This is a genomic window from Gluconacetobacter johannae (assembly GCF_014174305.1).
Taxonomy (GTDB): domain Bacteria; phylum Pseudomonadota; class Alphaproteobacteria; order Acetobacterales; family Acetobacteraceae; genus Gluconacetobacter; species Gluconacetobacter johannae.
This window is the reverse complement of record NZ_JABEQH010000025.1, coordinates 1-50,385: the sequence shown is the minus strand read 5'-3', so window position 1 is coordinate 50,385 and position 50,385 is coordinate 1. Positions and strand designations below refer to the sequence as shown.

The window sequence follows — 50,385 nt, the reverse complement described above, 5'->3', positions numbered from 1 at the left end:
GGTCCGGCCGCGCCACCGGAGGCGGCGGCGGCACGGCGGCCAGCATCGCCAGCACCCGCGCCTCGGCCGCCCGCCCCGCCGCCGCCCCGCTGGGGCCGGGGGGCGGAAACGACGCCGGCAGCGTGACCGCCACCGGCCCGTCGGCGGGAATGCCGGCCACCGGCACGCCCAGCGCCTGGGCGATCACCTCGACATTGCGCGTGGTGGCCTGCCCGGCCATGCCCAGCCGCGACAGGAACTGATACGCCGCCAGGGTCAGCCCCAGCGTGCCGGCGGCAACGAACGGACGGTCCCCGGCCGGCAGGGTCTGGCGTGGCGCCTGCGGCATCAGTCCATCCCCGATTCGATATCCAGGTAGAACCCGATCAGGTTGCGCCGCACCGGGTCGGTCACCTGCAACCGCAGCACCCGCTGCCGCGCCTGGCCCATCTTCAGCCAGCGCAGGCGCGTCAGATACGCCCCCTGCCGCCCCAGCGACCGCCAGAGCCGCCGCGCGCTCCAGGTCCGCGCCCCGTCGTCCGACCAGTCCAGCACGATCTGCGGATCGGCCCCCGGCGGCGTGTCGCCGCCCTGCGCCAGGGGTTCGGCATAGGTGCTGCCCGGCGGGTCCGAGGACGCCGGCATCAGCGTGCCGCCCAGCACCAGCGCCCCACCCGCGCCGCGATTGTCGGCGAAGGCCGATGCATCGCCCCCCGGCGGCACGCTCAGCAGCACCGGCGGCGGCGCGCCCAGGGGCCGCGCGCCATCCGCGCCCGGATAGGCCGCGCCCCCCTCGGCAGTGCGGAACACCGCCCGGTTCGCGCCCACCGACAGGTCGAAGGGCGCCGCCGGCAGGCCGACGAACAGGTCGGCGACCTGCGCCGCCGCAACGTTCAGCGTGCCGAAGCGCGTGCAATATTGCGCCCCCGCCGGTTGCGGATAGCTGCCGACGGCCGCGCCGAACATGTTGCCGAAGATCAGGATCTCGCCATCCCGCGGATAGGCGACGGCATTGCGGTCCGCCCATTGGTACCCGGCCGGCGGCGACCCGTATCCGGCCCAGTCGGCCGCCGCGTCATAGGCCGCGCCCGACACGGGCGCCCCCACCTGCGTGGCCGTCCCGCCGGCATAGGCGAACACCCGCACCGTGTCCCACAGGCTGGCGTTGCCCCGATTGTCCTGGCTGTCCGACCGCCCGACCTTCAGGAACGTCACCAGCCACAGGTCCGACCCCGGCAACGGCGTCAGCGACGGCTGGCCGCCATAGACGTCCGTCCCTCCCGGCCCGCCGGTGGCGATGGAACCATATTCGTCGGCAAACGGAATCTGCGCGGCTCCGTCCCCATCCACCCAGTTGGCATTGTCGATGCTGTACATCGGCAGCGCGCCATTGAAGGACGTCGCCTTGTTCCCCGCGAAATGCGCGCCGGCCAGCATGTCGTAGCTGACGACGCCCATCGCGATCTTCACCATCGCCCCATCGGGACAGGCCGGCCCGATGACATCGCGCAATTCGGTGTTGATGTTGCTGCCCGCACCGGCATTCGCCGCCATGTCGCCACGATTGAAATACAGATAATGGTTCGTGCCGCCCTGTCCGTCCGGCAGGAAGAAACCGACATTGCCGTTATAGCCGGCCTGGCTCAGCAGGTGATCGCCCAGCGCGGCGGGGTAGGAATACGCGATGACCGGCACCTGGCACGGCCCCCAGGCCGCAAGATTGCCCAGGCCCGGATACAGCCCGTTGAAGCCGCCGGCCTTCGCCGCCCCGCCGATGATCTGCGCGATGCTGGGATAGACCAGCACGACTTTCGGCACCCCCGGATACGCGACCTGATACGACAGGATGGGGTCGTCGATCGTCTGGTTCCCGGCCAGGAAACAGACGTTGGCGCCATAGATCGGTCCAGGCCCGTTGACGTTATTGTAGACGAAGCCCTGGAACCCCGGCGCGCCGCCGCCGTCCACGGCGTACAGGGCCACCCCGCACCAGTACGCGCCGGCATGCACTCCCACCGCCAGATACCGGCCCTGCAACAGCACCATGCAGGCATTGACCCCGTAGGAGGCCATGTTCACCCCCGGCGCCACGCCCAGGATATCCGCCTGCACCGTGCCCGGCGCCAGCGTCCAGGCGACCGCCCCCGTCCGCGACACGGCGTTGATCGTGCCGCCGGCCAGCGAAACCATGTTGCCGGACTGGTCGAGTTGCAGCGCGGTAGTGCTCCACCCGGTCCCGCTGCCGGCCGTGTGGCCGCCGAACTGCGGGTCGGCCAGCAGCCCCACCGGCGCGTCGGTCCCGTTCGAGGGCGCCACCCTCCACCCCTGCCCGGCCGGATTGCCGACCGGCGCGTCCGACGCCCACGTCACCGACGCCGGCGCCAGCGGCGCGCCATCGACATACAGTTGCAGCATCCGCGTCGCCGGCGACAGCGAAAGCTGCACATTCACCCAGTCCCCCCACCCGCCATAGGCATAGGACGCCGCCACCACCGGATTGCCCGCGACATCCGCCGCCGCGACCACGATCTGCGCCCCCGCCGCCGTCCGGTCGTTCGCCAGCACGATCGAAAAGCCCGGCCCGCCCCCCGGCGGCGCATTGCCCATCCGCAGCCCGCGCGGCATCCCGTCATCGGGCAGGCAGACCCACAGATTGACCAGCAGGTTCGCAATCGAGGCCGGCGTGCCCACGGGGGCCGCCGCCCGCGTCAGGGCGGTGGGCGCCACCATCAGCACGCCGGCCGGCTGGTACGCCACCTGCGCCATGCCCGCCGCCGCCGGCAGCCCCACCCCGGTTTCGACATCCAGCTCGAACCGCCGCATGAACACCCGGCGGCGCGCGTCGTGGATCGGGGGCGCGGCCAGCAGCCCGCGCATCGTCGCCCCCAGTTCGGTATAGACCGCGTCGTTCAACTGCCCGACGGTCCCGGTCAGGCTGTCGCCCACCAGGATACGGTCATACGCCATCATCACCGCATTGCCGCGCCAGCGGCCGATGCTGGTTTCCGCACTGCCCCCCGCCCAGGACTCCCGCTCGTGCCACAGGCCGGTGGCGACGTCATACACCCACGTCGCCGGAGCCGAGGGAAACAGCAGCGTGACGAATTTGTGTCCCCCGAAGGTATAGCTGAAACAGCGCGCATCGGCCCGCGTGGCATAGGCCTGCCAGGCCCCTTCGGTGGCATGGGTGGAAATCCGCTGGGGCTGGAATCCGTTCAGCCGGTAGAACATCCCGTCATCGCCCAGGAAGAAGACGGTATTGTCCTCCAGGCAATGGGCGTGCGGCCCCGCGATGCCGCGCTGGATGAACGCCCCCTCGAAGCGCTGGAACGGGAAGGTCGGCGGCGCGTTGCCCGCGTCGTACCACACCTCGGTCCGCGCCGCGCCGAACAGCAGCAGTTGCTCGTGCGTGTTCACGATCGCCAGCAGCGGGTCGGCCGTCGCCTCCTTCGAGGCGAACATCGTCCCGTCGAACGGCGTCACGCCCGATTGCGGCGACAGGAAGAATTGCTGCGTGCCCGCGCGGTTGAAGACGAAATAGGTGTCGAAATACACCACGCTGTCGGCCGGATGGAAATTCTCGTCCACGATCTGCCGCACGCCGCCGGCCACCGAATAGCACCAGCCCGATTCCCCATCGACCCAGACCAGATCGACGCCGTTGGTGTCCATCGACACCGGCCCGGTCACGAACGTCGCCCCCAGCGCGACCGACGCCCCGTCCGCATCGACCCGGTACAGCACCTGGCCCGACACCACGTACAGCACCCCGCCCATCATGCACATGCCCTGCACCGGCCCGTCGCCGCAGCGGGCAAACGCCACCATGCCCGGACATCCCCAGACCGCGACAGGCGATTTCGCGTCCCTGGGCGCGAATTCGGCATAGAAATTGACGCACCGCTGCGCGTCCAGCGCGACCGCGCGCGCCTGATAGGATTGCGCCGCGAAGGCGACCTGCTGCACCACCATGACGCCCTACCCCGACCGCCCGGCCGGGCCCGCGCCCGCGCCGAACAGCACCGATTGCGGTTCCCGGTCCCACGCCTGCGCCAGCGCCAGCTTCTCGGCCGCCAGCGCCGCGATCATCGCAAAGCGCTGCGGCGGGCAGTCATATTCCGGCGCCATCTCCCGCGCCAGATTGTAGCGCAGCACCGAAATCCACTCCTGCGGCAGGTCGGCGGTATCCGCCTGGCTGGTGAAATCCTGCAACGGACGCTGCGCGGTAAAGGCCAGCGCGCTCCGGCTGTCCGAGGGCGCGGGCCATACATGCATCACACCCGCCCCAAGCTGCGGATCGTAGAAAAACTGCGTCACCGTTCCCGGCGTCGTCTTGTTCGGCACGTTGGCGTAATCCAGCCGCGACATCGGCACGACCGGGACTTCGATCGCCTGGCCGCCGGGCGGCGCGAACTGGTATCGCCGCGCGCCGGGCACCCGCAGCGGCCGCACCAGGGGCGTGGCATAGGCCACCAGTTGCGCGCCCGACGACGCCTGTGACGGCAGCGGCGCGGCCAGCGACACACTGTCCCCCACCACGGCCACCACGCCGGTCCAGAAAATCGTTCCAGCATCCAGCCAGATGCCGATCCGGTCGCCGGCCGCAATCGCGGCGACCGATGCGGCGCCGATCTGCGCCGCGCCGCCGACGGCCGTTGCCGTCAGCCAGCCTTGCACCCACTGGCTGCTGATCGTCGCGGCATCCGTCGCGCCCGTGCCAAGCAGATACCGCACCTGTCCCGGCTGCAGGAACAGCGTGCAGTCCTCCTCGGCCCACACATGGATGCCCGAGGCCTGCCAGGTCTTGACCATGCCGTTCAGCGCATCCAGCGCCTCCTGGTATTCCCCGTCGCCGGGCGTCTCGCCCTGCGCGATGGCCGAGAGCAGCCGCAGCGCGCCGCGAATGATGCTCGACGTGCTCGGGTTCCAGCCCGCGATCCCGCTGGTGCTCATGCCGGCACCGGATAGAGGCTGCCCACCGGATAGTGCCCGGCCGGGTCCGCCGCCAGCGCGAAGCCGGCCGGCACCGCCACCGACGACGCGTCGCCGATCTGCTGCGTCAGGATGACGCGTCCGGCAGGGTCCGCCACGAACGGCGGCGGCGTGACGGCCCTGCCCGTGATCGGGTCGGTATAGGACGGCGGCTGCACGATGTAATTCGCTGTCCGATAAAGGATGTAATTGGTCATATCCATGATCCTCAATGCGTCACGGCAGGGCCGGGACCGTCGATATCATTCCGCGACCCACGCCGAGCCGTTATGGAAGACCGGACACACCGTCGAACCGCCTCCGGAGAGCGTGCCCATGAACGGGCATGAAGCGGCATCCGTCACGTAAGCCCGCATCCCGGCCGAGCCGCCCGGCAGCGTCGAGACCGTATAGCCGGCTGTCTGCGCCACACCTGCCAGCTTCAGGTTTCCTGCATGATCCAGGTTCAGAAGTACCGGAAGCCTGCCGCTTGATGTTGATCCCGGGGGGATCCTGCCCACGCGAAAGCTGTCATTGGCAACCCCGTACCCCATTGCCATTTCCCAGGAAGACATACTGGTGTCATCCTGGTCACCATTCAGATTTATGTTGGTCGTAATACTAAAATTATTGATGTCATCTCTCTCTCTGAATCGGGCGGCCGTGTTTTGCATGCCGATTTTGAATTCGGCCGGACTCCCGATGTAAGAAAGCGCGACGTTCCCGGTAAACGCTCCTCCGGCGATCGGCATCAACTGCGTATCCGCGTCCGCCCGCGTCGTCGCCTCGGCCGCGATATTGCCCTGCAACGTCGCCTCGGCGCCCTCGGCCCGCGACGTCTCGGCCACCAGCCCGGCCTGCGCGGCGTACGACGCCAGCACCGCGCCGATCGTCACCTGCGCGCCCCCGGCCGGTGTCGCCACCGCGTTCGTCACGTCGCCCACGACCGGCGCGGTGACCTGGCCCGACGCATCCAGCCCCGCCACGCCCGAGGGTTGCCCGATCTCCAGCACGGGAACGGCCGCGTTCGCCGTTGCCGTCGTGGCCGCCAATGCGCCTTGCGTCGCATACATCTGCGCCGCCGCCGTCGCGGTCAGGTAGGCCGACAGGTCCGCAGTGGTCGCCAGCGTGCCCAGATAGGCCCCCACCGTGGTCGCCGCCCCGCCGGCCGGCGTCACCGCCGCCCCCGTCACGTCGCCGCCCACGGGCGCCATCACCCGGCCCCCTGAATCCAGGCCCGCCACCCCACCGTCCTGCCCGATCGTCACCGCGGGAACGGCGGCCGACGCCATGGCCTGCGCGGCGCTCGTCGCCGCCTGCATCTGCGCCAGCGTCTGGCCGCCGACCGTCGTCGCCGGGGCCAGGCCGCCGGGCGGGTGGAACGGCGCATATTGCGCCACGGCCGGGGCGGGCGCCCACAGCGAAAGACCGACGATAACAGCGCGCATTTTCATGATGCCGGGCCCTGCGAAAGAAGAAGCACGCCGCCCTGCGTCCACACGGCGTTCGCCACGCCGGGGTCCGAGGTCGGCAGCGGAACATCGAGAATCAGATTGCCGGCCCCATCCACATGCATGACGGACCCGGCGTTCAAAACAAGGCCGCCCCTGGCATCCAGCGCCGCCACCCCGTTCGCCGCGCCGACGCTGGCCTTCGGCACGGCCGCCGCCGCCTGCGCCGCGCCGGCCGCGATCGCCGTCGCCGCCTGCCCGCCCGTCATCGTCGCGGACAGGCTGGCGGCCGAAATATCGCCGGCCAACGACCGCACCACGACGTCCTGCCCGACCAGCCACCCCAGAAAATACGAGATATTCGCCCGGAAACTGGCCCACCCCGCCCCGGCCGGGCGCGAGACCAGCAGCAGGTCGCTGCCCTGCACCGTCGCGCCGTCGGGCAACTGCGATATCGAAACCTGCGTCATGACGATGCCTCCCGCACCAGAAGCCGCCCTTCCTCCGTCGCCAGCGCCGCGCCATTTTCGGTGACGAACGACGCGGCCGCCCTCACCCGCGGAAGCTGAAGAACCATGTTCCCCGCCAGGTCGCCCAGACCGCCGACCGCGCCCGGCAGCGCCGGCGAAATCGTCAGCACCGCGCCCGAGATCGCAACGATGTCCGTCACGAAATTCTCGCCCCGATCCAGCATGATCTGAATCCGGTCGCCGACCGAAAACCCGAACGTGCCGGCCACCGGCACCCCGTTCGCACCGACGCCGGCCGCCCCCGTCACGACCGTGCCCACGACCGTAAAGCAATCCCGCTGGCGCGGCCGGGCGATATCCACGGTCTGGTCGTCCGCAACGCCACGCACGAAATCCTGCGGCTGCTGCGCCTCCCACCGCCTGCGGTCCACCACCGCCTGGCCGGTCTGGCCGCCGGGGATGGTCCGCGCCTTCGACCGCCGGACCTTGAAGCCCGACAGATCGTCCAGCACATAATGGTCGCCGGGGTTGTAGAACCAGGCCTCGGTCATGGCCGTCCCCTCACGCCTGCGGAACACCCTTGACCATTTCCAGATCCAGGGTGAACGCGCTGCCCGCCGCCGCCCCGATGGTGCTCAGCAGGATCGACCCCGTGGCCCCCGGCGCCTTCGGGTTCGCAATGCCCTGCAACCGCCGGAAATCCAGATGACCGAAGCCCGACAGCGTCGCCAGGTCCACCGGCTCGGCCGCCTCCCATTGCAGGCGCACCACCATGCCATGCACGTCATAGGCGATGCGCCGCACCTTCAGATGCACCCCCGGCGCCTGCCCCCCGACCGAAAAGGCGACGGACTGCGCGTCAACCACCTTGACGGCCGCCAGCCCCGTCCCGTCGCTGACATCCGTCAGCTTGACGACCAGGTTGCGCGGCCCGTTCGCCAACACCTGCGACATCATCACATCCGCCACCATGCCCTCCTTCCGTCAGGGTCCCGACCCGGCGCACCGGGTCGGGACCGGGCCTGCCCTCAGGCCCGCCGGCCGCCCTTGCGCGCGCCGGCGGGGGCCGCCTTGCCCCGCGCGACGGCCGGCACGGCACGCGGCGACGTCACCGCCGGCGCCTTGGCCGGCGCGTGATAGTGATGATGGTGATGGATCTGCATCCCCGTCACGCGCCCGTCCGCCGGCACGCCAGCGGGCTTGGTTCCGTTCTTTTTAACGTTCATCGTATTCTCCATTGTTTTTCGGAAGACCTCAGGGCTCCGCCCTGAAACCCGCCAAAGGGCGGCGCCCTTTGGAAACCCAGTCGTCGATCCGTGCCCTGGTGGGTTCGGGCAAAGCCCGGCCTTAAACCCCCGGCGTGCCGTACAGCCCCCGCCAGTCCGCCCAATATCCCGAATACCGCTCGTAGCAGGCGGCCTTGGCGTTGCGGGTGTCGAAATCGTTGTCCTGATCGAACGAGATCGGATCGCGCTCGAAATAGGTCAGCGAATTGGGCACGTTGGTCCGGATGAACCACGCCGTCTGGCTGGTGAAGTAATGGTTCAGCTTGATGCCTTCGGGGAACGCATTCGTCGCACGTAGCACGTTGACGGCATTGTTCGCCGTGTCATTCTGCAACACCGAATTGCAGATCCGGTTGGCCTCGAACCACAGCGCCGACGGCACGTTCAGCGTGCGCGGCAACGCCGAGATCCGCATGCCCCGGTTGTTCTGACACTGCATGATCTGCACCGTCAGGTCCTCGACCGCCGCCTCCGACAGATCGGCCGCCGTGGCCAGCAGGTTCGACTGCGCGCCCGACAGCGTCGGATGCAGGTTCGAAACCAGCGACACCCCGTCGCCACCGGGGGCGGCGGCCGAGAACGCCATGTTATAAATGCCGGCCAGCACGTTTTCCTTGGTCTGGCGCATGGAAAACGCAAGCTGCGCCGCCCGGCGCTTGGATACCACCTCATACAGGTTGTCGCGCAGTTCCTCATACGTCACGACATAGCCCAGGGCATAGGCCACATGCGTGAAGCGGCTGACCGACCCCTGCGCCTCGACATCGTAATAGATCTGCTGGCCCTGCGGCTTGACCGGCGCCAGGCCGAAGCCGGTGATCTCGACCTCCTCCTCATACGCCTTGTCCGACGTCTGCTTGTCGAACAGATCCAGATATTCGACGCGATGCTCGTCGTAGCTGCGTCCCCACCACGCCTTGATCCCCGGCCACAACGCCTTGGGATGCGCGCCAGTCGTAATAACGGCCATTGAAATCGCTCCTCAGCCCGCGCGACAAAACCGCACGGCCCGCTCGATGTTTTTCACGATCGCAGCGCCCCCGGACCACGCCGAAGGCCCACCGCGTCAGATCCCGGTCGGGCTGGTGATCGAATGCAGGTTGATCCGCACCAGCCATTTCGCGTTCGCCCCGACGGCATTGTCGATCGACTGGTACGCCCGCAGAATCCGCACCTGCAACGTCGCCGTGGTGCCCACGCTGGCCGACTGCAACTGCCAGCCGGAAAACCCGTTGACCGTCGAACCCGCCCCGGCCACCAGGTCGGCGTTCTTCGACACCGCACCGGCCGCCAGCGCCCCGCCGACCGAATCTTCCTGCACCGCGAACACAAGGTTCGGATCGTCGGCGACATAGACATACGCCGCCTGCCCCGCCGGCAGGTACGGCGCCTGGTTCTGCACCACCGGCAGCACCAGCTCGCCGGCATTGTTGGCCACGCCCTGCATCACCCCGGTGATGACGCCGGAACCCCCGGCGGTGGCGATGCCCACCCCCGGCACGCCGTTCGCATCGGCCACACCATCCAGCGCCACCAGCGGGTCGCCGATGAACAGCGGCGTCGGGTTGCCGGCCGGCACATAGTAAACCTGCACGCCGCCACTATAGGGCGCACCGGACATGTAGGATAACGGCCGAAGGCCGCTGGCAATATTCGAATTCATCTGGCAGGACCCCTGCACGAGTGATGGAACGGCGCGCGCGCCGCAAGGTCTATGCCTGTGCCTCAGGGCTCCGCCCTGAAACCCGCCAAAGGGCATCGCCCTTTGGAAACCCAGTCGTTTGTCCACGATCGGGGTCCAGGGCCTCAGGCCCTGGTGGGTTCGGGCAAAGCCCGATCTTCGTCATTGCCTGTATCGGGAAGGGCCATCCCTGGGCCCCGATCACGCCTGCCTCAGCGGCGTTCCTCGCGGATAGTGATTCCCACATCGCGCGGCACGTACTGGGCATTGCGGTCGGCGCCGGTCGGCCCGCCGGGCACGCGGCCCTGCCTGATCTGGGCCAGCAGTTCCTGCTGCTGGGCCTCCTGCGCCGCCATGTCTTCCCGATACCATTCCATCGGTATTTCCATCAAGTACGCAATCAGCGCCCCGCCGCCGCGCGCCACGCCCACGGTCATGCTGACGGGCTTGCCGCTGTCGTCATCCACCTGGGTATAGCCCGCATCCTGCGCGCGGGCGATGCGGCCGGGTTCGTCGTTGAACCAGTGCCGATGGTATCCCTCCCTGTCGGGATAAGCCAGTTTCTGCTCGCGCGTACCGAACGGCTTGCGGACGTTCCGGCCCCGCCGCCCCGCCGCCTCCACGGGCATCTCGGCGCGCACCCGCGCGCCCTCGGCCGGCACGCGCCGGCGCTGTTCGTCGCTCATCCTTCGTTCTCCCAGTAATAGGCCGCCCATTCCTCGCGGGTCAGCGGCTGCCCCTTGCCCGACAGGGCGCGGGCATAGCGGTCGAATTCCCGGCGCACCTCGGCGGGCAGCGCGTCGAACCCGCGCGGGTTGGCCGGCCGCGCCGCCTCGGTGCGCGAGGGGCTGACGGCGGCGGGCGCCACCCGGCGCGCGTTCTCGAACAGCGCGGGATGCAACTGCCGCACCTTGCGCCGGGTCATCTCCAGCCGTTCGGCCAGCGGCAGGCGCGGATGCTGCCGGTCCACCGCCGCGTGGATCGCAATCGCGTCCTGCCGCGCCTCCTCATTGGTGCCGAACCACGGATTCGCCTGCATGAAGGCCGCAACTTCCGGCGGCACCGCCCCGGCCCCCGCACCCACCCCGGCGGCCTCCGGCCGAGCGGCCGGCCGCACGGGCGGCGTACTGTCGCGCAGATCCTGCAACTCCTGCTCCGCCACGGCGAAGGCCCGGGTATCGCCATCGGCCACCGCCCGCTGCCTGCGGGATTCGATCTCCTTCATCGCCCGGCCCAGCGCCCGCTCGTCCGCCCGGCGCGCGCGCTCGGTCAAATCGACCAGCGCCTGCCGCGTCTCGCGCAGTTCCGCCTGCACCGCGCCATAGCGGCTGTCCAGGGTGCGGTAATTCTGTTGCAGCACCGGCAACAGGGTCATGCCCCGCTCCAGAAACTGCTCGGCCGGCCGCCAGTTGGCCGGGTCGCCGCGAAACGCCTCGCGCGGCACCCAGCCCATGCGCCGCGCCTGCGCCTCGACATCCAGCGCCACCGGCCCAGAAGCCACCGGCTCAGAGGCCACAGATTCGGGGACTGCGGGCGCGGCCGTCTCGGGCGCGCCGGCCTCCATCACCGCATCGGCCACGACGGGCACTTCGTCCTGCACATCCGACATCAGATCGTCCCTTCCATCATCTCGTCATTGTCCGATTCCGCGCCGACACCGATCGCCGCGATGCAGCGTTGCGACATCAGCCGGTACATCCGCCCGTCCTCGCCCTTCAGCAACTGCCCGGCATAGCGCTCGAAATAGACCCGGTCGCCCGGCCGGGGGATGCGCCCTTCCCACTGCCGCGTGCCGTCGTCGTTCCAGCGAAACGCCGCCGGCCCCACGGCAATCACGGTGCCGTGCTCGGCGGCCAGGGTCTGCCGCTCGACATACTCGGCCGGCAACTGCACCGCGCCGCTGGTGATGTCAGCATGAATGTCCGCCAGCACCAGAATCTTGTCGTCCAGCGGCACATACCCCGCCCGGTTCACCCCGTCCCAGTCCGAAACGACATATTCCTGCCGGTCGAGTTTCAGAATCCGTCCCTCACGCATCACACATCGTCCCCGCCATAGAATGTCCGCAGCACGTCCCGGTCCAGCCCGGCGATCTCGCCGGCCAGCAGGCTCCGCCCCCGCGTCTCGTGTTCCTGCGCCAGCACCAGCGTGCCGGCGCGCCAGTGCCCCAGCAGCCCCTGGTCCAGGCTATCGCGGTAATCCCCAAGGAACAGCAGCACCGCCCGCGTCACCGGATGATGCCGCCACGCCTGGAAATCCCCCTCGGTCAGCTCCGCCAGCGCCGCCCGCCGGCGGTCGCGGATCTCCTCCCGGTCCGTCCCCTCCGACATCGGCCGATCCGTCATTTCCGAACTCCTCACGCCATGCCTCCAGATCCGCCAATTCCCTGTCCATCGCGCCCCGGTCGGCCCCGCCCCCCGCATCGGCTTCCGCCTTGCGCGCCTGCGCCAGCCGCAGGATCGCCCCCGCCAGCGCCTCGATCTCCTGCACGCGCTGGCGGCCCTCGCTCGCCGCCCCCTCGCGCGCCTCGCGCCGGGCGCGCAACGCCAGGTCCTGCGCCCGGCTCACGGCGTCGAGGTTCGGCGCCGGCCGGTCGCGCAACACGCGCCCCACCTCGCCGATCGCGGCGGCGTCGAAGGCGCGACGGCGGATCTCGTGCCCGTCGCACCAGGGGTCGTCCTTGAACGCCAGCAGGAAGTTGGCCCGCGCCAGCTTCTGCATGTCGGTGACGATTTCCGGGTCCGACACCGGCTCCACCCCGCTGCCCTGCTCGTAATCGGCGCGGGTGACGCTGAAATATCCGGCCCCGACCCGAAACCCCACCTCGTCGGGCAGATAGATCCGGTTCAGCCGGTACAGTTTCCGAAACTCGGCCCCCAGGCTGCGATGCACGCGCTTGAAGATGGCGCTGAACACCTTCAGCCCCTGCTGGATCACCGCCAGCCCCAGCACCCCCGGCGTGTTGCCGCCCGGCATCGCGCCCGACAGGATGTCCTTCACCGACGCAATCTCGCGCCCCGCATCGACCAGAAAGGTCAGAAGCTGGAACAGCACCGGGTTCGGCCCCGGAAAGGCCAGCGGCACCAGGTTCTCCCGCAGCGCCGCCCCCGGCGCGTTCACCACCTTGTATTCGCCCACCTGAAAGCGCACCGACCCCGCATTCAGCGACAGGCCCGACCCGATGAACCCGCCCCCCGCGTTCGCCAGATGGGCGGCGTCGAACATCTGGTTCAGGCTGGTGTTCACCGCCTCGTTCAACGGATGCAGCAGGGTGCCGAACCCGATGTCGTAGATCGCCGAGTCCGGCGACGGAATGAACGGAAACTTGGTGTAGTACGGCACCGGGTCGATCCGGCGGATGCGATGGTCGGCCGCGCCGAACATCACCCCTTCCATGTCATATCCCGCCACGATGCGCGCCAGCCGCCCGGAATCGCGCGCGATCGTCACGATATAGGGCTCGGCATAGCCGTCCTCGTCCAGGTCGATGCGCCGATGCTGCTCCAGGAACGTCACCGGCGCGTCGTCGTCCGGCGACGCATCGTGGTTGCACCCGTACTCGTCGTCCAGGAACAGGCCGGCGCGGATGCGCTCCTGCACCTCCCACGGGTACAGGTCGATCTCCTCGGTGATGCGCGGCGCGGTGGCGAACGATTTGGCGTTGTAGTCGATGCACAGCCGCAGCGGATCGACCGTCTCGCTGACATTGCGCTGCAACGCCGGGTCGAAATAGGTCTTGCGAAACATCACGCCGACAATCGACAGTTTCAGCAGCAGCTTGTCGGTCTGCTCCTCCCACTCCTCCATCTCGTCCAGCACCTGCCAGCTCATGTGCCGGCCGATGGCATCCGCCCGCGTCCGCCGCGCGCCCGGCGGCACCAGCCAGACCGGCGCGCCGTCCGGCCCCACCAGCGGCCGGCCGGGGCACAGCGGGTCCATCGCCGGCACCCCGTCGTCGCGGCCCAGCACGGTGCCCCGCACCACGTCGCGGTCGCGCACGATGGCCGGATAGGCCCGCGCCGCGAACTGCACCGCCGCAATGGTCAGCAGCGGAAAGATGACGTTCGACGCCCCCGGCCAGGGATAGGTCTTGGGTTCGGCCACCTGCTGCGCCAGATCCAGCCAGCGCCGGTATTTTTCCTTCCACGGGCCACGGCTGGCGTCGTCCATGTCGTATTCCCGCCGTACCCGCTGCGCGATGGCGGCACACGTCTCCTCGTCCAGCTCCCCGGCGATGTTCGGGCTTTCGATCCAGCGCCGCAGACGCCGCGCCTGTTCCATGTCCGGCCCCTCGGCCGCATCCCCGGTCAGGACATCATCCACCTCCCCCGCGCTCATGCCCGCCCCCCGGCCGCGAACTCGCCGCAGACATGCTCGGGCACCACGGGCGGAAAGGTCGCAAAGGGCTGCGGCGCCAGTTGCCCCACGCGCGGCGCGGGCTGCGGCACCATCACCACCGTCACCTGCGGCGGATAGCGCCGGCACACCACATCCGGCCCCTCCAGCCCATGGAACCGGCACTGCCGGCAACTGCGCGCCGCAGCCGCCCTGGGCACGGCGCTCGCCGGTATAATCAGTCCCGCCATCAGTACCCCGTCACGCTCGATCGCGTCCGGTCGCTCGCCGGATGCGCGTTGAAATCCTCGTCCCCGTCCCCCGCGCCGGCCTCGGCAAAGCGCAGCGACGGGCCGAACAGCCGGGTCGCCACGTATTGCAGCGCGTCGGTGACGTGCGACCACCGGTTCTTCTCCGGCCGGTCGGCATAGCGTTCGCCGCCCACCTGCATGCGGCGGTAGCGATAGCCGCCCATCAGCGCCCGCCGCAGCATCCTGCAACGCGGATGCAGCAGAAATCCCGGCTGTGCTCCATCCACCAGCGTCCGCAACGGCTTGCGTACGCTCTCCAGCCGGATCGCCAGCCCCTGCTGCCCCGGCTCGATGCCGATGCCCTTGGCATGCAGAATCTCGAAACACGTCCGCTCGTCGGTCTGCGCCCGCTGCGTGCCCGCCGGGTCGCCCACGTCGATGAAGGCGCTGCGCGGGTAATGCCGCGCCGAATGCTGCATCACCTCGTCCGAAAACCGGTCGATGCCCATCGACGACGACACCAGCTCATCCACCACGATCCACTGGCCCGACGGCAGCACCTGGCTCCACACGCACGCCGGCGTCAGCCCGAAATCCCACCCGCGATAGATCGGCAGGTCCGGCGCCGTCCGGCATTCCGCGCAATGGAACCCATCGGCATATTCCCCGAACACCGGCCTGCCATCCATGACGAAGCCATAGTCCCCGTCGATATAGACCTTGACCCACTCGTCACTTTTCCCGACCGCCAGCCGCTGGTAATAGGCCGGCGGCAGGTTCTCCAGGTTCTCGGCCCCGGCACTCAGCCCGCCCGGCTGGCGGAACAGCCGCGCAAAGCCGTCCGCCGTCATCCCCGGCAGGCCCGCGGCCAGCGCCGCGATGGCCGCGCTGTGGTCCTGCTCCTCGAAAAACCGGAACCAGTCCGATTCCGCATCCGGCGGGTTGGTGTCCATGATAAGGCCCGACCACGTCGCGCCCCCGTCGCGCCGCGCCGGATAGCGCCCCACACGCCCCTGCACCGCCTCGACGATCGCCCACGGCACCTCGCGCGCCTCGTTGATCCACGCCCCCGTCAGCTCCAGCGACAGCAGGTTGCCCACCTGGTCGGGCCGGTCCAGCGCGCGGAACAGGAATTCGATCTCGACCGGCGCGTCGTCCCCCTCGTTCCGCATCCGGTCGATGACGTAGGAATGATCGGTCGGCTTCCACCGCCCGAACCGCGCCGGCGGAAACCACTGGTGCACCGTCCGGATCGTGGTGTCCTCAAGCTGGCGGTAGGAATTGCGGATCACCGCCCACCGGCTGCGCCGCACCCCGTCCGGCCCCGGCGCCTGCCGCAGCCCGCGCAGGATGATCTCCCACACGCAACCCGAACTCTTGCCCGACCCGAACGGCCCCATCAGCCCGCGCACGAAGGCGTCCGACGCCATGAACGCCCGCACCGTCGGCACCGCATCCCGGTTGTACGACAGCGCCGTCATCGCCGGTCCTCGTCCTCCACCACCCGTTCGGGCGCCACACACCCCGGCATCATCCCGCTCTCCGCCAGCGCATTTCCAGAATGCGCCGCATCGAACGCCGGATGATCCCCCGAATCCGCCCAGCCGGGCACATAGTCCCCGTCGGCCATCCCCCCCGCCCCGGCGGGGCCGCCGCTCATCGCGTCAGGCCGTCCCGCCGCCCGGCGCGATGCGGCCCATGGTCGGGCTCGGCCGACGCCGGCATCCGCCCGCCGCCGCGCGACAGGGGCGGCGCACACCCCCGCGCGCCGTCGTCCAGCACCGCGCCGGCCCGCGCGCGGTCCGGGCTCTCCCGCCCGCCATTCACCTGCGCCAGGGACGGAATGCCGAAATCCGACGCCTCGTCGGGAACCCGGCCGGTCTCGGCCATCTGCTTGTGCTGGCGAATCGCCATGTCATGTCCCCCTTTTTCGAAAACCGCATACAACGCGTTCAGCGCACCAATACGGTATAGGTCGCCGGCGGATCGACCGGCCGCCCGTCCTTGCCCAGATGCTGCCGCACGTCCTTCAGCAACCCCAGATGCCGCGCCAGCAGGTCCAGGCTGGCCGTCTTGGGCGACAGCTTCACCGTGAAGTTCCCGGCCTTGTCCCACGACCACCCGACGATCGCCCGCCGCACATCCTCCGGCAGGCCCGCGATATCCGCCGGCCCCTCCAGCCGCTGCGCCCCGATCACCCCGGCGTCATAGAACGCCAGGCACGACAGTTCCGAAATCACCCGGTCCTGACTGACCTCCGTCCGTCGCACCCGCGTCGCCTGCCCCGCCGCGATCGCCGCGCGCACCGCGGGCCGCGCCATCAGCTTGGTGACCTGCCGCTCCGCGTTGCGCGCACTGTACCCCACCCGGATCGCCGCCTGCCGTCCATTCAGATCGACCAGATATTCCGCAACGAACCGCTGCTGGCGCAGCGACAGAACCCCGTCCGCCTTCCCCTGCTCCACCGCCATGCCCGCCCCCGAACTTTCCCGTCAGAGGCAAGATATCTCCCGATTCCATCAAGAGATATCCTTATTCCACCCGATGGTGGCTATGGTGGGTCTGGAGGGTCCCCCTCCCCCGGTACCGGAAAAGCGTCACCGCCACGTCCCACGTACCGGCTCCCCCCGCCCCACCAGACCCACCGAACCCACCCGCGAAGCGCGTGCGCCTGCCTCAGGGCTCCGCCCTGAAACCCGCCAAAGGCCACCGGCCTTTGGAAACCATTTTATTTATAATATCTTTTGCAAAGTGCGTCCCCGCAGCGCCCGACCTTCTCTCACTCACGCCACCTCCACCGCCCATTTCTTCACCCCTCCATGCGCCACCCCGCATTCCGCAATCCGCCGCCCGTCGATCACCCGCCCCCGCCGCGCCAGGAACCACCGGCCCAGCCGCTTGGAATTGATCTTCCCCGCCGGCGTGCCGGCGATGCGGACCAGCGCGTCGCGCAGTTCGGGAAAACGCAAGCCTGTCCGGTATCCGGCCGAATCCTGCGTTTCCAGCAACGACAGTTCGTCGATCTCGCGCACGGTGCGGCCGCAGGGCCGGCCCATGCCGGCGGCCTCGGCCAGCAGGCCCAGGATCTCGCGCAGCTCGCTGCGCTCGGGGTCGTCCTCGCGGGCGGCCTGCATGCTCCGGCACGGGTCGGCCTGCCCCAGCCAGACCAGCGCGCTGCGGACCGTGCGGCTCCACACCTCGAACGAGGCCAGGGGCGGCAGATGCACCTTCGCCCCGCTCGCCAGCCACGCCCGCACGATGGTCAGGCACGCCGCGACATGGGCGCCCCGATCGGCCATGATGTCCTCCACCGGGTTGCGGGCGAACACACGCAGTTCGGGCTGCTCCATCCCGGCATCCAGCGTCGCCACCAGCGTACGCCGCGTCATGTCGCCGCGCACCCGCAGGGCATTGCCGGTGGCGAAGATCACCGCCCGGTTCTCGATCTCGGTGCTTTCCGAGCGCCCCAGCGCACGCAGCCGCACGATGGGCCGCTCGGTCGCCTGGCACAGCAGGTCGCCGCCCAGCTCCTCGTTCACATTGTCCAGCGACATGATCGGATAGCCCGCCAGCAGCAGCCCGGTCAGCCGCTTTTCCATCTCCGCCGTGTCCTCGCCCGCGCTGGTCACCGGACAGACCCGCCCGGTGGCGATCACGCTGGCCACATCGACCAGGAAGCTCTTGCCCGACCCCGGCGTATTGGCCCGGAAGGCGAACAGCGGGCTGACCGGCATCATGCCCCGCACCACCGCGGTCAGGATGCCCGCCAGCGCCACCGACCGGTCGGTCTCGGCGGCAAACGGAAATTCGGCCAGCAGCCCGCGCAGCCCGGCCAGCGCCCGCTCGGCGGCGGCGCGCGTGGGTTCGGGAAGATGCAGGTCCAGCAACGGATCGTCGATATGATACAGCCGCGTCGCCGCATCGTACCCCGGCGCCATCAGCACCGACCCGTCCGGCCGCAGGGTGGGGGTGGTAATCACCCCGGCAATGGCGGGAAACGACCACGCGCCCGCCCGGCTCAGGATCACCTGGGCCACCGCCGGGGGCGGATCGACCGGCTTCCACGCCTGGCTGCGCCGGTCGAATTTCCGCCACTCCACCGCCTGGCACAGCAGGTCGGTCAACGCCGGCACGCCGATCTCCACCAGGCAGGCGGCATGGGTCATCCGCCCGTCGGCCGCCGCCACCTCGCGCCGGCCCGGCCGCGCCAGGATGGTCCCGCGCTGATAGACCGGCGCATTCGCCGCCATCAGCGCCCGCTCGCCCTGGGTCGCCACCAGGTCGATCTCGCCGCCGCGCACCGCAATCGGCTCCAGCCCCGCCGCCCGCCGCGCCGCCACCGGGGCGCAGGCGGCCGCACGCTTGACCGTGACGCCGCACAGCACCGGCCCCACCCGCGCGCGCAGCCACGCGCCGGGGTCGTCCACGCGCAGGTCGGCCACATCCTCGCCCGGCTCCATGTCGCGCACATCGACCACGCGCACCGTCTCGGCCACGGCGGCCAGAAGGGCGGCGATCTCGGCCGCCGCCTTCTCGCCCGGCCCGTCATGATCGGGCCAGACGATGACATGCCGCCCCGCCAGCACGGTCCAGTCCGTGCGCCCGACATTGCCGGTGCCGGCGGTCCAGGTGACGCAGGCCAGGCGCGGATACAGACGCTGCGCCGCGTCGGCCGCCTTCTCGCCCTCGCACACCAGCACCGTCCGCGCCCCCGCCACCCGCTCCAGCCCGTACAGCGACCGCGGGGCATCGGCATGGCGCATGTGCCACCCCACCCGCTCCACGCCCCGTTCCAGCAGCCGCCCCCAGGTCAGCGGCATGATCCGCTTGCGCGCCTCGGCGGTGGCGTCGCGCCGCACGACATAGCGCAGCACCCGCCCCGCCGCGTCGCGATAGGCATAGGCGTGGTCCCACCCCGACAGGTCGGGCGCGGGCGCGCCCTCCGGCGGCTCGCCCGGCATCCACTCCACCACGGGCGTCGCCTCCACCGCCGGCGCGCCGGGCATCACGGCCAGATGGGCCCCCAGGTCGCGGGCCGCCTGCACGCGGTCGTGGTTGGTATGCAGCGCCGCATACAGGCTGATCGGGTCGCCGCCACGCGGCCCGTCGGCGAAATCGGCCCACCGCCCGGTCCGCAGGTTGATCGACAGCGACCGGCCGGGGTCGTTGGCCAGGCTGCCCACCACCCACTCGTCGCCCCGCCGCCGCCCCGCCGGCAACCAGCGCGCGACCAGCTCCGGCAGGCACGCCAGCGCGGCGTCGTTGATCCGCTCGAAGGGAATCATGTCACGGCCCTCCCAGCGCCTCAGCACTCCGCGCGGCAGGTCGGGCACAACCGCAGAAACCGCGACCGGACGCTGAACGCCGCCCCGCAGTTCAGGCACGACCGATGGACCAGCGGCGACAGGTCGCGTCGCGGCCCCGGCTGCGGCGTCCGCCGGCGATAGCTCAGCCGGTCGCGCAGGGTCTGGGCGCGCATGCCCAGCACCTCGGCAATCCGCACCACTTTCAGGCCGCGCGCCAGCAGGGCGTCCACCTTGGGGTCGATCGTCGGCCAATCGTATTTCGAGCGCGCCATCAGCCGGCGCCCCCGGCGAGGGAAATCGGGTCATATGTCATGGCGCCGACCGTAATAGGCTTATTCCTACCAATCAAGAGGAAAGAACCTATTAGAAATTCCCTATCGTTCCGCCGATACTCCCCCCATGACCGCCCTCACCCCTCCGCGCTACACCCTGCTCAGGCTCGTCACCGGGGCGGCCACCACCCTGAAGGCCGAATCCCTCGCCCTGGGCCGCAACCACGCCTACCTCCAGCAGTATCTGCACAAGGGCACCCCCCAGAAACTGCCCGAGGAGGTCCGCGTCGCCCTGGCCCGCCGCTTCGGCGTCAGCCCCGACGTCTTCCGCGAGGAAAGCGACCCGAACTACCAGCCGCTGGAAGGCGTCCCGCCGCCCCCCGCCCCGCCGCCCGCTCCCATCGCCGACGGCCAGTTCCGCATCCCCGAATACAACGTGGCCCCCCAGGCCGGCGGCGGCGCCATCCCCACCAACATCGCGGTCGAGGACGGCCCCCGGCCCACCGACCACTGGTCCCTGCCCCGCCGCTTCCTGGGCGCCTTCACCGAAAGCCCCGAATCGCTGGTGGTGCTGCGCGTCGCCGGCGACAGCATGGAACCCGACTACCAGGCCGGCGAGCGCGTGCTGGTCGACACCGCCCACCGCACCCCCTCGCCCCCGGGCGTCTACGTGCTGTGGGACGGCTTCGGCCTGGTGCTGAAACGCCTCGAAATCGTCTACGGCTCGGACGACCCGGTCACGGTCCAGATCATGAGCATCAATCCCGGCTATCCCACCTACGTCCGCACCCTGGACGAGGTGCATATCAACGGCCGCGTGGTCGGCAAATGGGTCTGGAAATAACCCGCCACCCCGCGCCACACAGTCACCACGATCCTGCCCGAGACTCCGCGTCGAAGGGAGACACATCCATGAACCCGATCCGTCCCGCCTGCGCCCTGCTGGCCCTGCTCGCCCTCGCCGGCTGCGTCTACGAACCCCCGCCCTATCGCGGCTGGCGCCGGGGCTATCACGGCGGCCATCACGGCTGGTACGACGAGCGCGGCGGCTGGCGCGGCGACTACTATCACCACCGCGACTAGGCCCGGCCGAAAACGCGGTTTTCCACCCGCCGCACCTTGCGCCGCCTCCCCGCCGCCCCACCTGCCAAGGGCAGCGACGGAGGACCGCGCCATGTCCAGCAGCGATTATTCCCGCGGCGACCAGGCCCCCACCGGGCCCCGGCGTCCCATGCCCACCCCCAGTCCCGGCCCGTTCAACCCCGACGACCCGCCGCCCGACGAAGTCCCGGTCGAGGACCCGATCGAACCCGACGAGGAAGACGAAGGCCCGGTCATCTGATCCGCTTCCTATTTTCCTATTGACGAAATAGGTATTACCCTATCATCCTGCCGCCTATCAGGGGGCAGGAGACAGGCATGCCGTACGACGATGACGACGACGAAATCCTCACCGCCACGCGCCTGGCCGCCCTGCGCGCCCTGATCGCCCGCACGATGTCCGAGGCCCGGCGCATCCGGGGCGCGGGCGACGTGCTGGACGCCCTGGACGGCGCCTTGGTCAATCTGGACGATCTGTGCGTGCGCCACGACGCCGCCTGCGACGCCCGCCGCCGCCAGGCCCACCCGCACGACGCCTGCACCACCCGCGCCTGCACCCTGGCCGACCTCCGCCGCGACGAACGCGACCTGCCGCCCTGATCCCCCCTCCCGCGCGGCAACGAAAAATCAACACTCCCCCCGCAGACAGGACGGGTCGCTGAAACCGGGGGGCCATCGCACATGCTTCACGTCACCGTCGGCCATCCCAGAACGGCCGCGATGCTCGATCTGGAAGAAAGCGCCCGCCGCGCAGGCCTCGACTTCCGCCCCCTCCGTCCCGAGGGCGAGCGCGAACGCATCCACTTCATCGACAAATATCTCACCCTGGCGCACGCCCTGCACCAGCCCTCGGTCCGGCCGCACGACATCGTCCTGTTCACCGACGCCTACGACACGCTGGTCACCGGCGCGGCGGCCGAAATCCGGCGCGCCTTCGCCGCCGGCGACAGCGACATCGTCTTCAACGGCGAACCCGTGTTCTGGCCCCCGGCCGACGGCCCGGACGATCCCGTCCAGGCCTATTTCGACGACCACGGTACCGAACGCTGCCGCTATCTGAACAGCGGATGCTACATCGGCTATGCTGGCGCCATCCGCACGATGCTGTCCCACTGCCTCACCCTGTCGCGCGAGACCGGCGACCAGGACGACCAGCGCCTGGCCGCGCGGTTCACGGCCCAGGCCGCGGCGCGCCACCAGCTCCGGGTCACCGTCGATGCCGGCAGCACCATCTTCGGCACGCTGGGCGGCTCGCTGGAGCTGTACGACTACGCGGGCGGCGCGGTCCGCAACCGCGCAACCGGCACATGGCCGCCCATCCTCCACGCCAACGGCGACAAAGGCCCGGTCGCCGCCCTGTCGGTCCTGAACATGATCCACCGCCTGGTGCCCGAGGGGCTCGACCTGCTGGCCATCCGCGCCCCCGGCGGCCTGCTGCACGACGGGCCGGACGACGCCGCGCCCACGGTGCGCGCCCAGCCCGGCCCCGGCCTGTGCGTCGCCGTGCGCGCCGGCCCGTCCTCGGCCTTCCTGCTGTCGCCCGACCGCGCGTCCATCCGCAGCTTCCGCCCCGACGGCGCCCTCTCCACCGCCCCCTGGGCCAAGGGCTGGGAAACGCTGGCCCTGCGGCCCGACGGCATCCGCACCAGCCACGACACGCCGCTGACCGCCTACGGCCTGGGCACGGCCGAGGACACCCTGACCGCCTGCCCCCTGCCCCTGGCCGCCCTGGCGCACTGGACGCCCGACCAGGTACGCGCCACCCTGGCCGCCCTGGCGTCGCTCTGAAAAGCGCCCCTCTAAAAACCCGCAGCCCTACTGCCGCCGCACCTGCCGCATCTCGTCGCGCAGGCGGCGGATCTGCGTATCGTCCCGCCAGGGCGGACGATAGGCGCATTCCCCGTGAATCCGATGGAAGATTTCCGAATTCTCGTCCACCTGCTGCTGCGAGAAGTTCGACACCGACTCCACGATCTCGATCGCCCCGTCCAGCAGGAAGAACGTCTTGGACGCGCCGTCTTCCTTGGTCAGCCCCCCATAGCCCATGCGGATCATGCGCGAGGTATGTTCCACATGCTCATGCCCGTACCGGCCGAAGCGCGTGTCGATATAGCCGACATAGGACAGCGCCTCGCGGCTGAACCCCGAACATTGCGCCGTCAGCACGTCGTTATGGAACGGGTCGTGCCACGACCCGTTGCCGCACGACGCGCGCGGAAACCAGGGCGGCGCGAAATTCACATGGCCATGGCGCAGGCAGGCCAGCATCCAGTCGATGTTCCATCCATAGACCGTCGGCCGGGCATCGTCCTCCAGCAGCAGCACGATGTCGCAGGCCTCGACTTCATGCAGATGGAACAGCAGGCGGTTCTTGTTCCACGCAATGCCGGCGTTCGGCGCGTCCAGGACATGGATGCCGGGAATGCGCGCCAGCACCTCCGCCGTATCGTCGGTCGAACCGTCGTTCGCCACCAGGACGACGGGATCGAACTGCGTCATGTCCAGCACCCGCCGCACCGTCTCGCGCACCAGCGCGGCGCGGTTATAGGTCGGAATCCCGATGCCCAGCCGCAGCGCGCGCAGCGGCGTCCGCGCAGGCTCTCCGTCCGGCCCGTCCTCCGCATGGACCGGCAGCACCCGCGCCGGCCCGTCGCCCTCGAAGGACAGCACCATCCGCCGCAGCATCGCCAGCGACAGTTCCGGCGGAAAGGGAAAGACCACGTGAAAGCGCACGGCATCGTAACGCGGGTCGGACAGGGCGGCCACGTCGGCGCTGGGCTGGCGCCATTCCTCGGGCCGGGCGACATGCAGCCTCACCTCCCCGCACAGCACGGCCAGCCGGTCGCAGCCGACGCAATCGAGGAACCAGCCCGAGATCGACACCCGGTTGCCCGTGGTCCGGATATGGTCGATGGCATAACGGTGATCCGGAACAGTCATGAAGGCCAACACCCCTCCAGCCAACGGCGGTCACGGCCCTTATGTCCGGCAACGTCTTAGGATTGCCTTAACAAGGGCGTCCCTACGCTGTGCCGGCCACGACAGGACGACCCACCGTGCCCCACCGACACACCCACCGCGCGCCGCCCGCCGTCCTGGGCCTGGCGGCCGCACTCCTCGCCACCCCCGCGCCGGCTCTCTGCGCGCCCTGCGCCGGCCGGCCGGTCACCACCTTCATCGGCTCGGTCATCGGCGGCTACCAGCTTTCGCAGCCCTGGCGCTTTCCCAACCTGCTGGCCACCGGCAACATCGGCCTCTACCAGGTCGACGGCGCCACCCGCCAGGTGCTGGACTGGCCCGACGCCAACCCGGCCTGGATCAAGCCCCCCGGCTACGACGGCCCGGCCGTCATGAAGGCGATGATCGCCCTGTGGCAAGGCCGCGCCGGCGGCGGCCTGTTCGAAGGCGGACTGTCCCCCGCGCTGACGCCCGACGTGCCGCCATCGCATTACCATGCGTTCGACGACAGCCAGTCCGGCCGCCAGTTCCGCTGGTTCGCCGCCGGATGGCATCCCCATGTCACGATGCTGAACCTCAGCTACACCGACACCGCCCCGCCCTGGGGCGGCAGCTTCCACAACCCGTCGTCGGAATTCACCGACCGCGACGTGGCCGACACCGCCACCGCCCTGCGCGACGCCCGGATGACGACCGGCGCGGCCCTGGTGCTGCCCTACATCTCCAACGGGGCGCACGGCCATGTCTCGGACAGTGCGGATACCGACCGCCAGGGCAACCCCGGCCTGGGCGTCCGTGTCCCCAGCGACTACGCCACCGATCCCTACTACGCCAATTCGCGCCGCATCGCCCTGATGGCCGGCGGGTTCGGCATCGACACCCCCGCCAACATCTTCTCGACCGACGCCTATTACGGTTCGCCGCACAGCGCGATGTTCCGCCGCCTGATCGCCGGCGAAATCCGCTGGGCCAACCGCCATCACCTGACGACGGCCGTGTTCATGACCATCTTCGACACGCAGCACGGCATGCGCGGCAACGGCCCCGATTTCCAGTTCATGCACGGCGTGCAAACCGAAGTCCGCGACCTGGAACACGCCGGCGCCCGCCCCACCTACTGGGTCGTCGGCCAATATTCCAACGGCCCCGCCACCACCAACATGCCCGAAACCGACACCACGCCCGAAAGCATCGCCCAGGTCGCCACCTGGGTGGCCCGCCACGCCCGCACCACCCCGCCGCCCCATCCCGCGCTGACCTGTACCCGGCGATAACGCCTCAGGAAGGTCGGGCGCCGCCCGAACCCGGCAAGGGCCTCGGCCCCATAGGCGCGAAGGTCGCATTTCGCAAGAAATCTCAGGGCGCTGCCCTGAAACCCGCCAAAGGCCACAGGCCTTTGGAAACCAATCCGTTATCCATGATCGGGGTCCAGGGCCTCAGGCCCTGGTGGGTTCGGGCAACGCCCGACCTCCCTCGCCCACAGCGAAGAAAGAAGCGTTACTGTCGCGCTTAGGGGGTGAAACCCTTGCATCCCATTCGTTCACAAAACCCTGGGTTTCCAAAGGGCTACGCCCTTTGGTGGGTCAAGGGCAACGCCCTTGCTCTGGCACATCCCCCAACGCGGCCGCGACCGCGACATCCAGCGGCGTGTGCGGTTCCTCGCCCAGAAACCGCACCAGCTTCCCGTTGGTCAGGCGCAGCGGCGTGCGCCACAGATAGCGCATTTCGTGCATCTCGCGGCAGAACGGCACAAACGGGCGGGCCACGCTCACCAGCCACCACGGAAACCGCCGGACCGGCAGGGACGGCCGGCCCAGGGCCCGCCGGATGGCGGCGATCATCTCCGTCCCGTCCGCATCCCAGTGCCCGGCCAGATGAAAGCGCGCCGCCGGCTCCAGATCGTCCTCCCGCGCCAGCAGCCGGGCGATGGTTTCCGCGACATCGGGCAGATAGGCCCATTGGTGCCCGACGCCGGGCCGCCCCGGATCGGTCAGGGCCCGCACCGGCCGCCGGCCGCCGACCAGCCCCTGTGCGAACCAGTTGCTGGCCGCGCCGGGGCCGAAATAATCGCCGGCGCGGACCACCAGCGACCGCAGCCCCGCCGGAACCGCATCGCGCAGGCGGCGCTCCGTCTCCACGCGGATCGCACCCTTGCGCGTCAACGGGTGCTGGGGCGCGTCCTCGCCGGGGTCGGCAAACGCGTCGGGGCCGAAATTATAGACGTTGCCGGGCAGCACCAGCCGCGCGCCGGCGGCCAGCGCCGCGGCCATGCTGTTGTCCAGCATCGGCAGGACCAGCGTGTCCCAGTTCCGGTAGCCGGGCGGGTTCACGGCGTGGATGACCGCCTGCACGCCCTGGGCGGCCCGCACCACCGCCGCCCGATCCATCGCATCGCCGGCAATCCACTCCATCCCCGGCGCGTCGCCGGGCACGCGGCGCGCCAGGCCGCGCACCCGCCAGCCATGGCGCAGCAGGCTGCGCGCGACCGCCCCGCCGATGCCCCCGCGCGCCCCGACGATCAATGCAGTGCTGGGTGTGCTCATCTGTGCCCTCCTGTGAACGGGGCACAGGGCAGCCGATTTGCCGGCTGAACGGAATTGTCAAAACACGTCCATCGGCTAGTCTGAAATGTATGAACCTCGCCCCCTCCGACCTCAGCCATTTCGACTGGGACAACCAGCGCGTCTTCCTCGCCATCCTGACGGAAAGCAGCCTGTCGGCGGCGGCGCGGGCGCTGCATGTGGCGCAGCCCACCGTGCGCCGGCGGCTGGACGCGCTGGAACACAGCATCGGCACGGTGCTGTTCACCCGCTCGCCCGCCGGGTTGCAGCCCACGCCCGACGCGCTGGTGCTGGCCGGGCATGCGGCGGCCATGGCCTCGGCCGCCGCCGCGTTCGCGCGGGCCGCGTCGGGGCCGGCCGATGGCGTGGCCGGCACGGTGCGCGTGACGGCCAGCGAGATCGTGGGCACCGAAATCCTGCCGCCGATGCTCGCCGCCCTGCGCGCCCGCCATCCGCGCCTGCGCCTCGAACTCCATCTGGGCAACCGGAACGAGGACCTGCTGCGCCGGGATGCCGACATCGCGGTCCGCATGGTGCGGCCGGTCCAGACGGCCCTGCACGCCCGCCGCATCGGCGCGGTGCCGCTGGGGCTGTTCGCCGCCCCCGCCTATGTGGGGCGGCACGGCCTGCCGGCGCGGCTGGCCGACCTGCCCCGCTTCGCGCTGATCGGCCCCGACCGCGCCGCGGGCGACCTGGCCATGGTCAACCAGGCCGGGCTGGACCTGTCGCGTGACGATTTCGCCCTGCGGACCGACAACCATGTCGCACAGCTCGCGGCGATCCGCGCGGGGCTGGGCATCGGCATCTGCCAGCACCCGCTGGCCCGGCGCGCGCCGGGCCTGGTGCCCGTGCTGCCCGACCTGTTCTCGCTGCCGCTGGAAATGTGGGTCGTCATGCACGAGGACCTGAAACGCATGCGGCGCGTCAGGACCGTGTTCGACCATCTGGCGCGAAGCCTGGCCGACTATCTGCAGGGGCCGGCCGGGCTTGACAAGTGACGTCCCGTTACAGAGAAACAACAAACCGTTACATGCCAAAGGCAAGCGCCCTGCCCGCAATATTTGTCAAACAAAAATCAAATCGAAAAACCAGATATGAATTTCATGTTCCGAGGGTATGAAGGGTGATTGCAAGTCTGAACAAGGATACATATGCCTATTTCATAGGCGTATTTTGTATCTCCCTTTTTAGCTTCGGGCAGATATTCCTTCCGGCCTACACGCCGGACGATTTCCTGACGGGAAGCGTCCTGACCCCTCCGTCCCTCTATTTTTCCCAGGGGCGTTTTGTCGAGGCGTCGATCGTATCCCTCCTGAACCAGATCCATCTGACCATGTTCGATATCGGGTTCGGATTTTCCGGAATCGTTCTTGTTCTCTATTCGGCCCTGATCGTCTTTCTCCTGAAGGCCTGCGTGCCCGAACAGTTCGATCGCGGGCTGGTCGCCGCGGCGGGGCTTTTCATCGCGGCCAGCCCCCTCATGGCCACCCTGCTGAGCTATCGCCAGACGGCCTTCAACCTGGCGGCCTGCCTGCTGCTGCTGCTGTATGGCATGTCCCTGTACCAGGCCCATCTCAAGAAAGGCCGCGATGTGGCCTGCGCCGCCGCGTCGGCGGTCTGCTTCGCCCTGTCCCTGGGCTGCTATCAGGTTTTCATCAGCGTCATCGTCCTGTATTTCGCCTATCTGTCCCTGACGGCGGTCCACGACGGCAGGCGCGTGCCCTGCGGCAATCTCGTCGTGCCGGCCCTGTCCGTCGTCCTGTACGGCATCATCTTCGCCATGACGAAGAACATAGCGGGCGAAAATCACTGGGACCAGCGCGGCGCGCTGCTGTCCCCGGCCGATTTCGCCCGCAGGGGGCACGACATCGCCCACGCCCTGTCCGGGCTGCAAGGGCTGATGCACGGCCATCCGTCCTATGCCGTGCTCCTGCTGCTGCCCGTTCTGGCGCTCAGCCTCGCGGCCTGCCGCGCACACCCCGGCCTGACGGTGCTGGCGGTCATGGCCTCGGCCGTGCTCTGCGCCGTCATCCTGTTCCCCGTCGTCGGCCTGTCCATATGGCAGCCCACGGCGCGCATGTTCCTGGGGGCCTATTTCGCCATCGGCTTCGCGGCGATCTGGCTGTTCGGGATGGCCGGCCTGTTCGTGCGGGGCGCGACCGCCCTGCTGGTGGCGCTGTCCCTGGTCTCCATGATGTTCTCCAACATGTTCCTCACCGAACAGATCAAGAAGAACCGGTGGGACATGAACGTCGCCGCCCTGGTCACCCGTGACATCCGGGTGGCCCTGGAAAACAGGAATCCCTCAGTCGTCTACGTCTCGGTCGATCCGGCGACCCACGCGCATTCCAGCTTCAAGGTCGGATGGTCCATCCAGGGCATTTTCCACGAAACGGCCAATATCGACTGGGACATCCGCGACCCGGCCCCCGGCATGGCCGCCGACTGCCGCCTCTCCCCCAAATTCCCGGTCGGCGGCTATCTCCACACCCTTCAGGGCCATGCGGTGCTGGTCTGCCTGTAAGAGCCTGTCTGAAAATGCGCGCTGGCGGCGATCCGACGCACGTTTTCTGCGCTTCGATGCTCACGGCCCATAAGGCCGCTCCGCTTCGGTGCTCGAAAACACACGCCGGGGCGCTTCACGACGTTCCGCTCTCGCTCGCCAGCCCACATTTTCAGACAGGCTCTAGCGGGCTCCGCCCTAGCGCCGGCCCTCCAGCGCCATGCGGACGGCCAGCCCGCCCAGCACGCCGGCCATCAGCCAGCGTTGCACCACCGCCCAGCGCGGGCGGGTGGTCAGGAACGCCGCGATCGACCCGGCCGCCAGCGCGATCGCGCAGTTCACCGCGACGCTGACCCCGATCTGCGTGCCCCCCAGCACCAGCGACTGCGCCAGCACGCCCCCATGGCCCGGCTGCACGAACTGCGGCAGCAGCGACAGGTACATGACCGCGATCTTGGGGTTCAGCAGGTTGGTGACGAACCCCATCGCAAACAGCCGGCCCGGCCCGTCGGCCGGCAGGTCGCGCACCTGGAACGGCGACCGTCCCCCCGGCCGCACCGCCTGCCACGCCAGGTACAGCAGATACCCCGCCCCGCCCAGGCGCAGCGCGTCATAGGCATGGGGCACCGCCAGCAGCAGCGCGGTGATGCCGAACGCGGCGCACAGCATGTAGACGACGAACCCCAGCGCCACTCCGCCCAGCGACACCAGCCCCGCCCGCCAGCCCTGGCAGATCGAGCGCGAGACCAGGTAGATCATGTTCGGCCCCGGCGTCAGCGCCATGCCCAGCGCCACCAGCGCGAAAGCGATCAGATTGGTCGTGCCCGGCATGCGTTCCCCCCGTTTTCCGTTCCGCACCCCAACCGATAGCACGCGCGGCGGCGCGAGACATGCTATGCCGCGCGCATGGCAATCCCGATCCTTCCCGGACTGTCCCTGGCCGAGTCCGAGCTGGAGGTCAGCTACATCCTCGCCTCCGGCCCCGGCGGGCAGAACGTCAACAAGGTGGCGACGGCGGCGCAGCTACGCTTCGACGCCGCCCGCTCGCCCTCGCTGCCCGAACGGGTGCGCGCCCGCCTGCTGGACGTCGCGGGCAGCCGCGCCACGCGCGACGGCGTCATCGTCATCACCGCCCGGCGCTTCCGCACCCAGCAGCGCAACCGCGAGGACGCGATCGAACGGCTGGCCGCGCTGATCCGCGAGGCCGCGCACCGCCCCGCCTTCCGCGTCGCCACCCGCCCCGGCCGCGCCGCCCGCCAGCGCCGGCTGGACGGCAAGGCCCACCGCGCCAACATCAAGCGCGGCCGCGCCATCCGCCACGACGACTGAACAGCGCGCCCCTCAGCGCCCGCCCGACACCGTCAGCGACGCCCCCGTGACGTACGACGCCGCCGGCGACAGCAGGTACAGCACGGCGGCGGCAATCTCGTCCGGCGTGCCGACGCGCCCCATCGGCACGCCGTCCCCGGCGGCGTATTGCGTCATCTCCGGCGACACCATGTCGGTCGCCGTCAGGCCCGGTGCCACCGCGTTGACCCGCACCCCCTCGCGCGCCACCTCGGCCGCCAGCCCCTTGGTGAAGGTCTCGATCGCGCCTTTCGTCGCCGCATAGGGCACCAGCCCGGCCAGCCCGCCCAGGCGCGCCGCCACCGACGAGATATTGACGATCGCGCCCCCCGTGCCGCCATGCCGGGTGGACAGCCGCCGCACCGCCTCGCCGGCGGCCAGGATGCTGCCCGTCACGTTGACGGCCAGCAGCGCAGCCAGCCCCGCCGGGGTCTGTTCGTCGATCCGCAGCCTGTCGCCCAGGATGCCCGCATTGTTCACCAGCCCGGCCAGCGGGCCCAGCTCCGCCTCGGCCGCCGCGAACAGGCCGGGGATCTGCGCCGGATCGCCGATATCGGCCCGGATCGCAGCCGCCCGGCCGCCCGCCGCCCGGATGGTCCGCGCCAGTTCGTCGGCCTGCGCCGCGCTGTGGGCGTAATTGATCGCAACGGCATAGCCGGCGCCCGCCAGCGCCCGGCAGATCGCCCGGCCGATGCCGCGCGCGCCGCCCGTGACGACGATCGTGCCGGATGCGCCGGATGCGCCGGATGCGGTTATGTCGATGGCGGTCATGGGGTGCGTCCCTTCTTTCCGATGCGCCGGACGACACCCGCAAAGGGGCGACCCCGGCGTGACCCCGCAACCATGCCGCCGAAGCCCCCGCGCCGCAACGGGCGAAACCCCGGCGGCGGACGGGCGTTGACGCCCCCACCAGCCGGAGGCAGGGCAATGAAGTCCAATTGTCACGCGGACGGCCCCTTCCAGACGGTCGAGACCACCACCGTGCAGGCCGGCGAGACGATCGGCCTGCTGGGCATCCCGCCGGAAGCGCACGGGCTGGTGCTGTTCGCCCATGGCAGCGGCAGCGGGCGCTTCAGCCCCCGCAACACCCATGTCGCCCACGCGCTGCACCGCGCGGGGCTTGCCACCCTGCTGGTCGACCTGCTGCGCGACAACGAGGACCAGGACCGCCGGAAGGTGTTCGACATCCCCCTCCTGGCCGCGCGGCTGGCCGGCGCCGCGCAGTGGGCGCGCCACGCCGCCCACCTGGCGGCGCTGCCCATCTGCTATTTCGGCGCCAGCACCGGCGCCGCCGCCGCCCTGCTGGCGGCCTCCACCGATACGGCGCGCATCGCCGCCATCGTCTCGCGCGGCGGCCGCCCCGACCTGGCCGGCGCCACCGCGCTGGCCCGCGTGCGCGCCCCGACCCTGCTGATCGTCGGCGGCCGCGACGACGACGTGCTGGCCCTGAACCGCGCGGCCCTGGGCGCGATGCGCTGCGAACGCAACCTGGTGATCGTCCCCGGCGCCACCCACCTGTTCGAGGAACCCGGCACGCTGGACCAGGTCGTCGATCACGCGACCAGATGGTTCCTGGCGCATGTCCGCCAACCGCCCCGATCCGCCCCCGCGCCGGGATAACGCTTCCGTGAAGCCCCGCCGTTTCCGGAAACTCCAGCAATGCCAGCCTGTTCCGATAGAAGGGGGCGCGACGTCCGCAACGGCCGCGCCCGACCACCAGCACGGAGGCCCGCTGCAATGAAGGCCGCAACCGTCGATCCGGCCCCGGGTGGGTCCGGCCCCCTGATGGCGACACACCTGCCAGCCCCCGTAACGATCATCGACATGACATCGCAGGCCCGCGCCACGGTGGCGATCCGCGACATCATGCCCGGCGTGCAGGCCGACCTGGACGCGCTGGGCCGCGTCATCCGGCTGCGGGTCCAGAACACGCCGCCGGACCTTCTGCCCACGGCCTGACACGCCGCGCGGCATGCCTCGTCACACCGGTTCCGCCCCGCTGCCCCGCTCCGGCGCCGTCCGGCGCCACAGGCCACGCGCCCCGGCGCTGCTGCTGGCCTGCCTGGTCGCCCTGCTGCCGTGCAGGCCCGGCCAGGCGCAATCCCCTGCAACGCCGAACCCGGCACAGATGGACCAGGCCCGGATCCGCCACCTGGTCGCCACGCTGAGCGACCCCGATCGCCGCGCCGCCTTCCTGCAGGACCTGCGAACCCTGGGCGACCTGCCCGACCCGGCCGCCCTGCGCGACGCACCGCCGGTCAAGGCCGTACCCGCCGCCCCTGCCGCCCCTCCTCCCGCCGCCCCCGCGACCACCGCCCCCGCGACCGCCGCCCCCGCTCCGGCAGCCCCGGCGGCCGCCCCCGCCGCACAACAGATCACGCTGGCCCCCGGCAGCCTGGGCGCCGAAATGCTGACGGGCCTCAGCGGCGCCGCCCTGACCGTCGGCCAGAGGGTCCGGGCGTTCGGCGGCCTGTTCGTCGATCTGCGCGATGTCGGCACATGGTTCGGCCGCATGGTCCGCCACCCCGGATCGCGCGCGCTGCTGACCGGCCTGTCGTGGCGGCTGGCGCTGGTCATGCTGGCCGGCATCGTGGTGGAACGCGGCCTGTCCATTCCCCTGGCGCGACGGATCCGGCGGCTGGACATCCGCCTGGCGGGCCAGATCCCCGCCGCGCCGCGCCCGCCGCCCGCCGTCCCCGACGACACCGCCGAGAGCGCGGACGAAAACGCCGAGGAAAACGCCGACCGGGCGGCCGCCGCCCAGCGCGAACGCGACGCCCGCCTGCGCCGGCGCACGGTCCGGGCGCTGCGGCTGGCGCCCTGGGTCATGCTGCGGCTGGTGCTGGACCTGCTGCCGCCGGCCGCGTTCTTCGGCGTCGCCAACCTGGCCGCCCCGGCCCTGACCGACCAGCCCCGCATGCTGGCCGTCATCCTGATCGTCGCCGATTCCTACGCCATCGCCCGCCTGGTCGGCGTCGTGCTGAACGCCCTGCTGTCGCCCCGCCTGCCGCACCTGCGCGCCCTGCCCCTGCGGGACGAGACGGCGGGCCTGCTGGCCTGGTGGATCACCGGCCTGGCGCTGGTGCCCATCATCGCCCTGTGCGTCGCCAATGTGGGCCAGGTGCTGGACCTGCCCGATCGCGGGCAGGACGCCATCGGGCGGCTGATCGTGCTGGTCGAACACCTGCTGGTCGCCGCCCTGATCGTGCGCGTCCGCCGGCCGGTGGCCGGCTTTCTGCGCCCCCTGCGGCAGATCCACCCGCGCCTGGCCAACAGCATCTTCGACGGGCTGGCCGACGGCTGGTGGATCGCGGCGCTGGTGCTGGATTTCGCGCTGTGGCTGGTCTGGGCCGCGCAGATCCCCGACGGCTACCAGCGGGTCTGGCGCCTGTTCCTGGCCGCCGCCGCCGTGCTTGTCGCCTTCCGCGTGCTGGCCATCATCCTGTTCGGCCTGCTGGACCGCACCTTCCTGCCGCGCCCCGACGCCGGCGGCCGGATGTCCGACCTGTCGCGGCGCGGCGCGCGCTACTACCCCTTCGCCCGGCGCGGCCTGGCCTGGGCGCTGGCCGCCGCCGGGCTGGTCGCGCTCCTGCAGGCCTGGGGCATGCCGGCGTTCCAGTGGTTCGGCGACGGACGCATCGGCCGGCGCCTGGTCTCGGCGGCCGGCACCATCGTGGTGGCGCTGGCGATCGGCCTCGTGGTCTGGGAATATGTCAACGTGGCGCTGGACCGGCAGATCGACCGCTACACCGCCAGCGAACAGGGCCTGCGCGCCATGCGGCTGCGGACGCTGTCGCCCATCCTGCGGACGGTCCTGATGATCTGCCTGGTCGTCGTGGTGGCCATGACCATGCTCAGCCAGATCGGCCTGAACATCGCGCCCCTGCTGGCCGGCGCCGGGATCATCGGCGTGGCGGTGGGCTTCGGATCGCAGAAGCTGGTGCAGGATTTCATCACCGGCATCTTCCTGCTGCTGGAAAACGCGATGGAGGTCGGCGACCAGGTCACCGCCGGCGGTCTGTCGGGGGCGGTGGAAACGCTGTCCATCCGCACCCTGCGCCTGCGCGCGGCCGACGGGTCGGTCCACATCATCCCCTTCAGCGCGGTCTCGACCGTCACCAACACCAATCGCGGCCAGGGCAACGCCGCCGTCAGCGTGGACATCGCCCCCGACCAGGACGCCGACCACGCGGGCGAGGTGCTGAAGGACATCGTCGCCGGCCTGCGCCAGGACCCGGACTTCGCGCCCGGCATGCTGGGCGACCTGGAATACTGGGGGGTCAACGCGGTGTCGGCCCAGGCCGTCACCCTGGCCGGACAGGTGCCCTGCACCGACACCGCCCGCTGGGGCGTGCAGCGCGAATTCAACCGCCGCCTGGTCCAGCGCTTCACGCACGAGGGCATCCGCCTGGCCCGCCCGGTCAGCACCGTGCAGCTCCTGCCCCCGCCGGCCTGACCTCGGGCGGCCTGACCCCTCCGGCCCGGCGCAACCCGCGGCGCCCCGTTGCGTTCCCCTGCGGACATGCACGCCAGACGCCCCGCCCGGCCGGCCGACCTTCGGATCGCGCCCCCGCCCCGGCGGGGCCGGGGGGGGCCGTCGCGCAAGCCCCCATGGCGCCGGCCCCCCTCGCGCCTGGCCAGGGTCCTGGACCTGGCCGTGCTGGTGGTGGTCTGCATTCTGGTGCTGCTGCCATGGTCGTGGGACTGGTTCGTGCCGCTGATCGAATCCCGCGCCACCGCCCTGCTGAACCGCCAGACCACGATCGCCCACCTGCATGTCCGGCCGGGGCGCGTCGTCATCGTCACCCTCGAAGGCCTGTCCATCGCGCAGCCCTGGGGGTTCGAGGACGAAGGCCGGCCCTTCGCCACCGCGCGCCAGGTCGTCATCTGGTTCGACCTCTGGGCCTACCTGCACCGGCACAGGGCGTCCTTCCCCCTGGTCGCCGTCGATACCCCCCGGATCAGCGTCGTGCGCCACGCCGACGGCGCCGACAACATCACCGCCAGCGCGCCGTCCCCCACCCCCGGCCGTCCGGCCCTGCCCGACATCCGCGACCTGCGCGTCACCAACGGCCGGATGGACGTCACCGACGCCCGGCGCGACGTGGAGCTGATGCTGGCGCTCCACACCATCCCGCCCGAGGACGGGAACCCGGAGGGCGGCCGCATCGTCGCCGACCTGCACGGCGCCTACGACGGCCGGCCGGTCGAAGGGCACCTCGTCAGCGGCGCGCCCCTGGCGCTGGCCCGCTCCGACCGCCCCTATCCGGTCGCGCTGATGGTGCACGGCGGCCGCACTCTGGCCGCGCTGGAGGGCGCCGTCGTCAATCCGCTGGCCCTGGCCGGCGCGCCCGTATCCATCCACCTGTCCGGCCACATCTCCGGCCCCGACCTGTCGCTGCTGTCGCCGCTGACCGGCCTGCCGATCCCCGCGACGCCCGCCTATTCGGCCGCCGGCGCCGTGGCGTATGACGGCGCCACCCTGCGTCTGGACGACCTGCGCGCCAAACTGGGATCGAGCGACCTCGACGGCGCCCTGCGCCTCGACCTCCACGCCCGCGCGCCCGCCCTGGACGCCGACCTGCACTCGGGCCGCGTGGACCTGGAGGACCTGGCCGGGCTGCTGGCCGCGATCGACCCGGCGGACATGCTGCGCGACCTGTCGTTCGCCGCGCCGTTCCCCATCGCCCGGCTGCGCGCGATCGACGCCCGCCTGCGCTACCGCGCCGCGCAGGTCACCCGCCGCACCACCCGGCTGGACCGGCTCGAGGCCGACATCGCCCTGCAGGACGGCGCGCTCGACCTGCGCCGGCTGGCGGCCGCACTGAACGACGGCACGCTGTCCGGGGCCATGGCCCTGACCCCATCCGGCGACGCCGGGGTCACGGCCACACTCCGCATCGACACCGCCCGCCTCGACCTGGCGCAGGTGGCGCAGGCGGTCGCGGAGGCGACCGGCATCACCCTCCCGGCGGCCCGGGGCATCGTCGGCGGCCACGCGCGCCTCGACGCCACGGGGCTGTCGGCGGCCGGCCTGCTGGCGCACGGCACCGGCCGCATGGCGCTGGCGCTGGAGCGCGGCGGCGACCTGTTCACGCTGCTGCCCGCCCTGCTGGGCCCGTCCATCAGCTACCCGATCCTGTCCGCGCTGGCCTTTCCGAAGCCGACCGACACGCACTGCCTCATCGCCGACCTGCCGCTGCGCGACGGCCTGCTGTCGGTCGCGACCCTGCTGGAGACCGACGCCGGCCGCACGCTGGGCCAGGGCGCCGCCGACCTGCGCCGCGACACCCTGGACGACACGCTGGCGACCCAGCCCGCCCACCCCAGCCCGAAACCCCCGGACGCCGCCCAGACCGTGTCGTCCCCCGACACCGCCCGCATCGCCGGCCCGCTGGCCAACCCGGCGATCCTGCCGGGGGCCGAGACCGCGCCGGCCACGACGACCGGTCCGAACCTCGCCGCCCTGGCGCCGACGCTGCTGCCGGCCCTCCCCCCCGGCAGCAGCGGGGCCTCCGCCTGCGCCCGCATCCTCCGCGCCGCCCTTCCACCACCGCCCGCCGCCGCCCCCCCGAAACCGCGCCCGCCCGCACCCGCGTCCCATGCGGCACCACGCAAGCCAGCCCCCGCCCGCCCCGTCCGGCACGCCACCGCCAGGCCCCGGCGCCCGCGCCCCAGCCCCAGTCCCAGCCCCAGTCCCAGTCCTGAGCCCTCCGACCCGCACAGGCTTGACGCCCCCGAAATCCGGGCAATCTGGATGGCGCGACAGCAGCAGACGCCACAGCCGAGCAATAGGCCCTGAAGGCAAGGAGCGTTGCCCAAGCCTTCCTTATTATCCGCCCATTGGGAAACCGCCTCAAAAGCGCTATGCCGGACCCGAACCGCCGGACGGGATCGCCGGCGCCCCGACCTCGTTCCCCACGGATACCGGCCCATGACGCCAGAACACCTGACCGCCGCGATCGCCACCGGCGCCATCGTGCTGCGCCTGGCATGACGCGCGTCCCTTCCCCGCCGCAGGCCACCCTTCGCGCCGCCCGCCCGTCGGACGCGCCCGGCCTGCCCGCGGTCGAACGCTCGGCCGGCGCGTCGTTCCTGGCCCTGCCCGACCTGGCCTGGATCGCCAGCCACGACGTCATGCCCGCCGCCGGCCATCTGGAGGCGATCGCGCAGGGCACCTGCTGGGTGAGCGAGGATGCGACCGGCCTCACCGGCTTCCTGACCGCCGGCACGGCGGCCGGGGACGGCCCGCTCCCCGTCCTGCATATCCGGGAACTGTCGGTCCGCGCCGACCGGCAGGGACAGGGCCTGGGCCGCCGCCTGCTGGACCACGCCGCGCAGTACGCCGCCACCCACGGCCTGTCCGCCCTGACGCTGACCACCTTCCGCGACGTGCCGTGGAACGCCCCGTTCTACGCCCGCGCGGGCTTCGCCCTGCTGGACGACGCCGCCCTGACCCCGCGCCTGCGCGCCATCCTGGCCGACGAAGCCGCGCACGGCCTGCCCCGCCGCTGCGCCATGCGCCGCGCGATCGGCCAGGGGCAGCGCCCGGCCTTCCCTTCGCCCCCAACGACATAAGGCGGATCTTCCGATGCGAACCACGCTCTTCGACCTCCAGGCCATGAAGCAGGCGGGCCAGCGAATCGTCATGCTGACGGCCTACGACTTCCCCTCGGCCCGGCTGGCCGAACGCGCCGGCGTGCCGGTGGTGCTGGTCGGCGATTCGCTGGGCATGGTCGTCCATGGCCACGACACCACCCTGCCGGTCACGCTGGACGACATGATCCGCCACGCGGCGGCGGTGGTGCGGGGCGCCGGCCGCGCCTTCGTCGTGGCCGACCTGCCCTTCCTGACCTACGCGACCGAGGCCGACGCCATCGCCGCCGCCCGCCGCATGATGCAGCAGGCCGGGGTCCAGGCCGTGAAGCTGGAAGGCGGCGCGCCGATCGTCCCCATCGTCCGCCGCCTGACCGAACTGGGCGTGCCGGTGATGGGCCATCTGGGCCTGACGCCCCAGGCGCAGCACACGCTGGGCCTGCGCGTGCAGGCCCGGCAGGCGGCCGAGGCCCGGCAACTGCTGGCCGACGCCCTGGCGCTGGAGGCCGCCGGCGCCTTCGCCCTGGTGCTGGAACTGGTGCCCGCCCCGCTGGCCGAGGCGGTGTCGCGGCGACTGCGGATCCCGGTGATCGGCATCGGCGCGGGCGCGGGCTGCGACGGGCAGGTGCAGGTGTGGCACGACGTGCTGGGCCTGTACGACGGCAAGTCGCCCCGCCACGCCCGCCGCTACGCCGACATCGGCGCCGCCATCGAGACCGCCCTGCGCCAGTATGTGAACGAGGTCCAGTCCGGCGCCTTCCCAACCCCCGCCCACAGCGCGCGGATGGACCAGGACGAGCTGGACCGCGCGCTGGGCGAAGAATGATCCGGCCACGCATCCGCGCCCGGCCGTGAGGATCGTTTCGGAATATTACCGGAAATAACGCTTCATTTTCCATCCTTTCGGGCTGTATGTTCTGCCCCCGTCCGTTATATCGACACCCGCAGAAGCGGGCGCGATGGCGGGCACGAGAGTGGGATGGTGGCAGAACTCATACATGCAGGTTGAACGTTCTTCTGCCCGGTCTGCAGCCCCCGACACACTGTCCGCCGACGCCGACACGCCAGTACCCCACCTTCCAGCATCCGCCCGCCCGGCCCCCGTCACGGTCGTGCCCGTCGAGGGCAGGCGCCTGCTTTCCGCCTTCGTCACCCTGCCGCGCCGGCTGTACGCCGGCCAGCCGGGATATGTCCCGCCGCTGGATATGGAACAGCGCGACCTGGTGGACCCGAAGAAGAACGCGTTCTTCCGGCGCGGCCGCGCCCGCCTGTTCCTGGCCCTGCGCGACGGCCGGCCGGTCGGCCGCGTCTCGGCACAGATCGACGACCTGGTGGCCCCGCGCGAGGGCGAAAATATCGGCTTCTTCGGCGCGCTGGACGCCATCGACGACATCGCCGTCGTGGCCCCCCTGCTCGACGCCGCCTGCGCGTGGCTGCGCGCCCAGGGGGCGAGCGTGGCGCGCGGCCCGTTCCTGCTGAACTACAACGGCGAATACGGGCTGATGGTGGAAGGGCAGCAGATGCCCCCCATGATCGCCATGCCCTGGCACCCGCACTGGCTGCCCCCGCTGGTCGAGGCCTGCGGCTTCGCCAAGGCGATGGACGTGGTGGCCTACCAGATGCAGATGGGGCCGGAAGCCGAGGCCGCGCTGCCCCTGCCGTCGGGCCTGCGCCTGGGCGAAGGCCGGCTGGGCAGCGTGACCACCCGGGGCCTGCGAAAGGGCCGCCTGGCCGAGGACGCCGAGATCCTGCGCCGCCTGTACAACGACGCCTGGCGCCGAAGCTGGGGCGCCGTCGACCTGACGCGCGAGGACATCACCACCATGGTCGCGCAGATGAAGCCCCTGCTGCGCCCCGAACATTACGTGCTGATCGAACAGAAGGGCGAGCCCGTGGCGGTGGCCCTGGTGGTGCCCAACATCTACGACGTCGTGGGCGACCTGGGCGGCGGCCCCTCGCCCCTCGGCTGGGCCCGGCTGGCCATGCGGCTGCTGCGCCACCGCTTCCATTCGGCCCGCGTCATCCTGCTGGGCGTCAGCAAGGACCTGGAAGGCACGGCGCTGGGCGCCATCCTGCCGGCGCTGATTATCGGCGAACTGATGCGCCGCGGCCGCACCCTGCCCTATCGCATGATCGAACTGGGCTGGATCCTGGAAACCAACACGCCGATGCGCCGCCTGATCGAACGCATCGTGCCCGAACCGTGCAAGCGCCACCGCGTCTATGAAAAACCCCTGACGGCCTGACCGTGGGGGTGGCAAGGGCCAAGGCCCCTGCCGGGTGCGGGGGCAGAACCCGACCGTCCTTCCAGAAAGGCCACGCCGATGAACGGAATCCTGGTCGTCCTCAACCGGCCCGAACATGCCCAGGGCCTGCTGGTCGCCGCCGCCGACATCCTGCACCGCGTCGGCGGCGCCCGGCTTGACGTGCTGGCCGCCCGCGAACCGCCGCAGGACACCATCCTGCCCACCGAGAACATGCTGACCGAACGGCGCGTGGCGGCGCTGCGCGACGACCAGCGCCGCTGGGCGGACGACCTGCACACCCGTTTCCGCGCCTGGCTGTCCGCCGCGCGGGCCGACGGACGGGTTTCGCCTTCGGTCGAAGTCAACTGGCTCGACCCCGAAATTTCGGTCGGGCGCATCATCGAGGGCTATGCCGGCGACGCCGCGCTGATCGTGATCGGCTTTCCCCAGCCCCACGACAGCGACCAGAAGCGCCGCGCCACCCGCGCCGCCCTGTTCGAGTCCGGCCGGCCGGTGCTGTTCGTGCCGCCGGACTGGAACCGTCCGGTCGGCACGCGCATCCTGCTGGCGTGGACGGACACCCAACCCTGCCGCCGGGCCTTCGCCTCGGCCGACGCCCTTCTGCGCCAGGCCGGGCATGTCGCCCTGCTGGCCCAGTCCGACACGCCGCCGCCGGCCGGGCTGCCGCTCACCTGCGCGCCGCCGGGCCGGGCCCCGACCACGCCGCCCGCCGCGCCGCCCACAGCACCCATCGACGCGGCCGAACAGATCCTGGCCGCCGCGCGCGACGACGGGTCCGACCTGATCGTCATGGGCGCCTTCGCGCACGGCCGGCTGCACGACCGCCTGCTGGGCAGCGTCACCGCCCATATCCTGGACCGCCGGGACATTCCCACCTGGATGCAGCACTGAACACCCGTCCGCGAGGAAAGGACCGCGTCTTGGACCCTCACAAACTGCTGACCACCCTCGTCATCGGGGCCGCCGGCGCCCTGGGCACGATCGCCCGCTACTGGGTGGGGCTGGCGACCGCGCGATGGAGCCAGACGCTGCCGTGGGGCACGATCCTCATCAACACGACCGGCTCCTTCGCCATCGCCTTTTTCGGCACCCTGACCATCGCCGCCGGCCGCCACCCCGCGTCGGACCTGACGCGCCTGGCCTTCATGGTGGGCATCTGCGGCGGATACACGACCTTCTCGTCCTTCAGCCTGCAGACCCTCGACCTGCTGCGCGGCGGCGCCCCCGGACGCGCCGCCCTGAATGTGGGCCTGTCCGTCCTGCTGTGCCTCCTCAGCGTCTACGCCGGCTTCCTGGCCGCCGACGCCCTGAACCGCTCCCGGCCCGGCTGAACGCGCAAGCCTCAGGGCGCTGCCCCATAGGCACCAAGATAGGGTCTGTTTCGGGTAGTTGAGGGCGGTTTTTCGCTTTCGCCTGGGATTATCGAGGCGCTTGTGGGGACGCGCGGAAGGCCCTTTGAGCATGTTGGGGGCAGGCCCCCCCCTTCGTTTCTGAAGGAAAAATCCATGACGGAGGAAAGATCATGTTTTCTGCATTGTCTGGGGCGATGCGGAAATAGGAATGCTTCAACCCGAGAGATCGCGGCGCGGATGCTCCGGGCCACTCGATTCAGCCAATTACCCGGACCGAATGTCCAGTCTGCTCTCGGCGGCACCTTGCGGCCGAGACATGGCGTCCAGAATTCGGACTATATTCGCGTTGATTCCGGTGTTGATCGGAGATACCGGAATGGGCTTACCCCTCCTGGAAACTTTTGATCTGGCATCATTTGAACCGCCTTCTGAAGGCCATATCTTGGGAGGGTGCCGGTAAAAGGCAGGGTCTCCAGCATGCGTTGCGCACGCTTATGACCACCGGATGCTGCCCGGCGATACCAAAGCGCGGCCTGTGCCATATTCGACCCGATTCCCCCGCGCTTCTGATAAAGAAGTCCCAGTGCGTACATGGCGCTGATATGGCCGGCTTCTGCAGCTTTGTAAAAAAACTCGCGAGCCCGCTCTGCATCCGCCTTGCCTCCAAGACCCTTCATGATCATCTGGCCCGCGGCAAAATGAGCCGCCACGATTCCGGCTTGAGAGGCCTTGATGAGTAGTTCTCTGGCCACAACCATGTCACCGTTCTTCGAAGATCTTATGCAAGAGGCCAAAACAAGATGCGCTAACGGATTACCCTGGACGGATAGAGCGTTGACCTGCGCCATGATGCGATTCTCGAATTCGACTGGATTCGATCTGCCCGCCGCAAGCGCGGCCAACTTGCGTGCGGCCGGCTCATATCCATGTTGCAGAGCCCGTAGATAACATTCTGCGGCGTCGATGGACATTCTGCCCGACTCTTGCAGACGCTCGATGGATCCTCCTAACCTGAAGGTCGAAACCGGATCGCCATGTCCGGCTCCAATTTCATACCATCGCCTCATTTCATAGGCATGATGTCTGGAGGCGTACATTTCGCCCAGAAGACGGCAGGCCGCCCAGTCCCCCTTGAGCGCCGCTCGTCTCAACCAGGTTTCCCCATCTGTCTGATTCTGGGGACCGCCATGACCGTCGAGCAGAAGAGTGCTTAAACGCACCATAGCTTTGATCACGCCGCCTTCAGCGGCCAACCGGTATAGTTCCCGGCTTCTGGACAGGTCCTTTTCCACTCCGGATCCGACTTCGTACAATCCACCCAGAAGGTATGCGGCAACGGGACTTTTCTCCTCCATGGCAAAAAGAAGCGCCTTTTCCGCCTCCTTGAGAGCAGGAAGGTCCGCACTCCGAAACCGTAGGAGCGTTTGTCCAAGACCCAGTCCTGCCTTGCGGCTTCCCGCCACCATCGCGACCCTATAATGCTCTATCGCCAAGCCGATATCTTTATAGACCGACCCCTCCAAAGAATAGATGTAACCAAGGCAGACATGCCCTTCTGTCGCGCCACCCTCGATCGCCTTATTTGCCCAATAGAGAGCCTTGTCGGTGTCAACATTGTTTCTGCCGTGCCGTTCATCTTTAATAAGCCGGGCGACATGCGGGGCATCGTCAAAGTCGGGGAGCCCTTCGAGATACAGAAAGGAAAGCTTAGCCATAGCCTCGGCAATCCCGGCGTCGGCTGCTGCTGTTAGCCTGTATAGGGCCTGCACCCGGTTGCGCGGCACCCCTTTGCCTTCAAAATAGCAGAGTCCAAGCTGGTACTGGGCTTCCGATCTGCCTCTATTAGCGGCCCCCAAAAAGCACTTCGCGGCCTTTGTCCAATCAGCGATTTGGTCCGATACCAGATAGCGTTTTCCTTTTTCGTACAACAGACTTCCCGAAAGGTACATGTGCCCGTCGAAGAGATTTCGGAGAGAAAACACGACTGACATCCCTGTTTGGAATTCGCTAGACAACAGAAGATCCGTTTCACGGCTCTCTCATGCCATCGGCAATAAGTGGCATTAAACTATTCAGAAGGAACTGCATAATCGTGCGCTTACCCACCTGAATATCGGCTGTGACGGGCATGCCTGGACGCGGGTGAAAAAACGACGGGACACCATGCAGTGTGTAACGCTGGATGCGCAGGCGCACGCGGTAATAGGATTGCGCGGCACTCGCAGGGTCACTACTCTGAGCAGTCGCCCTCTCCGAATTTGGTGACGGCCCTTGTCCAGTCTGACCATCGAACGCGTCCGCACTGATCTCACTTACGGTTGCCTCGGCACCGCCATATTGCGAGTAGGGAAACGTCGCGAATTTGAGGAGCGCCTTGTTGCCGGGCTGCACAAAGCCTGCGTCCTTGCCACCCAGATGCGTTTCGACTTCGAGGCCGCTATCGATTGGAACAAGCGTCATCAGTTCCGAGCCGGTAGTAATGACGGATCCGGTCGACAGTTTAGCAATCGTCAAGACGATGGCGTCGTCGTGGGCCTTCAGGATGGTCATGCTCTTACGGAGCTTCGCTTTCTGATAGTCGCTGTCAGCCGTGGAAAGCTTGTGCTGGGCATCGCTCAGGTCGTGGTAGATGTCGGCCTTCCACGTTTCGATATAGCCTTGCCGCTCGGCGACCAGCGCCTGCAGTTTGCTTCGAGCAGACGCGCCGTCGTGCTGCGCCAAGATCTCGGACCGCGTTACTTCCACCAGGTCGTTCTGGGCACCCAGCGTGGAGAGTCGACTTCCAACCTGGTCGGCCTGCAAGCGTGCCCGCATCGTACTAACTTCGTTCGCGACCTTGACACGTGCCGCGTACATGGCCGCATTGGCCAGATCCCCCTGGAGATCGGCTGTCTGGGAGGCGATCTGTTCCTGATAGTTGCTGATCTTGGCGTCGAACTCCGCCTTACGGCGCAGAAATGTCTCTGCCTGCTGTATTGACGCAGGATTGCTCGGATCCGGCTTGTAGTCCCGACCCTGCGCTTCGGCGGAGAGACGCGCGACCTCGGCGCCGTAGCTCTGGGTCTGCGATCGCAGATCCGCGATGTCGGCGTCATTGATAGTAGGATCGAGTTGCGCCAGCACCTGCCCCTTATGAACGAGGTCGCCTTCATGCACGTCGATGCTATGAATGATCGATGTCTCGAAGGGCTGCACGACGAGTGGTTGCTGCGTGGATATGATCTTGCCGGTAGTAGACACCACCCGGTTCAGAGGGAACACCGCCATAAATACGATGCTGCTCGCGGTCAGGGCCCCGATCAGCCAAGAGACATATTGTGCCGCTGGCGTCGGCGGCATGTTGACGAGCGCGGCAGTCGGTGAATGAAACTCGAGCAGCGCTGGCGGCAGGTCGGCGAAGGCAAACGGATCAGAGGCCCGAGCGAGAAAATCCTTCGGTTTCCCGATGTCGTCCTTGTTGCCGCCATTGGGCGGCGCGATGTCCTGGGTGTTCAGGATCAGTCTCCCTCTGCAACCGTTGCCACGCACTCGGCCTCGCTTGCGCGGCTGACGCGGGAGCGACGTTCCGTGTGCCTGTTCTGCTGCATCCAAAGTGCGCGATAGATCGCACAGCGCTCCAGCAATGCCTCGTGTGATCCGATATCCGCGACCCGCCCGTGCTCCATGACAAGAATCTGGTCGCAATTCACCAGCGATGACAGGCGGTGGGAGACGATGATCATCGTGCGTCCCTTGCCCATGCGCTCGATATTGGCGCTGACGAGGGCTTCGCTCTCGGGATCGAGCGCGGAGGTCGCCTCGTCGAGGATCATCAATTTCGGATCCGAAATCAGAGCGCGGGCGATCGCGAGACGTTGGCGCTGGCCGCCGGAGATATTGGTCGATCCTTCCTCGATCCATGTCTCGTAGCCAGCGGGGAGGCGCTCGATGAACTCTTCGGCGCCGGCCAGCCGTGCCGCCCGCACCACGTCATCGATGGTCAACCCCGGACGGCCAGCCGCGATATTGTCGCGTATCGTACCTCGAAACAGGAAATTATCCTGAAGTACCACGCCCAAGGAGCGGCGAAGATGAGTCAGGTTGATTTCGCGCAAATCGACGCCGTCCAGTTTCAGATAGCCTTCGTAAGAGCGGCTGACGCCTTGCAGCAGGCGAGTAATGGTCGACTTCCCGGAGCCGGAGCGACCGACCAGACCGAGCATCGTACCGGCGGGAAGCGCGAAGCTGACGTCATTCAGGGCCTTTGTCGTGGAGCCCGGATAGGTAAAGTTCACGTCAGTGAACGACAGCGCCCCCTTGATGGGTGGGCGCATTCCTTCGGTGAGCGCCTTCGTCTCGGTGGGCTGGTTGAGCACGGAACCCGCTTCGGCAAGCGAGGTCGTCACTTCATTCAGATCATCGAGCAGCCGCGCCACGCCCACCAACGGCGCAGCGACGCGTCCCCCGAGCATCATAAAGGCGACTAACGCACCGACGCCGACAGTGCTGGCATTGGTCAGCGCAAGATAGGCACCCACAAGGATGATGCCACGATTGATGAACATCTCCAGCGGCATGGTCAGCGTGGTCGGCCAGTTCGCGATGCGTCCGACGGAGAGCTTCCAACGAACGACATCCGCGGTGCGACGATCCCATTCCTGCTTGCGGGCCGGTTCGAGCGCCAGTGTCTTGACCGTCCGGATGCCGGCCACGGTTTCGTACATGACCGAGGATCGCTCTGCCTCGGCCTTGACGAGCTTGCCATAGATACGACCAACAGGCCGCATGAATACGGCGATAATCAGACCGATCATCCCGGCGGTCGCCACTGTCATCCATGCCAGGGTCGAACTGAGATAGAAGAGGAAAGGCAGGACGACCACCAAGGTGAACATATCGAGGAACGTCGACATGAGCCGCCCGGTCATAAAGTCCCGGACCTTATAGATTGCCATCACCCGGCCGATAATGTTGCCTGCTTGCTGCTGTTCAAAATATTCGAGCGGCAATGCCAGAAGGCGATTGAATAGATGAAGTGATATTCTGGCATCGATCCGTGTCGTCAGAATAAGAGTCAGTTCGCGTCGCCCGAAGGACAGCACGATTTCGTAAAACGAAAGCATCAGCACGATGGCCGCGATGGAGACGAGCGTCGCCATCGAGTGGTTGTTCACCACGCGGTCGATGACCTGCATCACCGCCAAGGGTGGGAAGATCTGCAGGACGCTCAGGGTCAGAGAGGAGAGGGTAATGTCGCGCAGCGATTTCTTTTCGCGCAGCACCATCCTGGCGAGCCACGCCATATTGATCGGCGCATCGATCTCGCTCTGATCCTGCCGGCGCTTGATCAGGAGAATATCGCCACTCCAGATCTCCGACAGCCGCATTTCATCCACGGGAACCGGCGGCTCCGCTTCATCCGCCATCGGGTCGCGCAGCCAGATGACGCCGCGCTCCGCCTCCGCGTTCACCATCAGCGCGGCGGAGCCATCCCGGAACATCAGCACGATCGGCGGGGAGTTGCGCATCCTGACGAGGTGCCGCCACTCGATCCGCATTCCCTTGGCGACCGCCCCCTGTTCATTCAACCACCGGGCCAGAGTGGCGGGCGAGGGCGACTGTTCACCCGGCTCCGCCGTGAAATCAAGCACATCGAGTTGCAGCCCATGGAAACGGCCGGCGGCGATCACCGCCCGCAACCTAATCAGGGCAGGGGTGTCCTTTACCCCCTGGCTTGCATATGTATCGTTGTTATTCCTGCCGGGTGCCTCACCCAAATCCCGGTTCTGGTCGGCAGCAGCAAGCACATGATCGGCTAAATCCACAAATCGTCCTCTACAATGTTCACCAACGGCACCGATCAGCGATAGCGCCGCGTCACTTAGTGTAGCCGCGCATTGAACGAATCGCGATTACAGGTAATGGGCTACGAAGACAGTCTCGAGTGGGGATGGCCAACTCCTCTTCAGATGCAGTGGTAGATGCTCTAGAACATCCATGCTGTATGTAGCCTGATAATGTCAGAATTTTACTATAACTGCAAAAGGCCGCGAAAGCTCGCTCACCCAGGAGTTTCTTCTAGACGGCACCGCTCACTGGGGCGACCAGCGAGGGGCACGAGTCGCCTAAATAAGAACTATATGCCCCTTAGCCGCCGGAAAAAACTCCAAGGAAGGAGACATAGTATCGGAGCCTCCCCGGACAGACAGGAGCATTTACGCTCCTAATCCACGAGGAGGGCGACTCTCATTTATTTCTGAAAAAAGCCAGTCCTACCCTACAGGAGACAGGCAGGACTGACAAATTGACCATTTACGATGCCACAACTGCGGGACTGGATTTATCGTCGGTCAGAACGCCCGATGCGACATTGTCGTGGGTTCCTAGTAGCGTCGCGAGACTGCTGCTGGAATATGAGACATCGTTCGAAGGAATGGTGCTTGCAGTAGTGGTTGAGGTTGATGCGCTGACATTGAGGGCGTTAACCGCCGAAGTGGCAAGCATCGAAGCGTGCAATCCCGCTCCACTTGCAATGGATGCCAGGGCGCTGCTGGCCTCGACTGAAGCGGAAGATGATGTCGAGTCGTCGGTCGTCCACGCCTGAGCTGGATTCTCTACTGAAGCCGAATAGGTAGTACCGCCTATGCCCACGGAAGCGACATCGGTCAACTCGATAATCTTTCCATTTGCCGTATCCTGGAGAAGCCAGTCGTCCCCATCGTTCATGTAGGAGTTCCCGTTGGAATCTACATAGCCCCCCTCGTAATCGGCTAGAGCATCTTTGGCGTAATAGATATTGCTACCGCCATTTGTCGCCTGTGTCGAAATGATGTCATTGCCAGCGCTTTGGTTAAAGACGCTATTCCCGGCCCCCTCATACAAGTAGTTATTTTGGCTGGATCCCGTGAAGGTATCGTTTCCGCCGGTGCCATGAATGATGACCTTGACACCGGAGGTGATCCAAGTCGAACCATTCCACTGCGCGAATGTTGTTCCTGAGAGGTCCATAGTCTCGCCGCCACTGGCAGCGTCGGACATGCTAATGCTATCGTTATTTCCTTGAAATAGAATATAGTTGGCTGCACTCCCAGCGCCAGGGCTATATTCGAAAAGGCCAACATCTGTATTATCTGTCGTTATCTTGATTTCCACATTCTGAGTGCTGCTGGGAGCTGTAATGCCGCCAAGCCAGAGTGACCCCATCCAATACCTGGACCCGCCAACATCATAGTCACCGGCATCGTATGTGCTTGTGGTCGCCGTAAGGGTTATTAACCCACTATATCCATTTGCGTTGACCATTGTGAGACCTATATTTGCCGGCAAGGTCGGCAAACCCCAAAAATCCGCATCTTCGTTATAGGACGCTGTCACCGTCATGATCTTCAGTTCCTTCCGAACAACCTAACGTTGTACCATATAAAGACAGTTTATATTTCCATGTCTACCTCAATACATGCAACGCGTTACAAACATCAGGTTCGAATATGATTTATGCATGAACTGCATGAGCGCCTACCTGCAATTTTCTTATGCTGCCTTGACAAAGCGATGGACAATAATACAAGCGAAGTATAGGGCTAGGAGGAAGGACATGGGAACTTCGGTATCGGGGGAGAAGTGGATACGATGCCTGGGCTCGGGGGATAGAGGCAGCTTTTATGCTGGACGCATCGGAGAAACCGACTGCGGCTGTCTCCTCGAATACGACCGTGACGGAAACCTCCGGCGACAGGTCCACACTGTCCGCAAGTCTTTCCTCCTCAACAAAAGAATATGACAATTACGGGCCCGCCGTTCTGCTGTCCACGGACAGCGGAGTTGTGTTATCAGTGCGGGGACGACGATTAATGGAACGCCTGTGACCGATGAACCAGGCGCCGTTTTGGGGAATTTTCAGTTTCAGGTCGATGTCTCCACGATGTCTCTGTCTGCCCTCTATACGGCTGCAGGAAAATCGACTGATGGGGAATCGACCTCTGAGGCGGCTAGCTTGGTCGCGCAGTTCGTCCAGAACTCGGGTAATTCACAAGGCCCGATGTCATGACTGAGGAGCCCGACGGTACAATCGAGTTCGCAACCGTTTCCTCCGCGATGATCGTCGGCGACAGCAACGGGGCTGTCGAGTCGGCGTCTGGAAGCGATGGATCGGCCAGCACCGTCGCCTCGGCCACGTCCGCTCTCGATCCGGTTTCGGCGAAACGGACGGATGAGAGCAACCTGCTTGATCAGTTATTCCAGATCTCGGACCAAAAACACAAATCTGGAAATAATGGGAGTTCCAACAATACGTAAAAGAGAGCGCCGAGCACATGGACGCGGCCCCCGTCCCTGCCCCAACAGACCAGGTTGCCATCACGATATCCGAAAGGGCCGCCGATGACCAAAGGTCTGAGATTAAGAAAGAGTTCAGCCTTAGTCCGAGGGAGGAAGCCGCGATAAGAAACGGCGTGCCGATATAGCCAGGCCCCCGATCCCGAGGATGAAAAAGTCCGACGTGCATGAGAACGATCGCGTTGAGGCGGATGCCGGCCTTGATTATATGTGATGACGGTCTTTTCTGAGCGAAGGTCTGACGCGAGCATCCGATCGACATAGGTGAGAAGAGCCCTGAGAGTATCCGTTGTGATCAAGCGGCTTTTGGCGTCCAGAGGCGGTTGTCCCGCAACAGCGCGTTGGCGAGAACGATGAGTTTTCGCATGATGGCGGTAATGGCGAC

The 50,385-nt window shown here is 68.4% G+C and carries 49 protein-coding genes and 1 pseudogene; 19 read left to right on the top strand and 31 right to left on the bottom strand.

The genetic code is table 11. From position 1 onward, the window contains the following. From HLH21_RS15410 to HLH21_RS15300, 23 genes and pseudogenes are all read right to left on the bottom strand, one after another. A pseudogene (locus HLH21_RS15410) lies at nt 1–328 on the bottom strand (hypothetical protein); the annotation flags it as partial. Next, nucleotides 328–3,951, bottom strand: coding sequence for a packaged DNA stabilization protein (locus tag HLH21_RS15405; RefSeq protein WP_182944635.1), 3,624 nt, complete (start codon nt 3,949–3,951; stop codon nt 328–330). The pseudogene HLH21_RS15410 and the gene HLH21_RS15405, both read right to left, overlap by 1 nt. A gap of 6 nt (nt 3,952–3,957) precedes the next feature. Further along, the gene (locus HLH21_RS17200; RefSeq protein WP_182944634.1) at nt 3,958–4,932 is read right to left on the bottom strand and encodes a hypothetical protein; all 975 of its coding nucleotides are present in this window, start codon (nt 4,930–4,932) and stop codon (nt 3,958–3,960) included. Then, nucleotides 4,929–5,168, bottom strand: a complete 240-nt coding sequence (locus HLH21_RS15395) for a hypothetical protein (protein ID WP_182944633.1) — start codon at nt 5,166–5,168, stop codon at nt 4,929–4,931. The genes HLH21_RS17200 and HLH21_RS15395 overlap by 4 nt, the downstream gene beginning before the upstream one ends. A gap of 45 nt (nt 5,169–5,213) precedes the next feature. Then, nucleotides 5,214–6,404 (bottom strand): hypothetical protein, encoded by a 1,191-nt coding sequence (locus HLH21_RS15390; RefSeq protein WP_182944645.1) that lies wholly within the window; start codon nt 6,402–6,404, stop codon nt 5,214–5,216. Next, complete coding sequence (locus HLH21_RS15385) at nt 6,401–6,871, bottom strand: hypothetical protein (protein WP_182944632.1); 471 nt, start codon at nt 6,869–6,871, stop codon at nt 6,401–6,403. Before HLH21_RS15385 ends, HLH21_RS15390 begins: the two co-directional genes overlap by 4 nt. Beyond that, nucleotides 6,868–7,422 carry a hypothetical protein gene (locus tag HLH21_RS15380; RefSeq protein WP_246379854.1) on the bottom strand — a complete coding sequence of 185 codons (555 nt, stop codon included), beginning with the start codon at nt 7,420–7,422 and terminating at the stop codon, nt 6,868–6,870. The genes HLH21_RS15385 and HLH21_RS15380 overlap by 4 nt, the downstream gene beginning before the upstream one ends. 10 nt (nt 7,423–7,432) lie before the next feature. Continuing rightward, nucleotides 7,433–7,843 (bottom strand): hypothetical protein, encoded by a 411-nt coding sequence (locus tag HLH21_RS15375; protein WP_220789852.1) that lies wholly within the window; start codon nt 7,841–7,843, stop codon nt 7,433–7,435. Between the two features lie 56 nt (nt 7,844–7,899). Next, on the bottom strand, nt 7,900–8,097 hold the full coding sequence (locus HLH21_RS15370; RefSeq protein ID WP_182944631.1) for a hypothetical protein: 198 nt from the start codon (nt 8,095–8,097) through the stop codon (nt 7,900–7,902). A 121-nt stretch (nt 8,098–8,218) separates the two neighbouring features. Then, entirely contained in the window at nt 8,219–9,127 is a 909-nt protein-coding gene (locus tag HLH21_RS15365; protein WP_182944630.1) for a phage major capsid protein, read from the bottom strand. Nucleotides 9,128–9,223: 96 nt separating this feature from the next. Further along, nucleotides 9,224–9,820 (bottom strand): hypothetical protein, encoded by a 597-nt coding sequence (locus HLH21_RS15360; protein WP_182944629.1) that lies wholly within the window; start codon nt 9,818–9,820, stop codon nt 9,224–9,226. A 230-nt stretch (nt 9,821–10,050) separates the two neighbouring features. Continuing rightward, nucleotides 10,051–10,524, bottom strand: coding sequence for a hypothetical protein (locus HLH21_RS15355; protein WP_182944628.1), 474 nt, complete (start codon nt 10,522–10,524; stop codon nt 10,051–10,053). Next, nucleotides 10,521–11,447: a hypothetical protein gene (locus tag HLH21_RS15350; RefSeq protein WP_182944627.1), complete on the bottom strand. Its 927-nt coding sequence runs from the start codon at nt 11,445–11,447 to the stop codon at nt 10,521–10,523. The genes HLH21_RS15355 and HLH21_RS15350 overlap by 4 nt, the downstream gene beginning before the upstream one ends. Further along, nucleotides 11,447–11,875 (bottom strand): co-chaperone GroES, encoded by a 429-nt coding sequence (locus tag HLH21_RS15345; protein ID WP_182944626.1) that lies wholly within the window; start codon nt 11,873–11,875, stop codon nt 11,447–11,449. The genes HLH21_RS15350 and HLH21_RS15345 overlap by 1 nt, the downstream gene beginning before the upstream one ends. Further along, nucleotides 11,875–12,057 carry a hypothetical protein gene (locus HLH21_RS15340; RefSeq protein WP_182944644.1) on the bottom strand — a complete coding sequence of 61 codons (183 nt, stop codon included), beginning with the start codon at nt 12,055–12,057 and terminating at the stop codon, nt 11,875–11,877. Before HLH21_RS15340 ends, HLH21_RS15345 begins: the two co-directional genes overlap by 1 nt. Then, entirely contained in the window at nt 12,026–14,176 is a 2,151-nt protein-coding gene (locus HLH21_RS15335) for a co-chaperone GroES (RefSeq protein WP_246379852.1), read from the bottom strand. Before HLH21_RS15335 ends, HLH21_RS15340 begins: the two co-directional genes overlap by 32 nt. Next, nucleotides 14,173–14,424 carry a hypothetical protein gene (locus HLH21_RS15330; protein ID WP_182944625.1) on the bottom strand — a complete coding sequence of 84 codons (252 nt, stop codon included), beginning with the start codon at nt 14,422–14,424 and terminating at the stop codon, nt 14,173–14,175. Before HLH21_RS15330 ends, HLH21_RS15335 begins: the two co-directional genes overlap by 4 nt. Next, entirely contained in the window at nt 14,424–15,905 is a 1,482-nt protein-coding gene (locus tag HLH21_RS15325) for a hypothetical protein (RefSeq protein ID WP_182944624.1), read from the bottom strand. Before HLH21_RS15325 ends, HLH21_RS15330 begins: the two co-directional genes overlap by 1 nt. Beyond that, nucleotides 15,902–16,084: a hypothetical protein gene (locus HLH21_RS15320; protein WP_182944623.1), complete on the bottom strand. Its 183-nt coding sequence runs from the start codon at nt 16,082–16,084 to the stop codon at nt 15,902–15,904. Before HLH21_RS15320 ends, HLH21_RS15325 begins: the two co-directional genes overlap by 4 nt. Then, nucleotides 16,081–16,338, bottom strand: coding sequence for a hypothetical protein (locus HLH21_RS15315; protein WP_182944622.1), 258 nt, complete (start codon nt 16,336–16,338; stop codon nt 16,081–16,083). Before HLH21_RS15315 ends, HLH21_RS15320 begins: the two co-directional genes overlap by 4 nt. A 38-nt stretch (nt 16,339–16,376) precedes the next feature. Next, nucleotides 16,377–16,895, bottom strand: a complete 519-nt coding sequence (locus tag HLH21_RS15310; protein ID WP_182944621.1) for a terminase small subunit — start codon at nt 16,893–16,895, stop codon at nt 16,377–16,379. Between the two features lie 312 nt (nt 16,896–17,207). Beyond that, complete coding sequence (locus HLH21_RS15305) at nt 17,208–19,709, bottom strand: topoisomerase (protein WP_182944620.1); 2,502 nt, start codon at nt 19,707–19,709, stop codon at nt 17,208–17,210. A gap of 20 nt (nt 19,710–19,729) precedes the next feature. Next, the gene (locus tag HLH21_RS15300; protein WP_182944619.1) at nt 19,730–20,002 is read right to left on the bottom strand and encodes a hypothetical protein; all 273 of its coding nucleotides are present in this window, start codon (nt 20,000–20,002) and stop codon (nt 19,730–19,732) included. A gap of 127 nt (nt 20,003–20,129) precedes the next feature. Between HLH21_RS15300 and HLH21_RS15295 the strand changes: the two genes are divergently transcribed. The 5 genes from HLH21_RS15295 (at nt 20,130) to HLH21_RS15275 (ending at nt 22,891) form a co-directional block, all read left to right on the top strand. Then, on the top strand, nt 20,130–20,846 hold the full coding sequence (locus HLH21_RS15295; protein WP_182944618.1) for a S24 family peptidase: 717 nt from the start codon (nt 20,130–20,132) through the stop codon (nt 20,844–20,846). A gap of 68 nt (nt 20,847–20,914) precedes the next feature. Further along, entirely contained in the window at nt 20,915–21,085 is a 171-nt protein-coding gene (locus HLH21_RS15290; protein WP_182944617.1) for a hypothetical protein, read from the top strand. Between the two features lie 91 nt (nt 21,086–21,176). After that, complete coding sequence (locus tag HLH21_RS15285) at nt 21,177–21,344, top strand: hypothetical protein (protein ID WP_182944616.1); 168 nt, start codon at nt 21,177–21,179, stop codon at nt 21,342–21,344. A 77-nt stretch (nt 21,345–21,421) separates the two neighbouring features. Then, nucleotides 21,422–21,703: a hypothetical protein gene (locus HLH21_RS15280; protein WP_182944615.1), complete on the top strand. Its 282-nt coding sequence runs from the start codon at nt 21,422–21,424 to the stop codon at nt 21,701–21,703. 81 nt (nt 21,704–21,784) lie between these two features. Beyond that, nucleotides 21,785–22,891, top strand: a complete 1,107-nt coding sequence (locus HLH21_RS15275) for a glycosyltransferase domain-containing protein (protein ID WP_182944614.1) — start codon at nt 21,785–21,787, stop codon at nt 22,889–22,891. A gap of 27 nt (nt 22,892–22,918) precedes the next feature. Here the strand turns inward: HLH21_RS15275 and HLH21_RS15270 are convergent, their stop codons facing one another. Continuing rightward, entirely contained in the window at nt 22,919–24,043 is a 1,125-nt protein-coding gene (locus tag HLH21_RS15270; RefSeq protein WP_182944613.1) for a glycosyltransferase family 2 protein, read from the bottom strand. 116 nt (nt 24,044–24,159) lie between these two features. Here HLH21_RS15270 and HLH21_RS15265 point away from each other — a divergent pair, with 116 nt between their 5' ends. Then, entirely contained in the window at nt 24,160–25,335 is a 1,176-nt protein-coding gene (locus tag HLH21_RS15265) for a hypothetical protein (protein ID WP_182944612.1), read from the top strand. 309 nt (nt 25,336–25,644) lie between these two features. On the opposite strand, the gene HLH21_RS15260 is transcribed toward HLH21_RS15265, so the two are convergent. Continuing rightward, on the bottom strand, nt 25,645–26,604 hold the full coding sequence (locus HLH21_RS15260; RefSeq protein ID WP_182944611.1) for an NAD-dependent epimerase/dehydratase family protein: 960 nt from the start codon (nt 26,602–26,604) through the stop codon (nt 25,645–25,647). 89 nt (nt 26,605–26,693) lie between these two features. Between HLH21_RS15260 and HLH21_RS15255 the strand changes: the two genes are divergently transcribed. Both HLH21_RS15255 and HLH21_RS15250 read left to right on the top strand, forming a co-directional pair. After that, nucleotides 26,694–27,620, top strand: a complete 927-nt coding sequence (locus HLH21_RS15255) for a LysR family transcriptional regulator (RefSeq protein WP_182944610.1) — start codon at nt 26,694–26,696, stop codon at nt 27,618–27,620. 125 nt (nt 27,621–27,745) lie between these two features. Then, nucleotides 27,746–29,146 (top strand): hypothetical protein, encoded by a 1,401-nt coding sequence (locus HLH21_RS15250; RefSeq protein WP_182944609.1) that lies wholly within the window; start codon nt 27,746–27,748, stop codon nt 29,144–29,146. A 177-nt stretch (nt 29,147–29,323) separates the two neighbouring features. Here HLH21_RS15250 and HLH21_RS15245 read toward each other — a convergent pair whose 3' ends face one another. Then, entirely contained in the window at nt 29,324–29,956 is a 633-nt protein-coding gene (locus tag HLH21_RS15245; protein ID WP_182944608.1) for a LysE family translocator, read from the bottom strand. A 75-nt stretch (nt 29,957–30,031) separates the two neighbouring features. Here HLH21_RS15245 and arfB point away from each other — a divergent pair, with 75 nt between their 5' ends. Next, a complete protein-coding gene (arfB, locus tag HLH21_RS15240; RefSeq protein WP_182944607.1) occupies nt 30,032–30,454 on the top strand; it encodes an alternative ribosome rescue aminoacyl-tRNA hydrolase ArfB in 423 nt (140 codons plus the stop codon). Between the two features lie 12 nt (nt 30,455–30,466). On the opposite strand, the gene HLH21_RS15235 is transcribed toward arfB, so the two are convergent. Beyond that, on the bottom strand, nt 30,467–31,243 hold the full coding sequence (locus tag HLH21_RS15235) for an SDR family NAD(P)-dependent oxidoreductase (protein ID WP_182944606.1): 777 nt from the start codon (nt 31,241–31,243) through the stop codon (nt 30,467–30,469). 156 nt (nt 31,244–31,399) lie between these two features. On the opposite strand from HLH21_RS15235, the gene HLH21_RS15230 reads away from it, so the two are divergent. From HLH21_RS15230 to HLH21_RS15190, 9 genes are all read left to right on the top strand, one after another. Beyond that, nucleotides 31,400–32,092, top strand: a complete 693-nt coding sequence (locus HLH21_RS15230) for a dienelactone hydrolase family protein (protein ID WP_182944605.1) — start codon at nt 31,400–31,402, stop codon at nt 32,090–32,092. A gap of 117 nt (nt 32,093–32,209) precedes the next feature. After that, nucleotides 32,210–32,431 (top strand): hypothetical protein, encoded by a 222-nt coding sequence (locus tag HLH21_RS15225; protein WP_182944643.1) that lies wholly within the window; start codon nt 32,210–32,212, stop codon nt 32,429–32,431. Nucleotides 32,432–32,444: 13 nt separating this feature from the next. After that, nucleotides 32,445–34,928: a mechanosensitive ion channel domain-containing protein gene (locus HLH21_RS15220; protein WP_182944604.1), complete on the top strand. Its 2,484-nt coding sequence runs from the start codon at nt 32,445–32,447 to the stop codon at nt 34,926–34,928. A gap of 66 nt (nt 34,929–34,994) precedes the next feature. Beyond that, entirely contained in the window at nt 34,995–37,274 is a 2,280-nt protein-coding gene (locus HLH21_RS15215; protein WP_182944603.1) for an AsmA family protein, read from the top strand. A gap of 191 nt (nt 37,275–37,465) precedes the next feature. Further along, nucleotides 37,466–38,050, top strand: a complete 585-nt coding sequence (locus tag HLH21_RS15210; RefSeq protein ID WP_182944602.1) for a GNAT family N-acetyltransferase — start codon at nt 37,466–37,468, stop codon at nt 38,048–38,050. A gap of 13 nt (nt 38,051–38,063) precedes the next feature. Next, nucleotides 38,064–38,894 carry a 3-methyl-2-oxobutanoate hydroxymethyltransferase gene (panB, locus tag HLH21_RS15205; protein WP_182944601.1) on the top strand — a complete coding sequence of 277 codons (831 nt, stop codon included), beginning with the start codon at nt 38,064–38,066 and terminating at the stop codon, nt 38,892–38,894. A gap of 172 nt (nt 38,895–39,066) precedes the next feature. After that, nucleotides 39,067–40,314, top strand: a complete 1,248-nt coding sequence (locus HLH21_RS15200) for a GNAT family N-acetyltransferase (RefSeq protein ID WP_246379850.1) — start codon at nt 39,067–39,069, stop codon at nt 40,312–40,314. Nucleotides 40,315–40,392: 78 nt separating this feature from the next. Beyond that, complete coding sequence (locus tag HLH21_RS15195; protein WP_182944600.1) at nt 40,393–41,226, top strand: universal stress protein; 834 nt, start codon at nt 40,393–40,395, stop codon at nt 41,224–41,226. Nucleotides 41,227–41,255: 29 nt separating this feature from the next. Further along, on the top strand, nt 41,256–41,666 hold the full coding sequence (locus tag HLH21_RS15190; protein WP_246379847.1) for a CrcB family protein: 411 nt from the start codon (nt 41,256–41,258) through the stop codon (nt 41,664–41,666). 356 nt (nt 41,667–42,022) lie between these two features. On the opposite strand, the gene HLH21_RS15185 is transcribed toward HLH21_RS15190, so the two are convergent. The 4 genes from HLH21_RS15185 to HLH21_RS15170 form a co-directional block, all read right to left on the bottom strand. Further along, the gene (locus HLH21_RS15185) at nt 42,023–43,702 is read right to left on the bottom strand and encodes a tetratricopeptide repeat protein (RefSeq protein ID WP_246379845.1); all 1,680 of its coding nucleotides are present in this window, start codon (nt 43,700–43,702) and stop codon (nt 42,023–42,025) included. A 13-nt stretch (nt 43,703–43,715) separates the two neighbouring features. Then, nucleotides 43,716–45,134, bottom strand: a complete 1,419-nt coding sequence (locus tag HLH21_RS15180) for an HlyD family type I secretion periplasmic adaptor subunit (RefSeq protein ID WP_182944637.1) — start codon at nt 45,132–45,134, stop codon at nt 43,716–43,718. A 50-nt stretch (nt 45,135–45,184) separates the two neighbouring features. Further along, entirely contained in the window at nt 45,185–47,491 is a 2,307-nt protein-coding gene (locus HLH21_RS15175; RefSeq protein WP_373319591.1) for a peptidase domain-containing ABC transporter, read from the bottom strand. Nucleotides 47,492–47,978: 487 nt separating this feature from the next. After that, nucleotides 47,979–49,046 carry a hemolysin-type calcium-binding protein gene (locus HLH21_RS15170; protein WP_182944599.1) on the bottom strand — a complete coding sequence of 356 codons (1,068 nt, stop codon included), beginning with the start codon at nt 49,044–49,046 and terminating at the stop codon, nt 47,979–47,981. A 663-nt stretch (nt 49,047–49,709) separates the two neighbouring features. On the opposite strand from HLH21_RS15170, the gene HLH21_RS15165 reads away from it, so the two are divergent. Then, nucleotides 49,710–49,961, top strand: a complete 252-nt coding sequence (locus HLH21_RS15165; protein ID WP_182944598.1) for a hypothetical protein — start codon at nt 49,710–49,712, stop codon at nt 49,959–49,961. The last annotated feature ends 424 nt before the right edge of the window (nt 49,962–50,385 follow it).

Excerpts from the sequence above, each read along its gene's own strand:
- HLH21_RS15360 (WP_182944629.1), bottom strand. The coding sequence starts at position 9,820 with ATGAATTCGAATATTGCCAGCGGCCTTCGGCCGTTATCCTACATGTCC.
- HLH21_RS15215 (WP_182944603.1), top strand. The coding sequence starts at position 34,995 with ATGCACGCCAGACGCCCCGCCCGGCCGGCCGACCTTCGGATCGCGCCC.
- HLH21_RS15395 (WP_182944633.1), bottom strand. The coding sequence starts at position 5,168 with ATGACCAATTACATCCTTTATCGGACAGCGAATTACATCGTGCAGCCG.
- HLH21_RS15230 (WP_182944605.1), top strand. The coding sequence starts at position 31,400 with ATGAAGTCCAATTGTCACGCGGACGGCCCCTTCCAGACGGTCGAGACC.
- HLH21_RS15255 (WP_182944610.1), top strand. The coding sequence starts at position 26,694 with ATGAACCTCGCCCCCTCCGACCTCAGCCATTTCGACTGGGACAACCAG.
- HLH21_RS15220 (WP_182944604.1), top strand. The coding sequence starts at position 32,445 with ATGCCTCGTCACACCGGTTCCGCCCCGCTGCCCCGCTCCGGCGCCGTC.
- HLH21_RS15385 (WP_182944632.1), bottom strand. The coding sequence starts at position 6,871 with ATGACGCAGGTTTCGATATCGCAGTTGCCCGACGGCGCGACGGTGCAG.
- HLH21_RS15315 (WP_182944622.1), bottom strand. The coding sequence starts at position 16,338 with ATGGCGATTCGCCAGCACAAGCAGATGGCCGAGACCGGCCGGGTTCCC.
- HLH21_RS15295 (WP_182944618.1), top strand. The coding sequence starts at position 20,130 with ATGACCGCCCTCACCCCTCCGCGCTACACCCTGCTCAGGCTCGTCACC.
- HLH21_RS15335 (WP_246379852.1), bottom strand. The coding sequence starts at position 14,176 with ATGAGCGCGGGGGAGGTGGATGATGTCCTGACCGGGGATGCGGCCGAG.
- HLH21_RS15275 (WP_182944614.1), top strand. The coding sequence starts at position 21,785 with ATGCTTCACGTCACCGTCGGCCATCCCAGAACGGCCGCGATGCTCGAT.
- HLH21_RS15290 (WP_182944617.1), top strand. The coding sequence starts at position 20,915 with ATGAACCCGATCCGTCCCGCCTGCGCCCTGCTGGCCCTGCTCGCCCTC.
- HLH21_RS15270 (WP_182944613.1), bottom strand. The coding sequence starts at position 24,043 with ATGACTGTTCCGGATCACCGTTATGCCATCGACCATATCCGGACCACG.
- HLH21_RS15390 (WP_182944645.1), bottom strand. The coding sequence starts at position 6,404 with ATGAAAATGCGCGCTGTTATCGTCGGTCTTTCGCTGTGGGCGCCCGCC.
- arfB (WP_182944607.1), top strand. The coding sequence starts at position 30,032 with ATGGCAATCCCGATCCTTCCCGGACTGTCCCTGGCCGAGTCCGAGCTG.
- HLH21_RS15200 (WP_246379850.1), top strand. The coding sequence starts at position 39,067 with ATGCAGGTTGAACGTTCTTCTGCCCGGTCTGCAGCCCCCGACACACTG.
- HLH21_RS17200 (WP_182944634.1), bottom strand. The coding sequence starts at position 4,932 with ATGAGCACCAGCGGGATCGCGGGCTGGAACCCGAGCACGTCGAGCATC.
- HLH21_RS15375 (WP_220789852.1), bottom strand. The coding sequence starts at position 7,843 with ATGGTGGCGGATGTGATGATGTCGCAGGTGTTGGCGAACGGGCCGCGC.
- HLH21_RS15170 (WP_182944599.1), bottom strand. The coding sequence starts at position 49,046 with ATGACGGTGACAGCGTCCTATAACGAAGATGCGGATTTTTGGGGTTTG.
- HLH21_RS15355 (WP_182944628.1), bottom strand. The coding sequence starts at position 10,524 with ATGAGCGACGAACAGCGCCGGCGCGTGCCGGCCGAGGGCGCGCGGGTG.
- HLH21_RS15325 (WP_182944624.1), bottom strand. The coding sequence starts at position 15,905 with ATGACGGCGCTGTCGTACAACCGGGATGCGGTGCCGACGGTGCGGGCG.
- HLH21_RS15280 (WP_182944615.1), top strand. The coding sequence starts at position 21,422 with ATGCCGTACGACGATGACGACGACGAAATCCTCACCGCCACGCGCCTG.
- HLH21_RS15165 (WP_182944598.1), top strand. The coding sequence starts at position 49,710 with ATGACTGAGGAGCCCGACGGTACAATCGAGTTCGCAACCGTTTCCTCC.
- panB (WP_182944601.1), top strand. The coding sequence starts at position 38,064 with ATGCGAACCACGCTCTTCGACCTCCAGGCCATGAAGCAGGCGGGCCAG.
- HLH21_RS15330 (WP_182944625.1), bottom strand. The coding sequence starts at position 14,424 with ATGGCGGGACTGATTATACCGGCGAGCGCCGTGCCCAGGGCGGCTGCG.
- HLH21_RS15350 (WP_182944627.1), bottom strand. The coding sequence starts at position 11,447 with ATGTCGGATGTGCAGGACGAAGTGCCCGTCGTGGCCGATGCGGTGATG.
- HLH21_RS15210 (WP_182944602.1), top strand. The coding sequence starts at position 37,466 with ATGACGCGCGTCCCTTCCCCGCCGCAGGCCACCCTTCGCGCCGCCCGC.
- HLH21_RS15310 (WP_182944621.1), bottom strand. The coding sequence starts at position 16,895 with ATGGCGGTGGAGCAGGGGAAGGCGGACGGGGTTCTGTCGCTGCGCCAG.
- HLH21_RS15380 (WP_246379854.1), bottom strand. The coding sequence starts at position 7,422 with ATGACCGAGGCCTGGTTCTACAACCCCGGCGACCATTATGTGCTGGAC.
- HLH21_RS15195 (WP_182944600.1), top strand. The coding sequence starts at position 40,393 with ATGAACGGAATCCTGGTCGTCCTCAACCGGCCCGAACATGCCCAGGGC.
- HLH21_RS15320 (WP_182944623.1), bottom strand. The coding sequence starts at position 16,084 with ATGAGCGGCGGCCCCGCCGGGGCGGGGGGGATGGCCGACGGGGACTAT.
- HLH21_RS15300 (WP_182944619.1), bottom strand. The coding sequence starts at position 20,002 with ATGGCGCGCTCGAAATACGATTGGCCGACGATCGACCCCAAGGTGGAC.
- HLH21_RS15345 (WP_182944626.1), bottom strand. The coding sequence starts at position 11,875 with ATGCGTGAGGGACGGATTCTGAAACTCGACCGGCAGGAATATGTCGTT.
- HLH21_RS15235 (WP_182944606.1), bottom strand. The coding sequence starts at position 31,243 with ATGACCGCCATCGACATAACCGCATCCGGCGCATCCGGCGCATCCGGC.
- HLH21_RS15245 (WP_182944608.1), bottom strand. The coding sequence starts at position 29,956 with ATGCCGGGCACGACCAATCTGATCGCTTTCGCGCTGGTGGCGCTGGGC.
- HLH21_RS15370 (WP_182944631.1), bottom strand. The coding sequence starts at position 8,097 with ATGAACGTTAAAAAGAACGGAACCAAGCCCGCTGGCGTGCCGGCGGAC.
- HLH21_RS15405 (WP_182944635.1), bottom strand. The coding sequence starts at position 3,951 with ATGGTGGTGCAGCAGGTCGCCTTCGCGGCGCAATCCTATCAGGCGCGC.
- HLH21_RS15260 (WP_182944611.1), bottom strand. The coding sequence starts at position 26,604 with ATGAGCACACCCAGCACTGCATTGATCGTCGGGGCGCGCGGGGGCATC.
- HLH21_RS15365 (WP_182944630.1), bottom strand. The coding sequence starts at position 9,127 with ATGGCCGTTATTACGACTGGCGCGCATCCCAAGGCGTTGTGGCCGGGG.
- HLH21_RS15225 (WP_182944643.1), top strand. The coding sequence starts at position 32,210 with ATGAAGGCCGCAACCGTCGATCCGGCCCCGGGTGGGTCCGGCCCCCTG.
- HLH21_RS15285 (WP_182944616.1), top strand. The coding sequence starts at position 21,177 with ATGTCCAGCAGCGATTATTCCCGCGGCGACCAGGCCCCCACCGGGCCC.
- HLH21_RS15305 (WP_182944620.1), bottom strand. The coding sequence starts at position 19,709 with ATGATTCCCTTCGAGCGGATCAACGACGCCGCGCTGGCGTGCCTGCCG.